This window comes from Ancylobacter sp. IITR112 (genome assembly GCF_041415945.1).
In the GTDB taxonomy this organism is placed as follows: domain Bacteria; phylum Pseudomonadota; class Alphaproteobacteria; order Rhizobiales; family Xanthobacteraceae; genus Ancylobacter.
The window spans coordinates 4,205,753-4,262,778 of sequence record NZ_JBGCUS010000001.1 but is presented as its reverse complement, the minus strand read 5'-3'; the positions used below and the strand labels follow the sequence as shown (position 1 = coordinate 4,262,778).

Genomic DNA, 57,026 nt, shown 5'->3' with positions numbered 1-57,026 from the left:
TCGATTCCACCCCGACTTTCTTCATCAACGGCAAGAAGGTGTCGGGTGCGATGAGTCCGGAACAGCTCGACAAGGAACTGGCGCCGCTGCTTGGCGGCAACTGAGCCCGCCCCTTGCCCATGGCGGCGTCGGCCAAGGCCGATGCCGCATGCCCTTTATGGCAGCCGTGCCCCTCAGTCCGGCAGCATGATGCGGCCGGTGGCATCGAAGGGAAAGCCGGGATTGTGGGCGATCTCCCAGGGGTGGCCGTCGGGATCAGCGACATAGCCGGAATAGCCGCCCCAGAAGGTGGGCTGCGCCGGGCGCAGCGCCCGGCCACCTGCCGCCACGGCGCGGATCAGCGTGGTGTCGACCTCCGCGCGGCTTGCACGGTTGCAGGCCAGCGCGATGCCGCCAAACGCCCCGGGCCGGCCCGCCAGCACGCCGGCATCGGCGGCGAGTTCGACCCGTGGATAGAGCGAGAGCACCACGCCGCCGGCGTCGAAAAAGGCGGCGCCGGTGGCCTCCTTCACCCGTCGCACAAGGCCCAGCGCCTCATAGAAGGTGACCGAGCGCTTCAGATCCGCGACGCCCAGCGTGACCAGCGAGAGCTGCAGCGGCGGCATGGCGCGCGCCGTGCCTTTCGGCTCGGACACGGGAGCGCCGTCGTGCGCCGCAGGCGCGCCTCTTACGTCCGGACTCATCCCCATGTTCCCGCTCATGCGCCCTCTCCGAACAGCGACAATTGCTCGCCCTTCTGCGGCGGGCGGGTGAAATGACGGGTCGAGAGGCGCGTCGGGCGACGGTTCAGACCCAGCCTCTCCACCGCTATCTCGAAGCGGCGGGCCAGCGTCCAGGCATAGGGGCCGGAGCCGGTCATGCGCTGGCCGAAGGTGGAATCATATTCCCGCCCGCCATGCAGTTCCTTCAGCAGGGACAGCACGTGGCGGTAGCGGTCAGGGAAATGGGTGAGCAGCCATTCGCGGAACAGATCGCGGATTTCCAGCGGCACGCGCAGCATGACATAGCCGGCTTCCGATACGCCGGCGGCCGCCGCCGCGTCGAGGATGCGCTCCATCTCGGCGTCGGTGACGGCGGGTATGACAGGCGCCACCAGCACGGCGGTCGGCACGCCGGCCTCAGAAAGGCGGCGCAGCGTGTCGAGCCGCCGTGCGGGCGTTGCGGCGCGCGGCTCCATCAGCCGCGCCAGCTTGGCGTCGAGCGTGGTGATCGACAGCGCAACCTTCACCAGTCCCTTTTCCGCCATCGGGGCGAGAATATCGAGATCGCGCACCACCAGCGCCGATTTGGTGACGATGCCGACAGGATGGCCGAAATCGCGCAGCACTTCGAGGATACGCCGGGTCAACCGCCACTCGCGCTCGATCGGCTGGTAGCCGTCGGTGTTGATGCCGAGCGCGATGGTGCGCGGCTCATAGCCGGGCTTCGACAGTTCCTTGGCCAGAAGCTCCGGCGCGTCGGGCTTGGCGAACAACTTCGTCTCGAAGTCGAGCCCGGCCGACAGGCCCTGATAGGCGTGGGTCGGCCGGGCGAAGCAATAGACACAGCCATGTTCGCAACCGCGATAAGGGTTGATCGAGCGATCGAAACCGACATCTGGCGAATCGTTGCGATTGATAATGGTGCGCGGCTTCTCCACCGTCACGCTGGTGCGGAAGGCTGGCAGGTCGTCCAATTCCAGCCAGCCATCGTCGAATCGCTCACGACTGTGTGGCTCAAAGCGCCCGGCCGGATTGGAGAGCGCCCCACGCCCGCGCCGGCGCTCGGTCTTCACCAGCCAGCCCGGCATCGGCGGCGGCGCGAGGGCATCCATGTCGGACAGGCCGGTGGGATCGCGCTCGGCCTCGGCCCGCTCCTTCGCGCGGGCGTCGCGTCGCTGCTGCGCCAGCCGGCCCAGATGCCGGGGAGAGGCGGCGGCCACGGGCGCGGGCGGGGCGGAAGGCCGATCGGGAACGGAGCGTTGCATGACGATATCTCTCGCGCTGGCCTCATTCTGTAGCGCAGCATTGAGAACATATCAAGAACATTGACTGAATTACGACAGCGCGGCCGCGCCCGGACTATACGCCGGCGAAGCGGTGCGATAGGCAGGAAAAGCTTCTTCCGTCAGGGCTTGGGGCGCCTCCCCGGCCTTCTCCAGACCCGGATCATCAAGGGTGGCCACGGCGTGATCTCGGTCGTCATTCCCACAGGCGCAGGCGCCAAGCGGCTGATTCCCACCCTCGCCTCGCTGGTGCCCGGCGCCGCCGCCGGGCTGGTGCGGGAAGTGCTGCTGGTCGATTCGGGCGATACGCCGGAAGTGGCGGACATCGCCGATGCCGCCGGCTGCGAATATCTCGCGGGTCCGGAGGATGCTGGCGCGCGGCTGCGCGCGGGCGCCGCGGCGGCGCGGGCGCCCTGGCTGCTTTTTCTGGAGCCGGCCGGCCTGCTGCAGGAGGGCTGGGCGCGCGAGGTGCGCAGCTTCACCGACCAGATCGAACGCACCGGAGCCGCCGAGCGGCGGGCCGCGACCTTTCGCCTGGCACTGGACGGCTTCGGCGTCTCGCCGCGAGTGAAGGAGGCCGCCGCGATGATGCGGCATGCCCTCACCGGGCGACCGCGCCCCGAACAGGGGCTGCTGCTGCATCGCCGCCTTTATGAGGCGCTCGGCGGCCACGTCGCGGGCGCGCATGCCGATCGCCGCCTGCTAAGGCGCGTCGGGCGCAAGCGCCTCGTCCTGCTGCGCTCGCAGATTCTTCTTCCCGAAGAAGGCTGAACCTCACGCCGTGCCGGTGGGCACGCGCAGCTTGCCGCGCTTGAGATGTTCGTCGAGGCGAGGGAGTATCTCGACGAAATTGCAGGGCTTGTGCCGGATGTCGAGCTGGTGGACCAGAATCTCGTCCCATCCGTCACGGCAGGCGCCGGGCGAACCCGGCAGGCAGAACACATAGGTGGAATTGGCGACCCCGGCGGTGGCGCGGCTCTGAAGGGTCGAGGTGCCGATCTTGGCGAAGGACACCATGTGGAACACGGTGGAGAAGCCTTCCATCCGCTTCTCGAACAGCGGCTCCACCGCTTCCGGCGTCACGTCGCGCCCGGTGAAGCCGGTGCCGCCTGTCGTGATGACCACATCCACGGCCTCATCGGCAATCCAACCGGCCACGCTGGCGCGGATCGCCTCGACATCGTCCGGCACGATGGCCCGGTCGGCAAGGCGATGGCCGGCCTTCTCGATCCGCTCGGCCAGCGTGGTGCCGGAACGGTCCTCCGCCAGGGTCCGCGTGTCGGAAATGGTGAGCACCGCGATGGAGAGCGGCACGAAAGGCGTCTCGTCGGTCATCATCTCTCTCAGATCGGGCCATTGAAGGTGTTGCACTGCGTCAGCGAGCCCTTGTCGAGCCCCTGCCGGAACCATTTCACCCGCTGGGCGCTGGAGCCATGGGTGAAGCTGTCGCGCACCACAAAACCTTGCGCCTGCTTCTGCAGCCGGTCGTCGCCAATGGCAGCGGCCGCGTTCATCGCCTCCTCGATATCGCCATCTTCGAGAATGCGCCACTGCGCATCGGCATGGTGCGCCCATACGCCGGCGAGACAATCCGCCATCAGCTCGACCCGAACAGATAGGAGGTTGGCCTCGGACCGCGAGGCCTGGCGCTGGCGGGCCTGCACTTTTTCCAACAGGCCGATCTGGTTCTCGACGTGATGGCCCACCTCATGGGCGATGACATAGGCGGCAGCGAAATCGCCCGGCGCCTTGAATCGCCGCTGCAGGTCCTTGAAGAAGGAGGTATCGAGATAGACTTTCTGGTCGCGCGGGCAATAGAAGGGACCGATGGCCGAATCCGCCGCGCCGCAGGCGGAACTGGTGGAGCCGGTGAACAGCACCATGCCGGGCTCGCGATAGGTCGCGCCCTCGCCCTTGAAGATCGGCGTCCACACATCCTCGGTCTGGGCGAGCACCACGGCGGCGAAATCGCCGAGCCTCTGATCCTCGGCGCTGAGGTTACGGGGAGGCGCGCTCTGGCGCTGCGGGGAGGTCTGATTGGACGGGCTGCCGTCGCCGAGCAGGATTTCAGCGCCGCCGATCAGCACGGCCGGATTGATGCCGGTGGCCCAGGCGATGAGGCCGACAATGATCAACCCGCCAATGCCAAGGCCTCCCCGGCCCATCCCGCCGCCACTAAAACCTCCGCCGCGCCGGTCCTCGATATTGCCGCTCCGGCGGAAATCTTCCCAACGCATGATCACCTCCCCGGCGGACGCGCCACGGCGCAAGTGTGGAACACCCGCGCCGTGGCAGCAATGCGCGTGGAGGCATCGGGTTCCGCCGGATGTGGCAACCGTCAGGTAGCCGTTCGCGCCGGAGCCCGCAGAAAGTCGCGGGCCAGCGTGAGATCGGCCTGGGAGAGGCCGTGCCCGGCCGGAAGGATTCGGTGTTCGAGCGAGGCACCCGCCTCCCGCAACTGGCTGGCGAGATGGGCGGCATTCTCTTCCGGCACGATCGGGTCCATCGCGCCAGAGAGCAGCAGCACCTTGCGGCCGGCGAGATCGGCGGCCGGCGGCTCGGCCAGCGGCACCATGGCGCGCATCAGCACCGCCCCTGCGAGCACGCCTGGATGCGTCAGCAGCAGGGCCGCGGCGATGTTGGCGCCGTTGGAAAAGCCGACAGCGATGGGCGCGGCGAGCCCATAGGCGGCGCGCGCCTCCGTGACGAAGCCGGCGATTTCGGCGGCGCGGGCGCGCACATCGTCCTCGTCGAAAACGCCCTCGCGCAGGCGGCGGAAGAAGCGCGGCATGCCGCCTTCCAGAACCTTGCCACGCGGGGACAGCAGGGCAGCCCCCGGCGCGATCATGCCCCCGAGCGGGATCAGGTCGTTCTCGTCGCCGCCGGTGCCGTGCAGCAGAAGCAACGGAGCGATACCCGCCTCACGGGCGGGCTCATAACGATGCACGAAGGACAGCGCGGCGTCGGTCATGACGGCCTCCTCGTTTGGAACAGGGGGGCGCCGCCCGGGTGGGGCGGCGCCGGAGGTTCAGGCGATCTCGGGCAGTACGGCCTCGATCTGGCTGCGGCGGCTCTCGAGGAAGCCGGGAAGCTTCAGCGCCTCGCCCAGATTCGCCGCCGGCTCGTCGGCGGCGAAGCCGGGAATGTCGGTGGCGATCTCGAACAGGACGTGTCCGGGCTCGCGGAAATAGACGGACCGGAAATAGTTGCGGTCCTTCTGCTCCGTGGTGGCGATGCCATGGTTCTCGTTCAGCTTCTTCACCATGGCGAACTCAGCCGCGTCATCCGCCGCGCGGAAGGCGATGTGATGCACCGACCCGCCGCCCATGCGGGCGGGCAGGAAGCCGCCGGCCTCATGGATATCGACGATGCCGCCAATGTCCGTGCCTTCAGCCTTGAAGCGCACCAGCGAGCCCTCGCGGCCGACCTCCGTGAAGCCGAACACGTCGGTGAGGATCGCCCCGGTGGGGGCCGCCTCGGCCAGCAGCAGGTTCACGCTGTGAAAGCCGCGAAGGGCATTCTCGGCGGGGACGTCGGTGCCAAGCCAGGCCGGCTCGTTCTCCGTCCCGGCGACGCCGACCAGCGCCAGACGTGTGCCGTGCGGGTCCTTGAACGCCAGAACGGTTTCGCCGAAGCGCTTCACCGGCGCGCTGTGCGCCACGCCCTTCTCAACAAAGCGCTGCGTCCAATAGCCGATGGAAGCCGCCGGCACGCGGAAGGCGGTCTCCTGCGTCTCACCAATGCCGAGCCGGCCGGGAGCGACATGATCCCAGGGGAAGAAGGTGAGGATGCTGCCGGGCGAACCGGCCTCGTCGCCATAATAGAAGTGATAGGTGCCGGGATCGTCGAAATTCACCGTCTTCTTCACCAGCCGGAGGCCGAGTGTCTTGGTGTAGAATTCAACGTTGCGGCGCGCATTGCCGGCGATCGCCGTCACATGATGGATGCCATTGCGGTTCATGATGTGCCCTCCTGTGAGCGCCATCTGCGCTCCGTTGCGACAAGAGATAACCCGGCATCGACGCAATGCCAGAGGCAATCAATTGCGTTGACGCAATCTCATCTGTGCTGCTATCGTTTCTCCGTCATGTGCGGACCTGACGGCACTCCTCTTTGCGCCGCCGGTTGTCGCCACCAGTGGGGAGCAGCATGGCAGAGCCCTTCAAGAATCTCGGATGGGACGATTTCCGCCTCATCAAGGCGGTGGCGGACGCCAAGGGCCTGCCGGCAGCGGCGATGACGCTCGGGGTCAACCACTCCACCGTGTTCCGCCGGCTCAAGCAGATCGAGGAGCAGCTCGGCACGGTGCTGTTCGAACGCCACCGCACCGGCTACGCGCTGACCCCGGCGGGCGAGGAAATGGTGGCGCTGGCCAACCGGCTGGATGAGGAAATCACCGCCGTCGGCCGCAAGCTCGCCGGGCGCGAGCCCGCGCCCTCGGGCGAACTGCGGGTGACGACTCCGGATTCGCTGCTGATCCACCTGCTGATGCCGATGCTCGCCACCTTCCGCGAGCGCTACCCGGAAGTGCGGCTCGACATCGTGCTCAGCAACCAGCCGCTCAATCTCTCCAAGCGCGACGCGGATGTCGCCATCCGCGCCACCGACAATCCGCCGGAGAACCTGGTCGGCCGGCGCGTCGCCCGCATCGCCTGGGCGCTCTACGGTCGCGCCGCCGATTTCCCTGAGCCGCGCACGGTGACGCCCGACCAGCTCGAAAGCTGCAATTGGGTATCGTTGGGAGACAGCCTCGGCTCGCTGAAGACGGTCAAATTCGTTCAGGAAAACGTCGCCGCCGACAAGGTCGCTTACAAGATCAACAGCGTGCTTGGCCTCGCCGAAGCGGTGGAAGCGGGCATCGGTATTGCCCATATCCCCTGTTTCATCGGCGATGCGCGTCCCTCGCTGGTGCGGCTCGGCCCGCCGGATGATGACTATGCTGCCGATCTCTGGCTGCTGACCCATCCCGACCTGCGGCACTCGCCCCGCGTGCGGGCGTTTCTCGACTTTCTCGCCGGCGAGATCGCCCGGCATCGGCGCTTCATCGAAGGGCAGATCGAATTGGAGGCGGAGGCCGTCCCGGAGAAGGGGCTGGAAAAGGCCGCTACGACGGCTTGAGCCGCGCCAGCAGCCGGTCGCGCAGGCGGCTGAGATCGCTGGTCAGGAGGCGTAGTTCCTCGGCCTCCTGGTCGAGGCAGACGCCCATCTCGGCGGGAATTCGCTCCGCCTCCCGGCGCAGCGCCCGCCCCTTTTCGGTGAGATAAACCCGCACCTGTCGCTCATCGGCGGAGTCGCGCACCCGGCGCACCAGGCCCGCGCCTTCCAGCCGCTTGAGCAGCGGGGTCAGCGTATTTGTCTCCAGCAGCACACGCTCGCCGATCTGGCCGACGGTCAGACCCTCCTCCGACCACAGCGTCACCATGGCGATGTATTGCGGGTAGGTCAGGCCCAGCCGGTCCAGCATCGGCTTGTAGACGCGGTTGAACGCATGGTTCGCCGAATAAACGGCGAAACAGAGAAAATCCTTGAGCTGAAGCGTGTCGTCGATATTGGACATGTCCGAACCATGCGTGCCTTCATCAGGTACCGTGCGCCGGCCCGGCGCGGCGGACAAGCGGGTTTTTGCGTAACGCCGGGCCGATTCCCGGACGGACGGAGCCGCCTCGTTTGAAGATGGCGCCGGCCTCCTCTATAGCAACCGAGAGACTTTCGTCGGGGGGTGACGTTGATGTCGGGTGGAGCTGCGACGACCAGGCCGGGCGGCCTGAGCGAGGCGCCCTCGCTCGCCGATCTGAGCCCGACCGGACGGCGCTCGGCGCGGCTGCGACTTCGCGCGGCCTGGATGTACTATGTCGAGGGCATGACGCAGAGCGCCATCGCCGAGGCGCTGGACATCGGCCGCGTCACGGTGGTGCGCCTGCTCGCCGATGCCCGCCAGCTTAATGAGGTGAAAATCTCGCTCTCGCGCGAGATCGCCGAACTGCCGCGGTTGGAAATGGGCCTGCAGAAGGCGTTCGGGCTGCGCGAGGCGGTGGTCGCTCCGGTGTCTGGCCCGTTCGCCGACGCCACCAGCGCCATCGGCGCGGCAACGGGGCTGTTCATCTCCGATCTTATCCGCTCCGACATGAAGATCGGCTTCGGCTGGGGCCGCACGCTGATGCGCGCGCTCGGCTTCATCGACGAGAAGACCGTCTCCAATTTGCAGGTCATCTCGCTGCTGGGCGGCATCACCAAGGCCAAGCAGTACAACCCCTCGGAATTCGCCTGGCAGCTCTCCCGGCTGTTCCAGGCCGATTGCCATCTGATCGCCGCTCCAGCCATTGTCGACAGCATCGAGACCAAGCAGGCGCTGATCGAGCGCTGCGGCCTCGGCACGGTCTACAACCTCGCCCGCGAGATGGACGCGGTGGTGCTGAGCGTCGGCGAGATGGAATCGGAGAGCACCTCGCTGCGCTTCGGCTTTTTCTCCGATGCCGACTGGGCCTCGCTGATCGCCGCCGGCGCGGTCGGCGACGTGGTCTATAATTTCATCGACATCGAGGGCCGGCCGGTCGATCACCCCATCAATAGCCGCGTCATGTCGATCCCGATCGAGACGCTGCAGGCGACACCGGAGCGCATCCTCACCTCCGGCGGGCCAGGCAAGGCCAAGGCGGTGCTTGCCGCTCTGCGCATGCTGCGTCCCACCGTGTTCATCACCGACGAGATCACCGCCGCGGCGGTACTGGAAGAGGCCGGCGTCGCCTACTGAAAACGTGGAAGCGCGGGATGCGGCCGCACGCGCTCTTTGCCTCGGAACAAATGTCGAGTACCGAAGAACAATGACGCTTGCGCCGAAAGCCGCAGGCGCGCCTCAGGGAAGGGTTGGGCGTATGCTCGGTGCAGACAGGCTTGGTGCCAACGGGATCGTGCGGACGGGGATCGCCGCCGAACTTGAACAGTGGACCGCCAAGCATGGGCCGGTAACGATCGGCCTCGCCGGTGCCGGCCAGATGGGCACCGATCTTATCGTGCAGGCGGCGCTCATGCCGGGCGTGCGGATCGGCGCCGTCACCGAACTGAACGCCCAGGCGGCCATCGACGCCGCGCTCATGGCCGGGCACCGGCGCGAGGACATCGTTAGCGCCGCCACCAGCGCCGCCATCGACCGCGCCATCGAGGCCGGCCATTTCGTCATCACCGACGATTACACCGCCATGTGCGCGTCGGGCCATATCGACGTGGTGATCGACGCCACCGGCAGCCCGAATATCGGCACCCTCGTCTCGCTGGAGGCGATCCGCAACGGCAAGCATGTGGTGCTGCTGAGCGTGGAGGCCGACATCACCATCGGCCGCTACCTCAAGCAGGAGGCGCGCGCGGCGGGCGTGGTGCTCACCGGCGCGGCGGGCGACGAGCCGGCCGCCACCATCGAGTTGATCGGCTTCGCCCAGGCGCTGGGCTTTGACATTGTCTGTGCGGGCAAGGCCAAGAACAACGCGTTCAAGCCGGATGCCGTCCCCGACGAGTTCGAGGAGGAGGCGCGGGCGCGCAACATGAACCCGCGCATGCTGGTGGAATTCGTCGACGGCTCCAAGACCATGGTGGAGATGACGGCGCTGGCCAATGCCACCGGCCTCGTGCCTGACGTGCCCGGCATGCACGGCCCGCATGCCGACCGCGACGTGCTGGCGCAGGTGCTGTGCACCAAGGAGGATGGCGGCATCCTCTCGCGTTCGGGCGTGGTCGACTTCACGCTCGGCAAGGGCGTGGCACCGGGCGTGTTCTGCATCGTCAAGCCGCGCCATGACCGGGTGATCGAGCGCATGGCCGACCTCAAGGTCGGCCCCGGCCCCTGCTTCGCGCTGATCCGTCCCTACCACCTCACCAGCCTGGAAGTGCCCCTCTCGGCGGTGCGCGCGGTGATGCACGGCACGCGCGACATGGAGGTGCTGGATCATCCCGTCGCCGAATGCACGGCGGTGGCCAAGCGCGACCTCAAGCCGGGGGATGTCCTCGGCAAGATCGGCGAATATGACTATCGCGGCTACACGATGAGTTGGCGCGATGCGCGCGACAGCTTCGCCCTGCCCCTTGGCTTGGCCGAGCGGGCGCGGGTGCTCAAGCCGGTGAAGGCCGGCGAGCGGCTGACCTATGACAATTGCCTGCCCGACGAGCAGCTCATCGTCACCCAGATCCGCCGCCGCCTCGACCAGACCGACGCGCAGTTCCTCGCCGCATAGGGTTGCGCGCGGCGGCGCGGACGAACCCGTCTCAAGCGTTGCCGGGGCGCGAGGTGGCGAGGTTGGTGAAGCGGGCATCGGCGAGGCGCGCCTCGGCCTCGGCCAGCGCCTCGCCGAGCTGCCGTACTTGTGCGGGGTCGAGCACCAGCTGCAGCGCGGGCACCGGTTCGCCCGGCTTGGGCTGCTGGGTGCCGATCTCCAGGCGCAGGCCAACCTTGTCGGTGCCGAACAGGGCGGTGGTGAAGGCCAGCATCGGCCACACCTTCAGATGCCCCTTGTCGTCCTTCTCCCAATCGTCGAAGCGCTGCGCCATCTGTGTCTCCTCCTTAGGTCGCTCCCCGTCTAGCACCGAACCGGCCGCACGCGACAGGCCGGGCTGCCGGTGCCTTCAATGGAAATCCCGCGATTTCGGCAACACCCGCACCTGCCGGGGATGCCCCTGACCGCTGCGCCGGCCGGCGAGCAGATGCCCGGCGGGCGGGGGTTTCCCCTGCCCCCGCACATCTTCGCCCGGATCGGCCTGCGGCGAAGGCATGGCGCGCACATCCTCGAACAGGCGGGCGAGTTCGCCCGTGCGGTCGAATACACGCTCGCCCATCACATGCACTACGCCTTCCTTGCTTTTCTGCACCCTTCCCTCCACCACGACGAGCCGGGCGCCCATCACTTCCGCCCGGTAGCGCTCGAACTGGCGGGTCCACAGCAGCACATTGACGATGCCGGTCTCGTCTTCCAGCGTCATGAAGATGGCGTTGCCCTTGCCCGGCCGCTGGCGCACCAGCACGATGCCGGCCGCACGCAGCCGCACCCCGTCGCGCGCCGCCGCGACCTCGGCGCTGGAGGCCACGCCCTCGGCCGCGAACACCGCGCGCAGCATGCCCATCGGATGGCCTTTCAGCGACAGGCGCGTGGTCTGGTAATCAACTGCGATCTGCTCGGGCAGCGGCATGAGCGGCAGATGCGCGTCCGCATCGCTGCCGAGTTCGCGCGCCTGCGCGGCGGCGAACAAAGGCAGCGGCGTGTCGTCCGGTAGGCGGCGCATGGCCCAGGCGGCTTCGCGCCGGTCGAGCCCCATGGAGCGGCAGGCATCGGCATCCGCCAGCTTGGCGAGCGCCGCCGCCGGCAGGCGCGAGCGATGGGCAAGCGTCTCCACATCGTGCAGGAATCCCCGCTCCCGCGCCTCGACCAGTTGTCGGCTCCATTCCTCCTTGAAGCCATCGAGCTGGCGCAGGCCGAGCCGCAGCGCCAGCGGCACGCCCGGCGCGTCGCGCTCCAGCGTGTTGTCGTGGAAGCTGAAATTCACGTCCGGGCCACGGATCTCCACCCCGTGCTCGCGCGCATCGCGCACGATCTGCGCGGGGGCGTAGAAGCCCATGGGCTGCGAGTTGAGCAGCGCCGCGGCGAAGATCGCGGGGTAGCGGCATTTGAGGAAGGCGGAGATGTAGACCAGCTTGGCGAAGGAGGCAGCGTGGCTTTCCGGAAAGCCATATTCGCCGAAACCCTTGATCTGCTCGAAGCAGCGGGCGGCGAAGGCAGGGTCGTAGCCGCGCGCGCTCATCCGCTCCACCAGCAGCTTCTGGAAAGTGCCGATGGTGCCGTTATGGCGGAAGGTGGCCATGGCGCGGCGCAACCGGTTGGCCTCCGCATCGCTGAATTCCGCCGCCACCATGGCAAGGTGCATCGCCTGTTCCTGAAACAGCGGCACGCCGAGCGTGCGCGCCAGCACCTCGCGCAGCTCGTCGGGATTGTGCGGCGGAGCCGGCGAGGGGTAGTTCTCCTTTTCCAGCCCGTCGCGCCGGCGCAGATAGGGGTGCACCATGTCGCCCTGGATCGGGCCGGGGCGGACAATGGCGACCTGGATGACGAGGTCGTAGAGCCGGCGCGGCTTCAGGCGCGGCAGCATGTTGATCTGGGCCCGGCTTTCCACCTGGAACACGCCGATGGAATCGCCCTTGCACAGCATGTCGTAGACATCGGGTTGCTCGCGCGGCACCTCGGCGAGGCCCCAGTCGATTTCCTCATGCGCGCGCAGGAGATCGAGCGACTTGCGGATGCAGGTGAGCATGCCGAGCGCCAGCACGTCGACCTTGAGCAGGCCAAGTGTGTCGATATCGTCCTTGTCCCATTCGATGAAGGTACGGTCCTTCATCGCGGCATTGCCGATCGGCACCGTCTCGTCGAGCCGGTGCTGGGTCAGCACAAAGCCGCCGACATGCTGGGAGAGGTGGCGGGGAAAGCCGAGCAGGCGCGTGGCGAGGCCGATCGCCCGCGCCACCATCGGGTTCGACGGGTCGAGCCCGGCCTCGCGCGCCTGGCGCTGGTCGATCTCGCGCCCCCAACTGCCCCACACAGTGCCGGCGAGGCGGGCGGTGATGTCCTCGGTGAGGCCCATCGCCTTGCCGACATCGCGGATGGCGCTCTTCGGGCGATAGGAAATGACCGTGGCGACAATGCCGGCCCGCTCCCGCCCATAGCGCTCATAGATGTACTGCATCACCTCCTCGCGCCGCTCATGCTCGAAATCGACGTCGATATCGGGCGGCTCGTTACGCTCGCGGGCGATGAAGCGGGAGAACAGCAAATTGCTGGTCGCGGGATCGACGGCGGTGATGCCGAGCACATAGCACACGGCGGAATTCGCCGCCGAGCCGCGCCCCTGGCAGAGAATGCCGCGCCGCTCGGCGAAATCGACGATGTCGCGGATGGTGAGGAAATAGGGCGCGTAGCCGAGCTCGCCTATCAGCCCCAGTTCCACCTTGAGCTGGCGCTCCACCTTGTCGGGCACGCCGTCGGGATAGCGGATGGCGGCGCGCTGGAAGGTCAGTTCCTCCAGCCGCTGCTGCGGGGTATAGCCGGGCGGCACCGGCTCCTGCGGGTACTCATATTTGAGCTGGCCAAGCGAGAAATCGAGGCAGGCCAGATAGGCTGCGATTTCCTCCACCGCCTCCGGCGCCGCGCGGAACAGCCGCGCCATCTCCGCCGGGCTTTTCAGGTGGCGTTCGGCATTGGCCTCCAGCCGCCGCCCCGCCGTCTCCAGCGTGACGCCTTCGCGGATGCAGGTGAGCACATCCTGCAGGTCGCGCTCATGGGGGTGATGGTAGAGCACGTCATTGGTGGCGAGGAGCGGCAGTCCCAGCTTCGCCCCCAGCGCCTTCAGCCCCGCCAGCCGGCGCCTGTCGGTGCCGCGCCGGCGCATCGTGGCGCCGAGCCACAGCGCGCCGGGCGCCGCCTCTTTTAGCGACGCCAGGAGGGGGATCAGCGTCGGAAGCCCATTAGCCGGCATATCGTCCGGCGGCATCAGGATGAGCGAGAGCCCGCCGGCATCGGCCAGCAGGTCGTCGAGCAGCAGCCTGCACTCTCCCTTGCCAACCCGCAGATTGCCCTGGGTGAGCAGCCGGCACAGCCTTGCCCAGCCGGCGCGCGTCTGCGCATGGGCGACGATGTCGGGGGTTCCATCGGCAAAGACCAGCCGCGCCCCCACGGCGAGGGTGAAGGGTAGCGCCGCCTCGCGCCCGGCATCGGCCGCCGCCTCCGCCCGGTGGCGCAACACGCGGGTAAGAAGATCGTCTTCCTCCACCCCTGCTGGTGCGGGGGGCGGGTGCCCGTTCCGCCGCGCGGTCCAGAAGGCGGCGTAACGCTCGGCGAGTTCCTTCACCGCCGCATGGGCGCGCACCACCCCGGCCACGCTGTTGCGGTCGGCGATGCCGAGCCCGGCCTGGCCGAGGATCAGCGCCTGCGCCACCAGATCGCCCGCGCTGGACGCTCCGCGCAGGAAGGAGAAGTTCGAAGCGGCGACGAGTTCCGCATAGAAGGGCGCGCTCATCCCCGCCTCACGGAAACAGGCCGTGCACGAACCAGCGCGGCTGGTCGGCCTCGCCGTGCGCCTTGCGCTCGTAAAGGCCGGCGCGGAACAGCCAGAAGCGCCGGCCCTCGCGGTTTTCCACCCGGTAATAATCGCGCGTCGGTGCCATGTCGGGCCGGCGCCACCATTCCGGGGCGAGCCGCTCCGGCCCCTCGGCGCGGGCGACCTCATGCACCACCCGCCGCCAGCGGAAACGCAAGGGCGGGCCGTCCGGCACTTCGGCCAGCGCCTCCACCGGCTGGGGCGGGTCGAACAGGGTGAGCGGGCGCGCCGGCACGTCCGGCAGGGTCGGCGCAGGCACTGGCGCGGGCGCGGCGCCGGCCGGCACCAGCGCGCTGGCGCGGTCGGGGTCGTGAGTGTCGCGCTGAAGGAAGCGCAGCACCCGCTCGCGTCCCAGCCGCACGGCGAGCCGGTCGATCAGCGCGGCGACCTCCTCTTCCTCCACCGCGCGGCCATCGAGGCTCACCTGTGCCGGGGTGAGCTTCTCGGCCCGCAACACGCCGAGCCGCACGAGATCGAAGCCGAAGCCGGGATCGAGCGGGTCGGCCAGCGCCTCGATCCGATCGCGCCAGAGCCGGGCGAGCGCCGCGCCGTCGCGCAGCGGCCGCGCGGTCTCGATCCGCAGCCGCCGTACGGCGCCATCCGTGCGGAAAAAGCTGGCCTCAAAAGCCCGCCCGCCCTCGCCACGCGCTTCCAGCATCAAGGCGAGATCGTCGACCAGCCGGGCGAGCGTCGCCTCGATGTCGGCACTGCGGGCGATGGGCTCGGCGAAGCGCCGCTCGGCAATGCATTCCGGCAACGGGCGGCGCGGTACCAGACGCGCATCCTCGCGCCCGAGCGTGCGCGCCAGCCGCCTGAGCAGATCCTCACCGAAGCGGGCCGCGAGCGGCGTGCCGGGGCGGGCGGCAAGGTCGCCAATGGTCTTGAGCCCGGCGCGGGACAGCCCGGTGACGATGTCCGCGCTTACCCCGAGCCGGGCGACGGGCAGGCCGGCCACCGCCGGCGCCTCCCCGCCCGGTGGCACCACCCCGCCCTTGCCGGAACGGGCGAGCGCCCGGGCGGCATCCGGCGTGCCGGCGATGACGGCGTGAGCCTCGAGGCCATGGCGCTGGAGATGGGCGAGCAGGCGGAGGCGCAGCGCCGCCTCGCCGCCGAAGAGATGCGCGCAGCCGGTGATGTCGAGCATGAGCCCGTCCGGCACGCCATCGGGCATGTCGAGCGCCACCAGCGGGGTCCAGCGGTCGCAATCATCCGCCACCTCCTCCAGAAAGGCCGCATCGGCGGCGGGGTCGTGATCCAGCACGGCGAGATCGGGCACGCGGGCGCGCGCATCCGCCAGCGTCAGGCCGGGGGCGAGCCCAGCCCGGCGCGCGGCCCGGTCGAGCGCGGCGAGGCGCAGCGCGTTCTGCAGCTTCTCGACGAAGACCAGCGGTGCCGGGGCGAAGGGATCGTCCCCCGTCCCCGCTGCCGCCCGCCCGCCCTCAGCCGGCGCGGCGCAGCGCGAGGACATCGCCCCGCCGCGCCTCCGGCGCAGCCGCGCGATCCGGTCGGCCGGCAGGAACGGGAACCACAGCGCGAGATAGCGGGTCGAGGTCGCGGAAGGTACAGGCCTCATGGTCCCACTCCAATGTCCAGTCGCCGCCCTCCACCGGCCGCCCGCCCTCGCCGCCGCGATGGCGCAGCAGGGTGGCGCGGAAGGCCGGCGCCCCCGGCGCGTCCCCCTCCAGCGGGAGGGAGGCCGCCGGCGCCACGCGCCAGCGCGTCGCCACCGCCGTGGGAGCCGGCTGCGCAGCGGCGTGCAGCAGAAAGCTCGTCACCCCGGAGGAGGAGGCCCGCAGGCCGAGACGGCGCGTCGCGGTGAGGTCGAGCGCCTTCGGCGTGCCCCAGATCTCGATCAGCAGCCCGCCGAGCCCGGCGCAACGCACCGCATCGCCGGCGGCGCGCAGCACCTCCGCCCCGTCGCGCGCCCGCACCAGGAGGAGACGGGCCGGGTCCAGCCCGAGCGCGGCGAAGCCCGGCGCGTCGAGCCGGCCGAACTCGACCTCCGCCATGTCCTGGCGCACCCACACAAGCGGGCGCCCCTCCCCGGCCCCGCCGGGTCGGGCGCGCTGCGCCAGCGCCAGCACGAAGCCGGTGGCGGCGGGCATGTCGGCGTTCGCCACCGCCTGCACCTCATGCAGCGCGCCGCGGGCAAGGCGCACGCCACCGGCCTCGGGGCCCGCGGCGCCGAGGGAGAAGTACTGGTCGACGCCGGGTAGACGCTCCGCCTCCAGCCCGGCGAGCATCTGCCGCAGCGCCGCCACATCGCGGATCGGGTCCATGGGGCGCTCATATGTTCATGTTTTGTTCCTTCTAAAACGACTCCATCCGCGCCGAGAGTCAAGCCGTCTTGAAAAGACTCACCCCTGCTTCGGAGGCCGCGCCGGGTGCGCCGCCCGGAATGTCCACAAGGCATTGCCGGCATAGTGCCAGAGCACCAGAAGCCCGGTGACAAGGATTTGCGCCGGCAGATAGGGCGCGGCAAGAGGACCGGTGAGCAGCGTCATCAACAGCGCGTTCAGCGCCAGACCGATCCCGGCGACGGTGAAGAACTTCGCCATGGCCTCGCCATGCGGCTTCGACGAGCGAAACACCAGCCGCCGACCGAGCTGGTAGTTCACCAGTCCACCGACAACGAAGCCGGCGCAGGAACCGGCCACTGGCCCGGCAAGGCCACTCTGAACCAGCGAGATCAGCACGGCATATTGCGCCAGCGTGCCGACGCCGCCGAACGCGGCGAACAGCAGCAAATGGCGCAGCCGCGTGACCAGCGCGGCCTTCCACCCCGGCACGGCCCCGCTCATGCGCGCCCTCACGGCTTGGCTTTGGCGACCAGAGCACCGGCCGGCGCGCCGGCGGCAGGCACCGCCCCGCCATCCTTCTGCGACACGACGGGCGCGTCGAGGTCCGGCCCGTCATCGTCCCGGTCCGGCACCTCCACAGGCATGTGCCGCAGCCGCTGGTCACGCACCGTAGCGAAGGCTATGCCCATGCGGCTCACCGTCGCATAGGGCAGGCCCGGCGCCGCGTCGCAGCCGACATTGAACGCGGTCAGGATGAAATCGGCATCCTCCCATTCCTCCACCGCCTCGAATTGCGGCCCGAGATAAGTCAGCGCCTGCACATCCTCGGCACAGACGGAGACCTTGTAGGGATGCGCTGGCGGCTTCTCGCGCTCGACGCCATGGCGCAGGGTCAGCGCCGCTTCGCGCAGGCTCGACGACCAGTAATCGCCCTCAAAGCGCCCCCAGGCGCCCGAGGTGCCGCCGACCATCTGGTTATAGGCGACATATTCGTAAGGGTGCAGCCGCCACAGCACCGAGGCGTTGAACAGGAACAGCCCCAGCGCCGCCAGGGCGAAGCCCGCCCCCGCCAGCCGAGCGCGCCGGCGCAGCGCCTGAAAGGCTCCCACCAGCCCCAGCGCCGCCAGCACCGTCACCGGCGGCAGCACGAAAAGAAAATGGCGGATTCCATTATAGAGCGGCGGATCGGTCAGCACCGCGACCGTGACCGGCACGAGGATGGCCAGCCCCAGGGGCAGGGCGACGAGCACCTTCTGCCCCGCCACACCCGCCCGACCCCGCGGCGAACGCAGTCGTGCCACCAGCGCCGACATCGCCAGCACCAGCCCGGCCAGCAGGCCGAACAGCGTCACTTCCGGCAACTTGATAACGAGATATTCCGGCATGTAGGTCGCCGGCAACTGGTCGATCGGCAGCAACTGGCCGTTGATCAGCGTCTTGAGATCGAAGCTGAAATGGCTGAAGGCGCCCATTGCCTTGAACAGGTTGGTCGGGGGAAGCACCGACCAGGGCCAGGTCGCCGCCATCAGGGTGAGCGCGATGAGGCCGGCCACCATCAGCCGGGGCAGCAGACGCAGCGGCAGGCGGATGTCGCGCAGCAGCAGCATCGCCGCTCCGAGAGTAACGGCGAGATAGAGAACCGCGAACACCCCGCCGACCCGCAGCCCCAGCGCGCAGCCGATCGCCACGCCGAGGCCGAGCACGGTGCGCCAGCGCGGCCGGGCCGGCAGTTCGCCCGCGAAGGCGGTGATGAAATACAGGCTCCACACCATGGCGGCGGCAAAGGGCACGTCCTTGGTGTGGGTGAACATCGCCCCGCCATACATGCCGGTGACAGCCAGCAGCAGCACCGCCACCACGCCCGCCCCCTCGCCGCCAAGGCGCGTCGCCAGCCGCCATGTGCCAATCAGGCCGACAAAGCCGAAACCGGCGGACAGCAGATGGCGCCACTCATAGAGCGGCAGCGGCACATAGGGCTCCAAGCCGGCCGCGATCAGGTCGAACAGCCCGCCATAGAGATAGAGGTTGATATAGTGGAAGGCGCGCTCGTCAGTGAAACCGCTCGCATACCAGGCCAGCAGCAACTGGCCATAGGTGTGCTGGACCGGCTCGTCATTGCTGATGCCGTAATCGCGGAAGGTCAGCACGATGAAGACCGCCACCGCCGCGAACACGGCGAGGCTGCCAAGGCGCACCAGCGAAAGGGAGCCGGCCTCCAGAGCCAGGCTCCGGGGGGCGCGATCGGAAGAAGCGAGGCTCACGAAGCAAAACCCTCGGGCACCAAAGCGGGCGCCGTCCGCATCTCGGCCCGCAGCGCAGCCGCCGGCAAGGCGGTGGGCGGAGCGAAACCGATCTCGTCGGCAATGAGGTAGAGCGGCCGGCGCTTCACCTCGGTGAAGATGCGCCCGACATATTCGCCAATGACGCCCAGGCTGATCAATTGCACCCCGGAGACGAACAGCAGGCTGACCATGATAGTCGGGAAGCCCGGGGTGCGCACCCCGTAGACCAGCGTTTCGCCCAGCAAATACAGGCCGTAAAGGCCCGAAATGCCGGCCAGTATCACGCCGGCCAGCGACCACACACGCAGCGGCACCATGGAGAAGGAGGACAGCCCGTCGACGGCATAGCGCAGCAGCCGCAGCGTGTTGAACGAACTCACCCCGCCCGCGCGTTCGGCCACTTCGAAATCGACCTCCTCCTGGCGGAAGCCGACCCAACTGGTGATGCCCTTCATGAAGCGGTTGCGCTCGGGCAGGGCGTTGATGGCGTCGACCACGCGGCGGTCGAACAGGCGGAAATCGCCCGCCCCTTCCGGGATTTCGACCTCGCAGAGCGCGTGGAAGAAATGATAGAAGCCGCGCGAGAACAGGCGCCGCCCCAAGGGATCGGTATGGCGCGAACGGCGCACGGCCGTCACCATCTGCGCGCCGGTTCGCCAGCGTTCGATCATTTCGGGGATGACCTCCGGCGGGTGCTGCAGGTCGGAATCCATCAGCACCACGATGTCGCCCACCGCCGCCCGCAGCCCGGCCGCCATCGCCGATTCCTTGCCGAAATTGCGGGCGAAGCGCAGCGCCTTGATGGCGGGATCCTGCGCGCCCAGCGCCGCCAGCAGCTCGAAGCTGCCGTCCCGGCTGCCATCGTCGACGAAGACGAACTCCCGCTGCAGGCCGGGATAGGCGTCGAGCACCGCGCATAGCCGCGCGTGCAGCGCCGCCAGGCAGCGCGCCTCATTATACACCGGCACCACGATCGAGATCAGGCTCGGCCACCTAGGAGAAGCTGTCATGATGATTTCAAGCTGATTTTACTTGATTGCGACCCCGTTGCCGGCGATGTTTACCTGAGGTAATCGCCTTACCCACAGTAAATACACGCTGACTTTCGCGAGGCTTGCATTGAGGTAGGCACCGATTGCGATTTTTGTTTGTCAGCGGCACGAGGGGAAGCATTCTGAAACCGATTGTCATCTGCGCCGACGATTACGGGCTGAGCGATGGCGTCAGCACCGCGATCGAGGAACTGATCGAGCACGGCCGGCTCTCCGCCACCGGCGCGATGACCGGACTACCGGGCTGGAAGCGGCGGGCTGCCGGGCTCAAGGCGCTGGTGGCGCGCCATCCCGCCGATATCGGCCTGCATTTCACCCTCACCGGCCAGCGGGCCCTCTCCCCGGCCAGGGGGCTGGCGCAGGACGGGCGCCTGCCGGAGATCGGCCATTTGGTGCTGCGGGCGGTAGCCGGAGCCCTGCCGCAACAGGCGCTGCGGGACGAATTGCGCGCCCAGCTCGACGCCTTCGAGGACGAATGGGGCGCGCCGCCCGATTTCATTGACGGGCACCAGCATGCCCATGCGCTGCCGGGTGTGCGCGGCATCCTCATCGCTGAGCTGGTGGCGCGCTACGGCGCGCGCCCGCCCTGGCTGCGCAACTGCACCGAGCCCCTCGCCTGGGCGCACCGGCGCCGGCTCGGCCTGCGCAAGGCGCTCATCGTCGGCACCCTCGCCTCTGGCAGCGCCCCGCGTGCGGCCAAGGCCGGCATCGCCAGCAATGACAGTTTTCGTGGCCTTTACGGTTTCACCGACACCCCGCCTTATCGCGAGGTGTTCCGGGCCAGCCTTGCCGGCCCCGGCGAGCGGGTGCTGGTGCATTGCCATCCCGGCCGCGTCGATGACGAGTTGCGCCGGCTCGACCCGCTCTTGGAGCCGCGCGAGCGCGAACTCGCCTATTTCCGCTCCGAGGCCTGTGGCGAGGATCTGGAACGCGCCGGCGTCCGCCCCGCCCGCTTCCACGAGACCGCGCCGGCGCCGATCAGATAGCGGAAGCGTCAGTCGCGAGCGGCGGCGCCGGGTTCGGGCGACTCGGATGTGACGAGGCGCCCCTCTTCGGCCTTGTAGTAATACTGGCTCGCCACCAGCCAACCCTTGAGCGGGCGCAGCGGCGGGATGCAGGTAAGGAGCAGCACCGGCAGGGTTGTGACCAGATGCACCCAATAGGGTGCCTGGAACGCCACTTCCAGCCACAGGCCGAAGATCACCGCCGGCACGCAGACGAAGCAGATGACGAAGAAGGCCGGACCGTCCGCCGGATCGGCGAAGGAATAGTCCAGCCCGCAGGCCTCGCAGCCGGGCGCCAGCTTGAGAAAGCCGTCAAACAGCCGGCCTTGACCGCAGCGCGGGCAGCAGCCGCGCATGCCGCACTGGAAGGGCGAGAGCCTGGGATAATGGCGGTCGGCCACTGGCACGGAGGGCAGGCGGACGGAAGACATCGGCACGGTGGACGCACGAACGGGGGAAGCACGGAAGGACATGGCGGCACTCCTGCACGCCCACGCACCGGCGGCACGCGACGTTGCAGTCAAGAAATAGAAGCAGCGCATACAATGTCAATACAATATCATATTGTATGCATCTTGACTGTATATCCTCTCCTCACGGCATTCATAGGCTCCAGCCGGTACCCGAGAGCGGGTCATTAACCAATTGCGTGCATGTTTCGGGGGATAAACGCCAAGGCGATTCGCCCGAACACGAGTCCTGAAGTCGCATGAGTAACGTCGTTCCGTTCCCCGTCCGCGTCGCTGCACCCGAGAGCGAGGACGCGCTCGACCTTGACCTCATCACCGCCGTCGACGTGGCCATACGCGACCTGCGCGACATCGCCTTCCGGCTGCGCGGCGATGTGAGCGGGCAGGAGCAGGCGCATGAGTGCCTGGACATGCTGACCCGCGCGCTGGAAGCAGCCCGCGCCCAGGGCTGACCCGACCGGATGGCCGGCGGCTCAGGCGATGAGCTGGTGCAGCAGGTACAGGCCGGCCTTGATGAAGGCCCAGATCACGCCGGAAACGACGCCGAGCGAGGCGACGGCGATGCCCATGCCGGCCAGAATCCATACGCCGTCGCGCTCCAGAATGCCGAGCGCGAGCACGCTGATCGCCAGCGCCGGCAGCATGTTGCCGAGCGGGATCGGCAGCACCAGAATCAGTGCCAGCACGAAGCACATCACGCCGACGATGTTCTCCGCCGGCGGATGCGCCAGCGTGCCAAGCCTCGGCCGCAGCAGCTTTTCCGCGCGGGCGAGCCAGGGCGTCGCCTTGCCGACGAACACGGCGAAGTCCTTGCGGGCGATGGAGCGGCGGGCGATGAGCGGCGGCAGCCAGGGCGACCAGCCCAGCGCAAGCTGCGCGGTGAGAAACACCAGCGGCGCGCCGAGCACAGAGGAGGTGCCGGGCGGGGTCGGCAGCACATTGGGCAGGGCGAAGATCAGCATCAGCGGCCCGAAGGCCCGCTCCTGCATCACCTTCAGCAGGTCGCCCACGGCGATGCGCTCGCGCGTCTCGTCCGCCGCAATGCCATTCAGCACCTCGGAGAGGCGAAGCGTCGCATCCGGCTCGGCGCTCGGCTGCGCGTCGGCACGCTCGTCGGTAGGCGGTAGAGACAGCACGGCGGGCGACACTCCTCCCGGAAACCGGCGACCGGGAACGCACGCGGCGCCCGTCGGATCAGGCCCCGATCGGGCCCAGGCCTTCACATAGGCACGGAATGTGACATTGGCCAGAACCTGGGCCAGAACCCGGTCTGCACGCCCGTGGCCGCACAGCGGCGGCGGGCGTCAGGTCCAGCTAAACAGGAAGGCGCCGACAGCCACCAGCGTGATGACCACCACGGCGATCGAGTGCTTCATCGTCCAATTGTGCAAGGTCATGGCGCGGCTTTCTCCCCGAGTGTCGTCAAGCTGTGGCCTCTCCGGCCGGCGGCGTCAACATCATGTCAGTTGAAGCGGGCGGGCGAAGCCTCTAGGGAAGGCGCCCCTTCCGGCGGGAGCCTTCCCATGATGTCGTGCGGCCTCGATTTCGGCACCTCCAACACCACCCTCGCCTTCTGGCGCGACGGCGGGCCGGTCCTTGCCGCGCTGGAAGCGGACAAGACCACCGTGCCGAGCGCCGTGTTCTACGACCGGCAGGGCCATCTCGCCATCGGCCGCACCGCTTTGGCGCGCTATGTCGAGGGCGATGACGGGCGGCTGATGCGTGCGCTCAAGGCGGTTCTGGGCAGCGCGCTGATCGAAGAAAAGACGCAGATCGGACGGCGCGCCATCGGCTTTCGCGAGGTGATCGCCGACTATCTCACCGTGGTGAAGACGCGGGCGCAAGCTGATGCCGGCGCCGCGCTCACCCACGTCGTGCTCGGGCGGCCGGTATTCTTCGTCGACGACGACGCAGCGGCGAATGCCAAGGCCGAGGACACGCTGCGCGCCATCGCCGCGGACATCGGCTTCGCCGAGGTCTCCACCCAGTTCGAGCCCATCGCCGCCGCGCTCGATTATGAGCAGCAGACAAAGGCCGAGGAAATCGCGCTCATCGCCGATATTGGCGGCGGCACCTCGGATTTCTCCATCGTCAGGCTCGGCCCCGCCCGCCGGGCGCGGGCGGATCGCAGCGACGACATCCTCGCCAATGACGGCGTGCGCATCGGCGGCACCGATTTCGACCGCACCCTCAGCCTTGGCACGCTGATGCCGCTGCTCGGCTTCCGCAGCCCGATGAAGCGGGCCGGCCGCGACGTGCCGAGCGGCTATTTCCATGAACTCGCGACCTGGTCGAGCATCAACAGGCTCTACACCCAGAAGACCCTGCGCGAGCTTCACGAGGTGCGGCGCGAGGCGGCCGAGCCGCACCGCGTGGAACGGCTGATCCGCGTCATCGAGGAGCAGCGCGGCCACACGCTGGCGATGGAGGCGGAAGCCGCCAAGATCGCCCTTGCCGAGGCGGAAGAGACGCGCATCGAGCTGGGCTGGCTGGAAGCCGGGCTGGCCGTCGGGTTGACCCCGGCGGAACTCGTCGCCCACACACAGGCGCTTGCCGAGCGCATCGCCCGCCGCGTCGGCCTCTGCCTCGCTCAGGCGGGGCTGGCGGCGGGGGGTATCGACGCGCTGTTCCTCACCGGCGGCTCGACGCGGCTCGCCCATGTGCGCGCCGCCATCCGCGCCGCCGTGCCTCAGGCGCGGGTGGTGGAGGGCGACACATTCGGCTCGGTCGGCACCGGCCTCGCCATCGAGGCCGCCCGGCGCTACGGCCCGCTCAGCCGTGGCGCAGATGGAAGGATTTCGGCCGCGTGAGCATCTCGAAGCCGATGCGCGAGAGCGAGGCCCCGCGCCCGGTGTCCTTCACCCCGGTCCAGGCGAGGCCGGGATCGAGATAATCGCAGCGATTCATGAACACCGTGCCGGTCTCGATCTCCTCGCCCAGCCGCTCGGCGACGTCGAGGTCCTTTGTCCACACCGAGGCGGTGAGGCCGTAAATGCTGTCATTCATCAGCGCCAGCGCCTGCGCGTCGTCCTTCACCTTCATGATGCCGACCACCGGACCGAAACTTTCCTCGCGCATCACCGACATGGTGTGGTCGACGCCGGTCAGCACCTGCGGCGCGAGATAGGGCGTGCCCTCCTTGTCCGCCGGGAAGCCGGCGGGGTCGATATGGGCCTTCGCGCCCTTGTCCACCGCCTCGCGGATCTGGCCGCGAATGAGGTCGGCGAAGCGCTTCTGCGCCATCGGTCCCAGCGTCGTCGCCTCGTCCAGCGGATTGCCCAGCACATAGCGCGAGGTCAGGTCAACGAAGCCGTCGACAAAGCGGTCATAGAGGCTCTCATGCACATAGATGCGCTCGATGCCGCAGCAGCACTGGCCGGAATTGTAGAAGGCGCCGTCGACCAGATTGCCCACCGCGAAATCAAGATCGGCATCGGCGCGCACATAGGCGGGGTCCTTGCCGCCAAGCTCCAGCCCCAGCGGGGTGAATGTGCCCGCTGCCGCCCGCTCGATGGCGCGCCCGCCTTCCACCGAGCCGGTGAAGTTGACAAAATCGACCGCTCCCGCGCCGATCAGCCGCGAGGTCTGCTCATGGGTGAGCACGAGATTGGCGAACAGCCCCTTGGGCAGTCCGGCGCGGTCCATCGCCATCTGGAACCGCTCGCCGACCAGAATGGTCTGCGCCGCATGTTTGAGCAGCACGGCGTTGCCGGCGATCAGCGCCGGGGCGATGGTATTGACGGCGGTGAGATAGGGATAGTTCCACGGCGCCACCACCAGTACGATCCCGAGCGGATCGCGCTTGATGTAGCGGGTGAAGCCCGGCCGGTCGTCATGCGGGATCACCGGCGCCAGCGCCTCCTCCGCCATGTCGACGACATAGCGCACCCGCTCCTCGAAGCCGCCGAACTCGCCGCCATAGCGCACGGGACGGCCCATTTGTTGCGCCAGTTCCGGCACGATCTCCTGGTTCATCGCCAGCATGGCGTCGAGAAAGCGCAGCACATGGCCGGCGCGCTCATGGATCGGCACCCGCCGCCATTCCCGCTGCGCCGCGCGCGCCTCGCTCACCGCCCGCGCCAGCTCCGCCTCGGAGGCCGCCGGACGGCGCGCCAATTCCTGACCGTCAATCGGCGAAATACAGACAATATCGCTCATGCCACACCTGAACCCGGCTCGCGGAGGGGGCTCCGCGGTTATAGGAAGATATAAGATACTGAGGGACGGTACAGCCCCGGCGGTGCCGCCCACGCCTTGCCGCCCCGGCCGGCCGGAAGCCATACGGGCGTCGATGAGGCGGCCGGGGGGCCCTCCGCACCCGCCTGTTCATTATTGCCGGTTGCAGACCGCGTGAAACTCGCCTAATTCCGCCAAATCGGGGTGATCGGCCTTATCTTACCCCCACCCACGGCCCGGAATGCGTCAGGTTACTCATGCCACAGCTTCCTGAACCTCCCCGTCACACCGGTCGGTACCGCGCGATGAAGCCGAACAAATCGAGCGTGTCTCCGCTGGAGCCGCGTCTCGCCGCCCGCGACGAACGGGGTGAGGACGGGGCCATGTTCGAACTGGCGCCGATCTCGCTGTGGCTGGAGGATTTCAGCGGGGTGCGCGCGCTGTTCGAGCGCTGGCGGGCCGAGGGCGTGACCTCGCTGCGCGATCATCTGCGCGGGCGCCCGGACCGGGTGAAGGAATGTTCGGCGCGCATCAAGGTTCTCAAGGTGAACCAGCGCACGCTCAGCCTGTTCGAGGCGACCAGCCTGCCGCATCTCGTCGCCAATCTCGACAAGGTGTTCCGCGACGACATGCTCGTCACCCATGTCGAGGAACTGTCGCAGCTCTGGGACGGGCATACCAGCTTCGCCAGCCAGGCGGTCAACTACACGTTGAGCGGTCAGCGGCTCGACATCCAGCTCAAGGGCGTCGTCCTGCCCGGTCATGAAGAGAGCCTCGGCCGCGTCCTGCTTTCCGCCGAAGATGTCACCGCGCGGGAAACCGCGCGCCGCCAGGCCGCCAATGCCGAGCGCTACGCGACCGGCCTGTTCCAGCACTCGCCGGTGTCGCTGTGGGTCGAGGATTTCTCGACCATCAAGCAGTTGATGGACGATCTGCGTTCGCGCGGCATCGAGGATTTCCGCGTGTTCACCGATGTGCATCCGGAATTCGTCGAGCGCTGTCTCAGCGAAATCCGTGTGATCGAGGTCAATCGCCACACGCTTGAGATGTTCGGCGCCGCCAGCACCGCCGAGCTGGTCGAGAACACGGCGGAGATTTTCCGCAGCGAGATGCATCGGCATTTCCGCGAGCAGCTCATCGAATTGTGGAACGGCCGGCTGTTCCACACGCGCGAGGTGGTGAACTACACCCTGTCCGGCGAGATGCTGCATGTGCATCTGCAGTTTTCGGTACTACCCGGGCATGAGGGCGACTGGTCACTGGTACAGGTGGCGCTGACCGACATCACCGCACGCAAGAAAGCCGAAGCCTATCTAGAATATCTCGGCCGGCACGATGTGCTGACAAAGCTCCACAACCGCACCTTCTATGTCGATGAACTGAACCGGCTGGAGCGGCGCGGGCCGTTCCCGGTCACCGTCATTTCGATCCATCTCAACGGCCTGCGGCGCGTCAACGAGCAGCTTGGCCAGGCGGCAGGCGACATGCTGCTGCGCCGCGCCGGCGAGATCATCGCCAAGGCGGTGGACCCGCAGCACTGCGCGGCGCGCGTCGCCGGCAATGAGTTCGTGGTCCTCCTGCCCGGCACTGATGCCGAAGTCGGCCATTCCGTGATGGAAAACATCCGCGAACTGGCCGCGCTCAACAACCAGTTCTATTCCGCCAGCACGCTCAGCCTGTCGCTCGGTCACGCCACCAGCAGCCCCGGCGAACGGCTCGAAGCCGTTGTGCGCCGGGCCGAGGCGGCGCGGGCGGAGGAGCGCCGCAGCGCCACCCACGGCGCCTGACCTCCCCGCCCGCCCGGCAGCCGCACCGCTTCAGGCGCCGCCGCGAACGGTCAGCTCTTCCAGCTCGGCCAGATGCACGAAGCACAGCTTGTTGCCCTCGGGGTCGCGGCCATAGGCGCCGTAATAATCGGGCGCGTAGTTCGGCCGCAGGCCCGGAGCGCCCTCGTCGAAGCCGCCATTCTCCACCAGCGCCCGCCAGGCCGCGTCGACCGCCGCCGGCGAAGGCGCGGCGAAGCTCACCTGCGTGCCATTGCCCCAGCTCGCCGGCAGGCCGTTAAACGGCAGTTGCACGAAGAATTGCGGCCAGCGGCTCCCCGGCATCACCCACATCGCGCCGGCCGGCCCGCCATCGGAGGGCTCGTCGACGCGCACCAGCCCCAGCGGCGCCAACACCGCGTCGTAAAAGCCGGTCAGCCGGTCGAGATCGCGGGCGCCGAGAATGATGTGGCTGAACATGGGGTCTCCTTGATCCTGCTCATGGTCCGGCCGCGCCGGCGGCGCATGGTTTCCCGGCCGGTGGACGATGCGCAAGCCCCGCCGGCGCGAGAGAGGGTCGACACCGGCGCGAATGCGCAGTAAACGGGGTCCAAGAATTACATCAGCTTCCAGTTTGTTGGAAGTTTTCACTTTTACGGATTGTAAATGAGCAATCTCCACACAGAGCGCGTGCTGTCGGTCCACCACTGGACCGACAACCTCTTCACCTTCACCACCACGCGCGACCCGGCGCTGCGGTTCAAGAATGGCCAGTTCGTGATGATCGGGCTTCAGGTCGACGGCAAGCCGCTGCTGCGGGCCTATTCCATTGCCAGCGCCAATTATGAGGAGACGCTGGAGTTCTTCTCGATCAAGGTGGCCAACGGCCCGCTCACCTCGCGGCTGCAGCATCTGAAAGTGGGAGACGAGGTGATCGTCGGACGCAAGCCGACGGGCACGCTGCTGGTGGATTATCTCGTCCCCGGCCGCCGGCTGTATCTTCTGTCCACCGGCACCGGCCTCGCCCCGTTCATGAGCCTGATCAAGGACCCGGAGACCTATGAGGCCTATGAAAAGGTGATCCTGGTGCACGGCGTGCGCACGGTCGGCGAACTCGCCTATCAGGACTTCATCGAGAAGGAACTGCCGGACAACGAGTTCTTCGGCGACATGGTGCGCGAGAAGCTCATCTATTACCCCACGGTGACGCGCGAGCCCTATCGCAACCAGGGCCGCATCACCGATCTCATCACGTCAGGCAAGCTGTTCACCGATCTCGGCCTGCCCCCCCTCGACAAGGAAGACGACCGCGTCATGCTGTGCGGCAGCCCGCAATTGCTCGACGATATGCGCGTCATCCTGAAGGAGAGGGGCTTCGAGGAAGGTTCGACCACCGAGCCGGGCGATTTCGTGATCGAAAAGGCCTTCGTGGAGAAGTGACGCCACGGCCATGGGGCGCCACGCCTCGGGTTGCGCGGCTAGCGCACCCGGCGGTCGGAATCCCAGCGGTCGCGGTCGGCGCGAGCCGCTTCCTCGGGCGACAGCACCCGGTACTCGGCCTCGATGATCTCGGGGCCGCCCGTGGCGCCGGTGCGACGCCGCCCGCCGAACAGGCGATAGGCGAGGCCCGCGATCACGATGATGGGGAAGACCACGAGGAACACGCTGGCCGCGACGAGGGCCAGCGCCGTGCCGAGCGCCAGCGCGACGGCAATGACGATCGCCACCTGCCACCAGCTCACCTTGCGCACGGTGAAACGCATGCGATCGAACGGATCGGTCGAGCTCATCCTGTAGGTCTTTCCTCCTGGCGCAGTCCTTCCGCGCTGTGGCGATATGGGGAGCCGTCACGCGGCAGTCCAGCGCCGCCTGTGCAATTTCGATGACATCGCGCCGCCATGGCTTACCAATCACAGGATTAAGGCCGGCGCGAGGACAGGGGGAATCAGAATGCTACGCGACGCGGTGGACGGTGATCTCGCCGGCATTCTCGCCATCTATAATCACGCGGTGCTGAACTCGACCGCGATCTGGAACGACACCCCGACCGATCTCGCCGCGCGCCGCGCCTGGCTGCACGACCGGCAGGGCCGCGGCTATCCCGTCATTGTCGCGGCGGAAGGCGGCGAGGTGCTCGGCTATGCCAGCTTCGGCGATTTCCGCCCCTTTGAGGGTTTCCGCATCAGCGTCGAGCATTCGGTCTATGTGGCGGAGAGCGCGCGCGGGCGCGGGCTCGGGCGGGCACTGGTGGAAGCGCTGTTCGCCCCGGCGCGGGCGCTCGGCAAGAAGGTGATGATCGGCGGCATCACCGGCGGCAATGACGCCTCGCTCGCCCTGCATGCCCGGCTCGGCTTTGTCGAGACCGGCCGCATGCCGGGCATCGGCACCAAGTTCGGCCGGCGGCTCGATCTCGTCTTCGTGCAAAAGGAGCTGTGAAGCGAGACCAATGCCGCGGACCCACGCCGTCATCCCGGCCGAGCGCAGCGCAGAGCCGGGATCGCATGCAGCATGAATGGCACGTCATCCCGGATCGGCCTTGCGGCCGTCCGGGATGACGGAGGCAGGTGATCAGTAGCGGTAATGGTCGGGCTTGAAGGGGCCTTCCACCGGCACGCCGATATAGTCGGCCTGTTCGGGGCGCAGCTTGGTCAGCTTCACGCCGAGCTTTTCAAGGTGCAGCGCCGCCACCTTCTCGTCGAGCACCTTCGGCAAGGTGTAGACCTTGTTGTCGTACTTGCCGACATTCGCCCAGAGTTCGATCTGCGCCAGCGTCTGGTTGGAGAAGGAGGAGGACATCACGAAGGAGGGATGACCCATCGCGTTACCGAGATTCACCAGCCGGCCTTCCGAGAGCAGGATGATGCGGTTGCCGCTCGGGAACTCGATCTCGTCCACCTGCGGCTTGATGTTGGTCCACTTGAAGTTCTTCAGGCCGGCGACCTGAATCTCGTTGTCGAAATGGCCGATATTGCAGACGATGGCCCGGTCCTTCATCTGCCGCATATGGTCGACGGTGATGATGTCGCGGTTGCCGGTGCAGGTGACATAGATGTCAGCGCGGGAGAAGGCGTCCTCGATGGTCGCCACCTCATAGCCTTCCATCGAGGCCTGCAGCGCGCAGATCGGATCGACTTCCGAGACGATGACGCGCGCGCCGGCCTGGCGCAGCGAGGCGGCCGAGCCCTTGCCGACATCGCCGAAGCCGGCGACGAAGGCGACCTTGCCGGCCAGCATCACGTCGGTGCCGCGGCGGATGGCATCGACCAGCGATTCGCGGCAGCCATAGAGGTTGTCGAATTTCGACTTGGTGACGCTGTCATTGACGTTGATCGCCGGGAACAGCAGCTTGCCCTGCTCGGCGAGCTTGTAGAGCCGGTGAACGCCCGTGGTGGTTTCTTCTGACACGCCCTTGATCGAGGCCGCGACCTGCGCGAACCAGCCCTTCGGCTTCTCCGCCAGCAGCTTCCTGATCAGGGCGAAGAAGATCTCTTCCTCTTCCGAACCCGGCTGGTCGAGGAAGCCGGTGTCGCCCTGCTCGGCGCGCAGGCCGTAATGCACCAGCATGGTGGCGTCGCCGCCATCATCGAGGATGAGGTTCGGCACCAGGGTCTCGCCCGGCTTGGCGCCGTGCCAGTCGAACAGCTTGGCGGTGAAGTCCCAGTACTCGGTCAGGGTCTCGCCCTTGAAGGCGAAGACCGGCGTGCCGCCGGCGGCGATGGCGGCAGCGGCGTGGTCCTGGGTGGAGAAGATGTTGCACGACACCCAGCGCACATCGGCGCCGAGCGCCTTCAGCGTCTCGATCAGCACCGCGGTCTGGATGGTCATGTGCAGCGAGCCGGCGATGCGCGCGCCCTTCAGCGGCTGCGAGGGGCCGTATTCCGCGCGGATGGCCATCAGCCCCGGCATTTCGGTTTCGGCGAGGTCGATTTCCTTGCGGCCGAAATCGGCGAGGCCGATGTCCCTAACGATGTAGTCGGTGGCAATGGCCATGAAAGTCATCCTGACGGGTGTGGCGGGTTCGGCAAGCGGTTTAGCAGCTAGAGCCTGACACAGCAATAACGACATAAAGATGTCTTTATGTCGTATGCTGTACCTAGGGGTCGTTCCGGTTCTACCGGCACGACGATGGCCGCGCCATGCCAGACGCTTCCAGTCCGGAGCCATTCGGATGGGTGGCGGGGCGAGCTGCGGCACCGGATGCCGCCGGGCGGACCGCGCCTACTCGCCTTCGCCGAAGCGGTCGGCGACCAGCGCCTCCAGCGCGTCGATCGCCGCTTTGGCCTCTGGCCCGGTCGCCTCGACCAGGATCGTCGTGCCCGGCGCGGCGGCCAGCATCATCAGTCCCATGATGGAGGCGCCGCCGACCGTCTCGCCGGCGCGGGTGACGCTCACCTCGGCGTCGAAGCGCTCGACCGTCTGCACGAATTTGGCCGACGCCCGCGCATGCAGGCCGCGCTTGTTGACGATGGCGAGTTCGCGCCGCAGCGCTTCCATAGCCACGCTCATTTCCCGGCCAGGACCCGGCTGGCGATGTTGATATATTTTCGGCCGGCCTCCTGGGCCTGCGCCACCGCCTCTTCCATAGGTACTTCGCCGCGTACGGTGGCGAGCTTGACCAGCATCGGCAGGTTGATGCCGGCGACCACCTCGATATCGGGCGATGTCATCACAGAGATGGCGAGATTGGAGGGCGTGCCGCCGAACATGTCGGTGAGGATCACCACGCCACCGCCGGTGTTCACCGTGGCCACCGCGTCGACAATGTCCTGACGCCGGCGCTCAATGTCATCGTCGGGCTCGATGGTGATCGCCTCGATCTGCGACTGCTTGCCCATTACATGTTCGAGCGCGGCGCGGAATTCGCTGGCAAGGCGTCCGTGCGTTACGAGTACGAGACCTATCATCTTGCTCCGCCGCACGCCGGTCCGGCGCGACTGCAATGCTTTGTGCCGGAGGCATGGTCCGAGGATCGCCCGCCGCCCCCTTTGCGGGGCGCACATCATCGTTGCGCTGCACCCGAATGGCAAGTACCGCTTGGGAAAATCCGCGCTGGTGCCTCGACACCCCTCGCGGCCGGTGCGAACGCCTAGTCCGGCCCCGGCGCGGTGAGCAGCAGCGCCAGGACCTGCTGCACCCCGTCGCACCCGGCCAATAACGGCAATCGCTCGATTTCCAGCCCCTCGATCATCACCCGCCGCGCCGACGGCAGCGGCAGGCGGGCGGAATCCCCGGCACCAAGATCGACGACGAGATCGACCCGCGCCTCGACGGCGAAAGGCAGCCGCCGCAGACCGACGCCGCGCACCTCGATCAGCCCGGCGAGGTTGTGCGGCGCGGCAGCGAACAACGCCGCGCCGCGCCGCTGCAGCCGCACCCGGTCGTCGGCCACCAGTTCCGCCCCCGGGGCCAGCCCGCCGCGCCCGGCGAGAATTAGCGCGAAGGCGAGGCGAGACTTGCCCGCACCCGAGCCTCCCCGGATCAGCACCCCCCGCTCACCGACACGGACGCAGGAAGCGTGCACAGTGGGGGAAACCTCGGCGGCTTCGTGCGCCTGCGTCATCGCGCCGTCTCTCAGCTCGCCGGCAGGCGGACGATGAAGCGGGCGCCGGCAAAGGGCTTCGCCGGGGGCGTCGTGGCCTCGCCTCTTTCCACCTCCGCGCCCTCGGGAGCCGCCACCTTCGCTTTGGCGCGCGAGGCCCGCGGCTTCTTCGCCGGCGGCTCGGGCGGGCGTGCCTCCGCCGGGCGGTTCTCCGCCCAGATTCGTCCACCATGAGCCTCGACGATCTGGCGCGAGATCGACAGGCCGAGGCCAGAATTCTGGCCGAATCCCTGTTCCTCCGGCCGGTCGGTATAGAAGCGCTCGAAGATGCGGCCCAGCGCATGCGGCGGAATGCCCGGCCCGTCATCATCGACGAAGATGTCCACCGTGTCGCGGTTGCGCCGGCAGGTGACGCGCACCTCCCCGCCCTTGGCGGAGAAGGAACGGGCATTGTCGATCAGGTTGTTGATCACCTGCCCGAGCCGCGAATCGTGCCCCGAAATGACATAGCCGGCGCCGGCCCCGGGCGGCGGTTCGAAATTCAGCGTCACCCGCACCCCGTCGCCGCGCACCACGTCATTGTGCACGCCGGTGACGGTGTTGAGCAGGCGCACCAGATCGACCGGCTCGGATTCCTGCCGCTGCAGCTCGGCATCGAGGCGGGAGGCGTCGGAAATGTCGGTGATCAGCCGGTCGAGTCGCCGCACATCGTGCTGGATCACCTCCAGCAGCCGCCCGCGCGAGGCATCCGACTTCGCCAGCGGCAGCGTCTCGACGGCGGAACGCAGCGAGGTGAGCGGGTTCTTCAGTTCATGCGAGACATCGGCAGCGAAGCTCTCGATCGCCTCGATGCGCGAATAGAGCGCATCCGTCATGTCGCGCAGCGCGCCGGAGAGGTGGCCGATCTCATCGGAACGGCTGGTGAAATCGGGAATCTCCACCCGCGAGCGGGTCCTCCGGCGCACCCGCTCGGCCGCGTCGGCGAGCTTGCGCACCGGGCCGGCAATGGTGCTCGCGAGCAGCAGCGAGAGCACGATCATGACCGCCATGGCGACAAGGAACACCCGCACGATGACGAGGCGCTCCGCCGCCACCGCCTCGTCGATCTCGCCGCCCTGGGTGGAGAGCAGCAGCGCGCCGAGAATGGCGCGGAAGCGCTGCACAGGCACGGCGACGGAGACGATCACCTGCCCGCGCTCATTCACCTGCACCGCGCTCGCCTTGCGGCCCTGCAGCGCTTCGATCACCGCCGGGTAGCCCTTGCCGTTATTCGGGCCGAGTTCCCGGTAGAGCGGCAGGTCGCCGCGCTCGAACCAGAACTTCATGCTGTTCCAGCCGCGCTCCATCCAGTTCGGCTTGGGCGTGGTCGGGGCGGGCATGTCGAAGCGCAGGATTTCGCCGCGCGCATAGAGCGAGCGGGAATCCAGCAGCAGCGCGCCGTCGCGGTCATAGATGCGCGCGCGCGTGCCTGTCGGCTCGACCAGCCGCTTCAGCACCGGGGCGACGCGCTCCGGGTTGATCGGAAATTCGAGCGGCGCGAAGCCCTCCTCGCCCGGGCCGTAGCTCTCGCCCGCCTTCAGCTCCAGCAGCCGGTCGGGATCAATGGTGATGGCGTTGGTTTCCACCTGCGCCGAGGCGGCGATGGCGCTGGCGATGATCTCCCCCTGCACCAGCAGGCTCTGCACCCGCGCGTCGATCAGCCCGGCGCGGAATTCGGAGAGGTAGAGAATGCCCGACACCAGCACGCACATGCCGGCGAGGTTGAGCAGCACGATCCGGCGGGTGAGGCTGGAAAAGCTCTTGAACGCCACGAAGTTGCGCGCCCGGCGCAAGGCGCCGAGCAGCCCCGCCCGCCCGCCGGGGCGGGAGGTCTCTGCCGCGTCCGTGTCCCCGGCCGCCGGCGGACCGGCGCCGTTCCGGGTCAGGTCCGGATCGAGCAAGGGCTCGCTACTCCTTGAAGCGATAGCCGACGCCGTACAGCGTCTCGATCATCTCGAAATTGTCATCCGCCACCTTGAACTTCTTGCGCAGCCGCTTGATGTGGCTGTCGATGGTGCGGTCGTCGACATAGACCTGATCGTCATAGGCCGCATCCATCAGCGCGTTGCGGCTCTTGACCACGCCGGGGCGGGTAGCGAGCGCCTGCAGGATGAGGAATTCGGTGACGGTGAGGGTGACGTTCTCGCCCTTCCAGGTGCAGGTGTGGCGCTCGGGGTCCATGCGCAGCAGGCCGCGCTCCAGCACCTTGGCGCTGTCGGTCTCGCGCGGCAGGCTTCCGTCCTTCGGCGCGAAGCGGCGCAGCACCGCCTTCACCCGCTCCACCAGCAGGCGCTGGGAGAACGGCTTCTTGATGAAGTCGTCGGCGCCCATCTTCAGGCCGAACAGTTCGTCGATCTCGTCATCCTTGGAGGTGAGGAAGATCACCGGCATGTCGCTCTTCTGACGCAGGCGGCGCAGCAGCTCCATGCCGTCCATGCGCGGCATCTTGATGTCGAAGATGGCGAGGTCGGGAGGGTTGGTCTTGAAGCCGTCCAGGGCGGTCGCGCCGTCGGTATACGTCTGGATACGATAGCCCTCCGACTCCAGGGCGATGGATACGGAGGTGAGAATGTTGCGATCGTCGTCGACGAGAGCGATGGTCGGCATCTGCGCACTTTCCTGTTCGGCGGCGGTACACGAAGCGGTGAACCCCGCCGGCGTGGCCACAATGTGACACGCAAACTGATTCAGCCGAAATTAGCGCGTTTCGCGCCCGCCCGCCAATCGGGGGGCGGACGGCTTGACGGCGCAGCAGGCAAGGCACACCTGTGTGGCAGATAAGGCGGAGCTTTCCACATGCCAGCGACTGCACCCCCGGCCGAGACGTTCGACCCTTCCCGCGCCGTCAAGCGGCTCATCCGCGAGAGCCAGACCGCCGCGCTCGCCACGCTCGACGCCGACGGCGCGCCCTATGCCTCGCTGGTGCAGCTCGCCACCCTGCCCGATGGCGCGCCGCTGCTGCTGCTGTCCCAGCTCGCCCGCCACACCGTCAATCTGCAGCGCGACGCGCGCGTCTCATTGCTGGTCGACGAGCACCGGGTGGGCGACGAATTGCAGGGCGCCCGCGCCGGGCTGAAGGGGCGCATCGCGGCGCTGACCGACCCGGAGGCGATTGCTACCGCCCGCCGCCGCTTTCTCGCCCGACATTCTGATGCGGCGGGCTTCGCCGGCTTCAGCGACTTCGCCTTCTACCGTGTCGAGGTGGAGAGCGCGCATCTTGTCGCCGGTTTCGGCCGCATCACCGATGTGGAGGGGCCGGCGCTCGCCACCCGCATCGACGATGCGGCGGGCGTGCTGGCGGCGGAAGAAGGCGCCGTGGCGCATATGAACGCCGACCATGCCGACGCCATCCAGCTCTATGCGCTCCACCTCATCGGCACCGGCCCCGGACACTGGAAGCTGGTCGGGCTCGACCCCGAGGGCTGCGACCTGATGGACGGCACCCAGGTACGGCGCCTCGATTTCGGCGCCCGCGTCACCACCGCGCAGGAGATGCGCGCGGCGCTGGTCGAGCGGGCCAATGCTGCCCGAGCGGCAGCCGTCCAATAACATCAAAAATCGACGCATAATCCTCGCTTTAGCCACATAATGGACCCGGAATTTCGCGCAAAACGCCCCTTTGGCCTCCCATGGTCGCGCCTCCTGTCATGCGTAGGAGGAGCCGACCTTGAACCTAACCGGCACGCAGAGCGAACCTTCCGGCCTTGAGGGCCTCGACCCCGCGGGCACCGGCCGGGTGTTCTGGAATCTGGGCACCGCCGTGCTGTGCGAGCGCGCCGTCGCACGGGGCGAAGTGCGGCTCTCGGCGACAGGGGCGCTGGCGGTCACCACGCTGCGGGGCGAGCCGGACCTCCGCCTCGCCCGCGTCGAGGACGGCGAGGCCGGCGCGCCGCCGGCGAGCATCGCCAGGTTGACCCGTGACCAGTTCGAGGCTCTGAAGGCCGATCTCCTCGCCTATGTCGCCCGCCGCACCCTGTTCGGGCAGGATATCCGCGTCGCGGCGGGGCCGTCGCGCCACGTCGCCCTGCGCCTGCTGTCGGACCAGGCGTGGCACGCCCTCGCCATCCGGCATCTGATGGCGGCGTGCGAGCCGGCCAGCGGCGAGGCCCCGCGTCTCACCATTCTGTGCGCGCCCGGCTTCCATCCCGTTGAAGAAACCCACGGCGTGCGTGGCGACGGCGTCGTGGCTCTCGATCTCGCAAGCGGGCTGGCGTTGGTCGCCGGTACGGCGCGCAGCGCGGCGGTCCGCGCCGCCCTCGCCCATCTGCTCGCCGCTCCGCTCGCCGAGGCGGGGCTGCTGCCGCTCGACGGTGCGGTGAGCGGCGGGCCGGTGACGCTGTTCATCGGTGCGCCCGGTAGCGGCAAAAGCACGCTCGCGGCAGGGCCGACGGAGCAAGGGCTACCCGTGTTCGACGGCGCGCTCGGCTGGGGCGATGACGGGCTCGTCGCGCTGGAGACCGGCCGCTATGCCCGGCCCGCCGATCTCGCGGCGGCGCCGGACGCACGGCAGGCGGCACAGAGCTTCGGCGCGCTGCTCGAAAACGTCGCCCTTGATCCCGCCCGCCGCACGGTCGATCTGACGGCGGGCGGCGCGGACGACGCCCGCCTCCTGCTGCCCGCCCTGAACGGCGGCACGCCCGCGCTCGGCGCGCCGGCGCATCTGTTCGTGCTCATCCGCGACGAGAGCGGCGCGCTGCCGGCGCTGGCGCGGCTGAACCCGGCGCAGGCGCTCGGCCCGCTGCTGTCCGAAGCAGGGCGGCCGGCGCCGGGCGCCGATAGCGACCGCCTGCGCGGGCTGTTGGAGCGCCACTCCCCCGCCTGCTGGCTGCTCAATACCGGCCGGATCGGCGACGAGACGGGCTCGCGCGTGCCGCTGGTGGCAAGCCGCCGCCTTGTCGACGCCGCGCGGGCGAGCGAAATCGCCGACAGCGCGTGGCGCACCGATCCGCATCTCGGCCTGCAAGTGCCGGTGGCGGTCGAAGGGGTGGACGCGGCTTTGCTCGACCCCGCCGGAGCCTGGGCAAACCGGGACGATTATGCCGCTGCCGCGCGCCGATGGGCAGAGCGTTTCGTCGCCGGCCGCTCCGTCGATGAGGTGCCCGCCGAGGCGGACGGCGCGGCGCCGTCCGGCATGGCCGTGGCGGCGGAGTAGGCCCGACAGGCGGCCCGTCCGGCGGGCCGCCGCGGCGGGCCACCCTGGCCCCTGGCTCAAAGGAAATAGAGCCAGGTCAGCAGCGCGAAGCAGGGCAGCAGGAACAGGCCCGACCAGGCCATATAGCCGAAGAAGCTCGGCATATTGACCCCGCGCCCCTTGGCGATGGCCAGAACCATGAAGTTCGGCGCATTGCCGATATAGGTCAGCGCCCCCATGAACACCGCGCCGGCGGAAATCGCCTCCAGCGTCACCGCGTAGCGCGTCATCAATTCCTGCGCGTCACCGCCGGCGAGGTTGAAGAAGACGAGATAGGTCGGCGCATTGTCGAGGAAGCCGGAGAGCAGACCGGTCATCCAGAAATAGCCGGCATTCACCGGACCGCCGGCCTCGTCCGTCACCAGAGCGACGAGCGGCGACAGCGCGCCCTCCGCCCCCGCCCGCAAAATGGCGATGACCGGAATGATGGTGAGGAAGATGGCGGCGAACAGCTTGGCCACCTCGCGGATCGGCTCCCAGTCGAAGCCGTTGCGCTCGCGAATGAAGGCCGGCGTGATGGCGATGGAGATGCCGGCCAGCACCAGCAGGCTTATGTCGCGCGCGATCGACGGCAGCGGCACATGGGTACCGAGGATGTTGAACTCGATACCCGGCTTCCACAGCGCGCTCATCAGGATGGCAGCGATAACGCCGCCGAGCAGCGGCAGGTTGCGCAGCCCGCGCAGGCCGAGCCGCTCCGTATCGGGCGTCGGATCGGCTTTCGGCGGAAGCTTCTCTTCCCGGCCATAGAAGTGCCGGTCGAGCAGATAGAACACCACCAGCAGGATCACGGCGACCACGGCCGTGTCGTGCAGCAGATGCTGGGTGGTCCAGAAGAAATCGACGCCCTTGAGGAAGCCGAGGAACAGCGGCGGGTCGCCGAGCGGCGTCAGCGAGCCGCCGATATTCGACACCAGGAAGATGAAGAACACGACGGTGTGCACGTTGAACCGGCGGTTGTCATTGGCGCGCAGCAGCGGGCGGATCAGCACCATGGAGGCGCCGGTGGTGCCGATCACGCTCGCCAGCACCGTGCCGATGGCGAGCAGCGCCGTGTTCACGCCGGGGCTGCCATGCAGATTGCCGGTAAGCAGGATCCCGCCGGAAATGGTGAACAGCGCGAACAACAGGATGATGAAGGGGATGTATTCCAGCAGCGCGGCATGCGCCACTTCATAGACGGCGAGGCCCGCGCCATGGACGGCGATGAACGGCACCAGAAAGGCCAGCGCCCAGAATAGCGCCACCTTGCCATAATGATGATGCCAGAAGGCGCCGGCCAGCAGCGGAATGATGGCGATCGACAGCAGCATGCCGGCGAAGGGCAGGCCCCAGAGCAGCGGCAACATCGCGCCGTTGATGCCCATGCCTTCCGCCGCCTGCGCCGGCCCGGCCATCGCCGGCACCAGGGCGGCAGCGGCAAGCAGGGGCATTAACGGCGCGGCACGGCGTGAGAGGGCACGGGCGGCGGCTTTCGTCGTCGTCATCGGTCTTCCCCGGTCGGCTGGTATGGCTGCTAGCGGGGTTAGCAACCCCCTCGCCGGGTGTCGAGCAAAACCGGACGTTTGGGCGCGGCCGTCGGCGGGGGGCCACGCCCCGCCCCTTTGCGGGCCGCGGCGGCCTGCGCTAGACGAAGCGGGCCGGCGGCCTCCCGACCGGCGATGAGGATGCCATGCCCCGCGCCGTCGCCGGCCCTGAAATCGAACGCCTGATCCAGCTTCTCGCCCGGGTGCCCGGTCTCGGGCCGCGCTCCGCCCGCCGCGCTGCCCTGCACCTGATCAAGAAGCGCGAGCAATTGATGAGCCCGCTCGCCAGCGCCATGGGCGATGTGCTCGGCAAGATCTGCACCTGCCGCATATGCGGCAACATCGACGTGCGCGATCCCTGCTCGATCTGCTGCGACGACACGCGCGATCCCGCGCTTCTGGTGGTGGTTGCCGACGTCGCCGACCTCTGGGCGCTGGAGCGGGCGGGCGCGGTCAACGCGCGCTACCATGTGCTCGGCGGCACGCTCTCCCCGCTCGACGGCATCGGCCCGGACGAGCTCAACCTGTCCTCGCTGGTGGCGCGGGTCGAGAGCGGCGCGGTGAGCGAGGTACTGCTGGCGCTCGGCGCCACGGTCGACGGGCAGACCACGGCGCATTACATCGCCGAGCTGCTGCGCGCAGCGCCGGTGAAGGTCACCCGCCTCGCCCATGGCGTACCCGTCGGCGGCGAGCTCGATTATCTCGACGAGGGGACTCTGTCCGCCGCCATCCGCGCGCGGACCAGTTCCTGATTCCGCGCGCCGGCGCGCGCTACGCCTTGACCGCCCCCAACTCCCGGAAATGGCCGCGCGCCTGCAGATAGGCGAGCAGGGCCAGCCCCGGCAGGGCGGCGAGCGCGGTGATGGCAAAGAACGCCATCCACCCCGTCGCCTCGGCGACGAAGCCGGCGGAGGAGGCGAGGAAGGTCCGCCCCACCGCCGCCAGCGCGGTCAGCAGCGCATATTGGGTCGCGGTATGGGCGCGGTTGCCGCACAGCGCCGAGATGTAAGCGACGAAGATCACCGTGCCGATGGCGCCGGTAAAGTTCTCGACCACGATGGTCGCGGTCAGCGCCGGCACATTCACCCCCATCCAGGCCTGCCAGGAAAAGGCGAGGTTGGAGAGCATCTGCAGCACCCCCGCCACCCAGAGGGCGGTGGCGAGCGGCAAGGCGCGGGCGATGACCCCGCCAGCAAAGCCGCCGACCAGCGCCGCGGCGAAGCCGACGCCCTTGACCACGCCGGCATAGGTCGCCTTGTCGAAGCCGATATTGATGACGAAGGCGCCGGTCAGCGCGCCGGCAAAGGCGTCGCAGAACTTGAACAGCACCACGAAGAGCAGGATGGCGATCGCGCTGTTGCGGGTGAGGAACTCGGCGAAGGCGCCCACCGCCGTCTCGCCGATGCGGCGGAACACGTTTTCCCCGTGCCGGATCGCCGGCGCGCCGGCCGGCTCCTTCGCGAGCAGCGCGGCGATCAGGCCGACGCCGACCATGGCGGCGGCGGCGAGATAGCCCCACGCCCACACATCCGCGCGCGGCACGCCCAGCACCTCGAACCACGCCACCAGCAGCACCACCCCGGCGCCGGAGGCCAGCATGCCGACCCGGTAGGCGGCGACATAGCCCGCCATGCCGGCAGCCTGTTCGCGCACCTCCAGGCTCTCGACGCGGAAGGCATCGACCACGATGTCCTGCGTCGCCGAGGCGGTGGCGACCAGCAGCGCGCCGAGCGCGACATGCCAGGGTGCGTTCACCGGGTCCTGAAAACCCAGCCAAGCGACGGCGAGGATCAGCAGAAGCTGGGTGAACACCAGCCAGCCGCGGCGCCGCCCGAGCCAGCGCCCCAGAAGCGGCACATCGAGCGCATCGACCAGCGGCGCCCAGATGAACTTGAAATTATAGGGCACGCCGACCAGCGCGAAGAGGCCGATCGTGGCGAGGTTCACCTGCGCCTCCGCCATCCAGATGGTCAGCGTGGCGCCGGACAGCGCCAGCGGCAGGCCGGAGGAGAAGCCCAGCAGCATGACGATGAGCACGCGACGGCGCAGATAGACGGCGAGGCTGGCGAGAAAGCCATCATCCTCGCGGGCCGGATCGGTGCGGGCGGTGTCGGTCATGGTCAGCGGTCTCGGCGGCGGGCGCACAGGCGCGAATCGGGGCGAGCGCACTTATCTCTAAAGTGCTTTCGCCCGCGATTGAATCACCAAGACGCCGCCGCAACCGACCCGGCCACCGGCTACGCTGTCCGTCAGTTCGTGGCGGCGGGGCGCTGCTTTGCGGAGAGTTCCACCAGATCACGCCAGCGTTGCTGCGAGGCAAGGTGCAGGACGATCAGGTCCAGCCAGCCCTTGGCGTGGAATTCCACCAGCACCGCGTCCGGCAGCTTGCGGAAGGCGGCCTCGTCGACCAGTTGGAAGCCCTGCACCACCGCCCGGCCGGAATCGGCGTAATTCACCTCCGCCGTGCGCGCCACCAGCAGCTTGTTGGCCTGCAGCGCCTCGGCGAAGGCCCGGGTGCGGGCATGGTCGGCGGCATAGGCCTCGCACAGCGCCATCGCCGCCTGCCCGGTCTGGGTGGCGGCGCCCTTGGCGTCGAACAGCCGCTCGGCCCCCGCGTCGCCCGCCGGGGCGATGCGGGGGCTGGCGAGGTCGATGCCGAGCATGGTCGCGCCACCCTCGGCGGTGATGCCGATGAAGGGGTAGCGGCGGATATAGCCGGGGATGTAACGGCCGGCGCGCCACTGTCCGTCGGCCTCCACGAACAGGTTCTGCTCGGCGGTGACGCCCGTCACCACCAGCGGCATCGCGGCCTCGTCGCTGGCGAACACGATGGGATAGTCATGCCCGGCGGCGACGAACTCGCTCACCACCAGCGGGACCGAAGTCGTGGTGGCGGCGAAGCCGAAATGCGGCTCGCGCCGCACGGAGAGCCGGGAATGGTCCTTGAACCGCAGCAGCGCCGGCGAGCGGTAGAACAGCGGCAGGGCGGGCGCGGCGGCGGGCGGGGTCGACTTCGTCACGGCGGAACCTTTCCACAGAAGAGGCGATGGACGCGCCCGTCCTGTGGGGAGCGTCCGGGGCCGACGGGCCGCCGCAGGCGCGCCCGAACGTCCGTCCGGGGATCGGCTTACCGCATCGGCGCGGGCGCGACAATTGCCCCGCCGGAGGCAGCACCCTCGCGCCCGGCTTCAGGCGGGAGGACGCGGCGGCTCCCGGCGGGGGGAAGGCTCATCCGGCATCGGGATGACATCAACCTCGACCTTCAGCTTCTGCCGTCCGGAACCGAACACCACGCCGCCTATCGGGGCGACATCGGTGTAGTCGCGCCCGACCGCCAGCACCACATGGTCGGTGGCGACGGTGAGCGCATTCGTCGGGTCCAGCCCCTGCCAGCCGATCGCCTCCCCGCACCACACCGCCACCCAGGCATGCGTGGCGTCGGCCCCCTGCAGCCGCTCCTTGCCCGGCGGCGGCTCGGTGCGCAGGAAGCCGGAGACATAGGCCGCCGGCAGGCCGAGCCCGCGCAGCCCGGCGATCATGATATGCGCGAAATCCTGGCACACGCCGGCCCGCATCTCGAAGGCTTCCAGCGGCGGGGTGGAGACATCGGTGGCGCGCGGATCGTAGGTGAACTCCGCATGGATGCGCTGCATCAGCTCAATGCAGGCGTCGAGCATCGGCCGGTCCGGCGGGAAGCTCGTCGCGGTCCAGTCGGTGATGGCCGGGCTCAGCGGCACGGCGGGGCTCGGAAACAGGAAATGCGCCGGAGACTGGGCGGAGAGATCGAGACTGCCATTGGCCGCCTCGCGTGTCGCCTCCCAGGAGGGGCCGGCCTGCGCCGGCACCTCGCGCGGCGCCTCCACCTCCACCCGCGCCCGCGTCTTGACGACGAAACTGCGGTGCGGGGTCTCGATACGGATATGCACCACCTTGTTGCCGAAGAAATCGCGGGTCTCGGTCCATTCCGCCGGCTCGGGCTCGACGGTGAAATGGCTGGCGACCACCCGCTGGTTCGCCCGCTCCACCGGCACCATGCGCACCACATGGCGCGCCACCGGGACGGAGGAGGCGTAGGAATAGGCCGTGGACTGGTGAATGTCGTATTTCATGCCAGCAGATCCCACGGCGTCTCCACCGGCTGGCGGTGGATGAAATAGCGCTCGGCCACGTCGTTGGAGAGCTCCATGAGCTGGGATTCGATACGGCTTAGCCGGCTATCATCGAACTCGACCGCGTCGAACGCCTTCATGCTCGCCGAGAGCCGGGCGACGAGCCGCTCCTCCGGCGGAGGCAGCGCGTCGCCGGCATGGCCGGGCAGCACGTCGAGATGATCGGCGATGGCGGCGATCTGGAAGGCGAGCGAGCGCGGATTGACGGGATCGAGCAGCACGAGGTCGAGCACCGGGGCGCGGCTTTCCACCATCACATAACGCGAGCGGTAGGTGATCTGGCTGTCGCACAGTTCCAGCAGCACATCGAGTGTGCTGGCGCTCGGCCTCTCGCCGACCAGCGCGCGGGCGAAACGGCACACGGCGATGCCGCGCTCGATGCGCCGGCCGAGATCGAGGAAGCGCCAGCCGGCGAGGCGGTTCATGTTCTCCGAGGCGAGGCCGGAAAAGGCCGCGAGCGATCGCAGCGCCCGGTCGGCGCGCTCATAGGCGTCCGGCTCGGCGCTGCCGGGCGGCACCGGCTCGTCCATCATCAGGCCGAGATCGGCCAGGGTGCGCCAGGCATCAGGGGAGAGCCGGTCGCGGATCACCGAAGCGGTATGGCGGGCGCTGTCGATGAGGTTGGGCAGCGCGCCCGGCCGCTCGCGCCCGGCCAGCGCCGCCAGCACATGGCGGATCGGGCGCGCGCGCGTCAGCTCGTCCGGCACCGCCCCCCAGGATTGCAGCAGGTCGAGCAGCGCCGGCACCGATCCACCGCCGCCATCGGCGGTGGAGGAGAGCCGCCCGGCCAGTGTGCGTAGCAGCCGCAGCGTGCCTTCGGCGCGCTCCACATAACGTCCCAGCCAGAAGAAATTATCCGCCGCCCGGCTCGGCAGCGGCCCGGTCTGGCGCTTCACCTCCACCGTGTCGGGCGCCGGCAGCAGCGAGGTCTGCTCCACCGGTGCGGCATCGAGCACCCAGACATCGGCAGAGCGGCCGCCCCCCTGCATCGACACCGCCCGCGCGTCGAGCGTGTCGGAGACGCGGCAGAAGCCGCCGGGCATCACCGTCCAGCCGGCCTCGGTCGCGGCGACGAAGATGCGCAGGATGAAGGGGCGCGGCTCCAGCCGGCCATTACTCCACACCGGCATGGTCGACAGGCGGACCGCCTCCTGCCCGACAATGTCGACCCCCCGGGTGCGGATGGCGCGTTCCACCGCCGCTCGGCGCGCGGGATCGAGATCGGCGCCGATCACCGGCCCGTTCTCCAGCGCGCCCGGCACCGGCCGGCGGAAGGCGGGCGAGAGCACGAGATCGTCCAGGCTGTCGAGCACCCGCTCACGCTCGGCCTTCTGGCCGCACCACCAGGTGGCGATATTGGGCAGGATCGGCGTCTCGCCCAGCACCTGCGTCGCCAGCCGGGGCAGGAAGCCCATCATCGCCGGCGCCTCCACCACGCCGGTGCCGAGCGCGTTCGCCAGCGCCACCCCCCCGGCACGCACCGCCTGCATCAGCCCGGGCACGCCGAGGCGCGAGGACGGGTTGAGTTCCAACGGGTCGGCATAATCCGCATCGAGGCGGCGCAGCAGCACGTCCACCCGCTTCAGCCCGGCCACGGTGCGGACATAGACGACATTGTCGCGCACGGTGAGGTCGTCGCCCTCCAGCAGCACGAAGCCGAGATAGCGTGCGAGATAGGCGTGCTCGAAATAGGTTTCGTTCAGCGGGCCGGGGGTGAGCAGCCCCACCCGCCCCTCGCCAGAGCGGTCGAGCTTGGTCAGCCCGGCCCGCAGCCCCTGAAAATAGCCGGCGAGCCGCATCACATTGAGCGAGCGGGCGAGGTCCGGCAGAGCGCGGGCGATGGCGATGCGGTTCTCCAGCGCATAGCCGGCACCGGAAGGCGACTGCGTGCGGTCGGACAGCACCCACCAGCGCCCGTCCGGGCCGCGGCCGAGATCGGCGGCATAGATCTTGAGGAAGCTGCCGCCATGCGGGTCGACGCCGACCATGGGCCGCAGGAAATCCGGATTGCCCGCCACCGCCGCCGCCGGCAGCGCGCCCGAGCGCACCAGCCGGCCCTCGCCATAGAGGTCGGACAGCAGCCCTTCCAGCATCTGCGCGCGCTGGATCAGCCCCCGCTCCAGCGCCCGCCATTCCGCCGCGTCGATGACCAATGGCAGGTGCGAGATCGGCCAGGGCCGTTCGCCGCCATTGGGGTCGTCATAGACGCGGTAGAACACGCCGGAGCGGTAGAGATGGCGGTCGGCGGCGCGGAAGCGGCGGTTTACCTCCTCGACACCCATCTCGGCCAGCGCCGCCAGCAGCGAGGTCCAGTGCGCGCGCGGACGCCCCTCGCCGTCCACGAGCTCATCGTGGACGGCGGGCAGCGGCTTGTACTGCGCCAGCAACGCCGCCACTGCCGCTTCCTCGAAGCGGCGCGTGCGTGCCTGCGGCTCGGTGCGACCGGGCATGGCTCCCTCTCAGCCCCGCAAAGGATGGGCATACCATCCCCGAACCCCTGCCGCACAGTGCCGGCGCGCCACACCCCCGCCGCTGCGGCAGCGGCGGGGGTGTGGCGGCGGGGAAGCGGACCGGCCGGCCATGGCGCGTCAGAGGCGCGCCGGACGGCGCAGGTCCAGCGTCGCGGGGAATTCGCCCGACGGTTCCTCAGGCGGCACGAACAGGTAGCCCGGCGTGTGGCCGTGATCCTGGAAACGCGCCAGCCGCCGGGCCTGCGCCTCATAGGAATTGACCGGGAAGGTGTCGTAGTTGCGCCCGCCGGGATGGGCCACATGGTAGACGCAGCCGCCGAGCGAGCGGTTCGACCACAGATCGACGATGTCGAAGGTGAGCGGCGCCTGCACGGGAATTGTCGGGTGCAGGCCGGAAGCCGGTTGCCACGCCTTGAAGCGCACCCCGGCGACATATTCGCCGAAGCGCCCCGTCGGCATCAGCGGCAGGCGGCGGCCATTGCAGGCGACGACATGGCGGGCGGCATTGAGCCCCTCCACCCGCACCTGCAGACGCTCCACCGAGGAATCGACGAAGCGCACCGTGCCGCCGACCGCGCCCTCCTCGCCCATCACATGCCAGGGCTCCAGCGCCTGGCGCAGTTCCAGCGTCACCCCGCCATGCTCCACCTGGCCGAAATAGGGGAAGCGGAATTCGCGCTGCGCCTCGAACCACAGCGGATCGACGCGGTAGCCGGCGCGGCCGAGATCGCCCAGCACGTCCTGGAAATCGGCCCAGACGAAATGCGGCAGCATGAAGCGGTCAGCCAGCGCCGTGCCCCAGCGGGTGAGCGGGCCCTGCTGCGGCTCCCGCCAGAACCAGGCGATCAGCGCCCGCAGCAGCAATTGCTGGGCGAGCGACATGCGCCAGTCCGGCGGCATTTCGAAGGAGCGGAACTCGACAAGGCCGAGCCGCCCCGTCGGCCCATCCGGCGAGAATAGTTTGTCGATGCAGATTTCAGAGCGGTGGGTGTTGCCGGTGACATCGGTGAGCAAATTGCGGAACAGCCGGTCCACCAGCCAGGGCGGCGGCACGAGGCCCCTTCCCGGCGCGGGCACCTGCGCCATGGCGATTTCCAGCTCATACAGGCTGTCATGGCGCGCCTCGTCGACGCGCGGCGCCTGGCTGGTCGGGCCGATGAACAGGCCGGAGAACAGATAGGACAGCGAGGGGTGGCGCTGCCAATAGGTGACGAGGCTTTTCAGCAGGTCCGGCCGGCGCAGGAATGGGCTGTCCGCCGGCATGGCGCCGCCCACCACCACATGGTTGCCGCCGCCCGTGCCGGTGTGGCGCCCGTCGACCATGAACTTCTCGGTGCCGAGGCGGGAGAGCCGGGCCTCCTCATAGAGATCGCGGGTGATCTCGACGCAGGTCCGCCAGTTGGCGGCGGGATGGACATTCACCTCGATGACCCCGGGGTCGGGTGCCACGCGGATGACGTTGAGCCGCGGATCGACCGGCGGTGTGTAGCCCTCGATATGCACGGGCAGGCCGAGTTCGTCCGCCGTCACCTCGATGGCGGCGAGCAGTTCGAGATAGTCTTCCAGCCGCTCGGTCGGCGGCATGAACACGCAGAGCCGCCCGTCGCGCGGCTCGACGGAAAGCGCGGTACGCACCGCGCCGGTGCCGGTGAGCACCTGGTCGACCTGGTCCTGCGAGGGCTCCTCGCGCGCCGAGCGCCGGTAGAGCTGGTGCAACGTCTCCGCATCCGGCAGGTCGCCGGAAATCGCCATCGGGTCGGCGGGATTTACGTAAGGATAGGCGGCGGGCGGCACCCAGGGCAGGCTCGCCAACGGCAGGCGGAAGCCAAGCGGGGAATCACCGGGCATCAGCAGCAGCCGCCCGCGCCGGAAGCGCCACATCTCGCTGACCCAGCCGCGCGCGCCGCGCGCCTGCCAGCGCTGGATCGGCAGCACATAGCCGCTCGCCGTGCCGAGCCCGCGCTCGAACACACGGGCAAAGCGGGCACGCGCCTCGGCATCCTCCAGCTTGGTGTCAAACGGGTCGGCATTGTCGGGAAGCTCGGCCTCCTTCAGCATCCAGTGCGCCGCGTCCTCATAGGCGGGCTGGGCATAGGCGGCGCCGAGCCCGAGGCTGGTCGCCAGCGTCTGGGTGAAGCGCTGCGCCTCGGCAATGGTGGCGCCCTTCTGCGTCTCGGTGGCGACAAGGGCGGGATCGCGCCAGATCGGCTTGCCGTCCTTGCGCCAGTAGAGCGAGAAGGTCCAGCGCGGCAGGCTCTCGCCGGGATACCACTTGCCCTGACCGTAATGCAGCATGCCGCCGGGGGCGAAGCGCGTGCGCAGCCGGCGGATCAGTTCGTCGGCGCGCGCCCGCTTGGTCGGCCCGACGGCGGAAGTGTTCCACTCCGCGCCCTGATAATCGTCGATGGAGATGAAGGTCGGCTCGCCGCCCATGGTCAGGCGCACATCCTGCGCCGCCAGATCCGCATCCACCCGGTCGCCGAGCGCGTCGAGCGCGGCCCACGCCTCGTCGGAGAAGGGCAGCGTCACGCGCGGCTTCTCGGCGACGCGGGTGACGCGCATGTCGAACTCGAACGCGGTCTTGGTTCCTTCCTCGGCCGAGAAGCCGCCGGTGATCGGCGCGGCCGACGAAGGGCTGGGCGTGGCGCAGAGCGGCAAATGGCTCTCGCCGCACAGCAGGCCGGAAGTGGGGTCGAGGCCGATCCAGCCGGCGCCGGGCAGATAGACCTCGCACCAGGCGTGCAGGTCGGTGAAATCCACCTCGGTGCCGGTGGGGCCGTCCAGCGCCTTCACGTCGGGCTTGAGCTGGATGAGATAGCCGGAGACGAAGCGCGCGGCGAGGCCAAGCCGGCGCAGCACCTGCACCAGCAGCCAGCCGGAATCGCGGCACGAGCCGGAGGCGAGCGCCAGCGTCTCGTCCGGCGTCTGCACGCCCGGCTCCATGCGGATGAGGTAGCCGACGCGACCCTGGACCTTCTGGTTGAGGGCCACGAGATAATCGACGGTCATCGCTCCGTCGTCCGGGCGCACCTCCTCGACAAAGGCGTCCAGAAGCGGCCCGCCCTCCTCGCGCTCCAGATAGGGGATCAACTCCTTGGCCAGCGCGGTCGGATAGGCGAAGGGCAGCGTTTCCGCATATTCCTCGATGAAGAAGTCGAACGGGTTGTAGACCGTCATGTCAGCGATGAGGTCGACCTCGACCCGGAACTCCGTAACCTTCTCCGGGAAGACGAAGCGCGCCATCCAGTTGCCGAACGGGTCCTGCTGCCAGTTCACGAAGTGGTTCGAGGGCGTGACCTTGAGCGCATAGCTTTTCACCGGCGTCCGGCAATGCGGCGCCGGGCGCAGCCGGATGATCTGCGGGCCGAGGGTGACCGGGCGGTCATAGCGGTAGGCCGTGACGTGATGCAGGCTGGCGAAGATTGTCATAGGCACCCACTGACCAGAAAGGAGCACGGCGCCCACGCCCGGGCCGGACGCGGCGATAGGAGCGTGATCAACGCAGGAATCGTGCCGCAGGGCAATGGGAGGGCGGCGGCGGGGCCGGCAGGCAGGCAGCCGCGCGGGGTCGACGTCCCGACGCCCAGCAAAGCATCACCCCGCTGCCGCCAAGACAGGCGACGGCAAGACAGGCGACGCCAAGAGACGCGACGGCAAGAGAAGAGACACGGCCAGAGAGGAAGCACGGCGACGCGAGGCGCCCGCAAGGCGGGGCGCCCGCGCCAGTCTCACGCCGCCGAGTGCGGTGCCCCCTCGCCGCCCTCGGGCGGGGTGCTGCCGGCGGGCGCCTTGCCGCCTGAGCGCCGTTCCTCGAAGCGCTGCAGCACCGCGTAGAAGGACGGCACGAACAGCACGGCGAGGCAGGTGGAGGCGAGCATGCCGGAGAACACCGCGATGCCGATCGACTTGCGCGAGGCCGCGCCGGCGCCGGTGGCGAGCACCAGCGGCAGCACGCCGAGAATGAAGGCGAAGGAGGTCATCAGGATCGGGCGGAAACGCAGCCGCGCCGCCTCCGTCGCCGCTTCGACGATCTCCATCCCCTCCGCCCGTTTCTCGCGCGCGAATTCCACGATCAGAATCGCGTTCTTGGCCGACAGGGCGATCAGCAGGATCAGGCCGATCTGGGTGTAGAGATTATTGGCGAAGCCGAGCCCGGTGAGCGCGCCAACCGTGCCGAGCAGCGCCAGCGGCACGGCGAGCAGCACCGCGAAGGGCAGCACCCAGCTTTCATACTGGCCGGCGAGCACGAAATAGACCAGCAGGATGGCGAGGGCGAAGACGAAATAGACCTGATTGCCGACCACCACCTCCTGATAGGACATCGCCGTCCAGTCGAAGCCCATGCCCGCCGGCAGGGTGGAATCGGCGATCTGGTCCATGATCTGCAGCGCCTGACCGGACGAGAAGCCCGGCGCCGGCCCACCCTGAATGGTGGTGGCGGGATAGAGATTATACAGCGTGATCAGCGGCGGCCCGAAGACCGGCTCCACCTCCGCCAGCGTGCCGATCGGCACCATCACCCCTTCCGGGGTACGGATCTTCAGGCCGAGGATTTCCTCCGGCGTGCGGCGGAAATCCGCCTCGGCCTGGATATAGGCTTGGAAGGTCTGGCCGAACTCGTTGAACTGGGTGACGTAGCTCGAGCCGACATAGCCCTGCACGGTCGAGAACACCTGGCCCACCGTCACGCCCAGCGTCTCCGCCTTGATGCGGTTGATCTTGAGCAGCAACTGGGGAACGTTGGCGCGGAACGAGGTGGACAGGCGCTGCAGCGCCGTCTGGGTGGAGGCGTTGGCAAGGATCTGCTGCGTCACCGCCTGCAGCTCGGCGAAGTCGAAGCTGCCATCCCTCTGCTGCACCATCATGGTGAAGCCCGAGGCGTTGCCGATGCCCTGGATCGCCGGCGGCACCAGCACGAAGGTGAAGGCCTGATCGACCTGCTGCAGTTCCTTGTTCAGCGTGTCGTAGATGAAGCGCAGCCCGTGGCCGGCCTTGTCGCGCTCGTCCCAGGGATCGAGCATGACATAGGCCACGCCGCCATTGGGCAGGGTGGCGTTGTTGTCGAGCACCGAGACGCCGGAAATGGCGATGACATTCTTCACCCCCGGGGTCTTGCCGGCGATCTTGGAAATCTGGTCCATCACCTCGTTGGTGCGCTCCAGCGAGGCGGCGTCGGGAAGCTGGGCGCCGATCAGCACATAACCCTGGTCCTCGATCGGCAGGAAGCCGGTCGGCACCCGGGTGAGGCCCCAGATGGCGAGGCCGATCAGCACTAGGCCGACCGTGACGACCACACCGCTCGCCTTCACCATGTGGTGGATCAGGCCGGCATACCAGTGCTCGGCCCGGTTATAGACCTTGTTGAAGCCACGGTAGAAGAAGTTGCGCTGCTCCTCCGGCACCGGCTTGCGCAGCCACAGCGCGCACTGGGTCGGCTTCAGCGTCATCGCGTTGATCGCCGAGATGAAGGCGGTGGCGGCGATGACAAGGGCGAACTGCTTGTACATCTGCCCGGTGAGGCCGGGCATGAACGCCGCCGGCAGGAACACCGCCATCAGCACCAGCGTGATGCCGATGATCGGGCCGAGTAGCTCGTCCATCGCCTTCTCCGCCGCCTCGCGGCCGGGCAGGCCGCGCTCGATATGGCGGGCGACGCCTTCGACGATGACGATGGCGTCGTCAACCACGATGCCGATGGCCAGCACGATGGCGAACAGGGTCGAGAGGTTCACCGTGAAACCCATCGCCGCCATGGCGGCGAAGGTGCCGATGATCGTCACCGGCACGGTGGTGGCGGGCACCAGCGTGGCGCGCCAGTCCTGCAGGAACACCAGAATCACGACGAGCACGAGAATGCCGGCCTCGAACAGGGTCTTGTAGACCTCCGTCACCGAGGCGTTGACGAAGACGGTGGTGTCGAACGGCACGTCATAGGTGAGATCGGGCGGGAAGCTCTTGGCGAGCTCGTCCATCTTGGCCCGCACCTCGGTCGCCACCTGCAGCGAGTTCGCCTCCGGCAGCTGGTAGATGGCGAGCGCCGCCGCCGGCTTGTCGTTGAAGGTGAAGACCTGGCTGTAGGTCTGCGCGCCGATCTCGACCCGCGCCACGTCGCGCAGGCGGGTGATGCGCCCGCCATCGGCGTTCGACACCTTGACGATGATGTTCTCATAGTCGGCGACATCGTTCAGCCGCCCGTCCATCAGCAGGCTGAACTGGAAATTCTGCCCCTTCGGCACGGGCGGCATGCCGACCACGCCGGAGGCGACTTCCTGGCTCTGCTGCTGGATCGCGTTGATCACGTCCTGAGGGGTGAGCTGGCGGGCCTGCAGTTCGTCCGGGTTCAGCCAGACGCGCATCGCATACTGGCCGGCGCCGAACACCACAACGTTGCCGACGCCGTCGAGACGGGCGATCTCATTCTCAAGGTTGATGACGCCGTAATTGGCCAGGAACAGGCTGTCATAGGTTCCGCCCGGCGAATAGAGCGTGACGAATTGCAGGATCGCCGTCGACTTGATCTGCGTGGTGACGCCCTGCACCTGCACCGCCTGCGGCAGCGAGGCCAGGGCGATGGCGACGCGGTTCTGCACCAGCACCTGCGCCATGTTGGGGTCGGTGCCGATGGCGAAGGTCACGGTCAGCGTGTAGGTGCCGTCGCTGGCGCTGGTGGACTGCATGTAGAGCATGTCCTCGACGCCGTTCACCTGCTGCTCGATCGGCAGCGCGACGGTGTCGACCATCGTGCGGGCGCTGGCACCCGGATACATCGTCGTCACCTGGATGGTAGGTGGCACGACGTTGGGATATTGCGCCACCGGCAGCGAGTAGAGCGCGACGGCGCCGATCAGCACGAAGACCAGCGCGAGAACGTTGGCGAGGACCGGCCGTTCGATGAAGAAGCGGGAGATCATGTGACGGGCCTTCGGTTCAAGCGGGCCGGAGCGGGAGTCGCGAGGTCAGTGGCAGTCGTTCGGCGGGCGGCCTGTGCCGGTCAGTTCGCCGGCTTGGCCGGCGCCGCATCGGTCTTCGTGGCGTCGGTCTGGGCCGCGTCGGTTTTGGCCGCGTCAGTCTTGGCCGCGTCAGTCTTGGGGGCATCTGCCTTGGGGGCATCGGCCTTGGCCGCGTCGGATGCAGAGGCGGCGCTCGCTGTCGCCGCCACCGGCGCGACCTTCGAACCCGGCGTCGCCCGCTGGATGCCGCCCACTACCACGCGGTCATCCGCCGCGAGGCCGGACTCGATCACCCGGTTGGCGCCGATCTGCTGGCCCACGGTGACGATCTTCTGCTCGACCACATTGTCCTTGTTGACGACCAGCACATATTTGCCCTGCTGGGCGGTGCCGATCGAGGTGTCGGGGACCAGGAAGGCATTGGGAATCTGCTTGGCGGGAATGCGCACCCGCACGAACAGGCCGGGCAGCAGCGCCAGCTTGGGATTGTCGAACACGCCGCGCACCAGCAGCGTGCCGGTGGAGGGGTCGACCTCGGGCGAGACATAGTCCAGCCGGCCCTTATGCGGGTACTCGTTACCCTCATTCTGCAGGCCGAGGTCGATCTCGATCTGCTTGACGTCCTCGATGGTCCGGCCCTGCGCCGCCAGCGTTTCCTTGATGCGCAGCACTTCGTTCTCGCCAATGTTGAAATAGGCGTAGATCGGGTTCATCTCGACGATGGTGGCGAGCGTGGTCGGCTGGCCGTGGCCGACGAGCTGGCCGACATCGGCGAGATGCCGGGTGACGATGCCGTCGAACGGCGCCGTCACCGTGGTGTAGCCGAGATTGATGGTGGCGATCTCGACATTGGCCTTGGCCGCGTCCACCGAGGCGATGGCCTCGTCCCGCGCTGCCCGCGCCTTGTCCACCGTCGCCTGCGAGGAGAAGTCCTGCTGGCCGAGCGTCGACTGGCGCTGATACTCGGCCTCGTTATTGGTGAGCTGGGCCTGCGCGGAGGCAAGCTGCGCCTTCGCCTGGTCGAGATCGGCCTGGTAGGTGTCCTGCTGGATGAGGAAGAGCCGGTCGCCCTTCTTCATCACCGCGCCGTCCTTGTAGTCGATCGACATCAGGAAGCCTTCGACACGGGCGACCAGATCGACCGTGTTGATGGAGGCGGTGTTGCCGGTGAATTCGAGATAGCGCGTCACCGCCTGCTGCACCGGCGCGGCCACCGTCACCTGCGGCGGCGGGGGAGGCACATATTTGTTCTCTTCCGAGCAGGCCGCCAGCATCATCGCCACCATGCCGACGCCGAGCCAGCCAGTTCCCCCACGTCGCCAACCGGCCTTACTCATGCTCGGACCCATCCCACTCTCCCGTGGCGCCATTTCCGCCACCGAACTATACCGCCGACGGCCCCCTTGTCTAGTTTCGCCAAAGCTGACGTATTCAATAAAAAGAAACATTACAGAAATAGAGCCCGCCCCAATATACGAATGGTTTCTTACATCTTGATGATGGGAGCAGACGGCCGAATCCCGCGTCAGCCGTCTATTCGTCGTTGGTGAGTGCGCGCAATAGTTCGGCTCACCCGCCTTGCGTGCCATATCCCGGCACCAGAGGCGCGATGACCGTACAAGCGGACAAATCGTGTCACGGCAGATCTTGCGGCGACACCTCCAGGGGCGGGTCGGCGCCCGTCCGCCGCCCACCCATCGCCCGCGCCCGGCCTGACCGTCCCCGTGCCCCCGGCTCGACTTTTACCGCGCATCGACTAGGCTGCGCCGGCGCGGCGCGGTTCCCTCCCCGCCGCCGGTCCGAATGCCGCAGCCGACCGCGAGGCCCCTCATGTCGCCGATCTTCTTTCCCCGCCGCGCCCGCCGTCGCGCCCTGTCGCTGGCCGCGCTGACGGTGGCCGCGCTCGCCCTGCCGGCGGGCCTGCCGGTCGCCATCGCGCAGAGCGGCGATGCCCGCTTCGCCGGGCTCGCCCTCAGCCAGGGCGACATCTTCACCGACGATGTAGGCACGATGATCGGGGTCTCGGTGACCAACAACACCGCGGCCACCATCGGCTCGGTCGGCGTCACCTGCAGCTTCACCACCAAGGGCAAGCCGGCGGGATCGGCCAGCACCTCGATCTACAACATCGTCGCCGGCGCCACCGGGCAGGACCAGGTGCGCCTGATGGGGCCGAAGGCTGACGCCGCCAGTTGCGCGATGACTGCGCTCGGCAAGCCGCTCGACTGACGCGCAGGCCCGCGGCGGCAAAGGCGGCGCGCCCCGGCCCCGCCCTCCCCCCCGGGCCCCCGCGCGGAGGGGCGTCGCCGGGCCGTGACAAGGCCGGGCGCGGCTGTCGCAGCACTCGCGCGCGCCCGCGGAACCGGCTTTTTCAACAGCCCGGCACGATTGCGGCGCGTTCCTTCCGCGCGACGCTTGCCACGCGAACGCGCTTCGCTATATTCCGCGCCTCTTCGATGGTTCGCGGGCCCGCCTGCGGCGATCGCGGAGACCGGCCCACGGCCGGCGACGGAGGGGTGGCCGAGTGGTTGAAGGCGCACGCCTGGAAAGTGTGTATACGGGGAACCGTATCGCGGGTTCGAATCCCGCTCCCTCCGCCATTTCGGTCCCAAACTGGGCACGCCTACGGCCGCCGATTTCCCTCCCGAGACGGCAGCCAGCGTTCTGAGCAGGTCCTCCCTTCGATCCGATGATGCGAACTTCCTTGGCTCCGACTTCCACGCGCTGAGCCAAGGCGCGCAAATGATCGCGCCGGTAGCCGCCGCCTTCGATGCGCATGCGCTTGCGAGCGATGTCCGCGAAGCGCGCCACCATGGCGGGCGTCACAGCGTCGTCGCCCGAGGTCGCCAGGTCTGCGCGCGGGCAACATCGGCGTCCGCCTGGTCGCGGATCGCTTTCAGGCCGTCGATGCGCTCCGTCAGCGCCGGACCGCTGATGTCGGCCACGCCTGATTCGATGGCGTCATAGAGCCGGCGTAGCCGCTGATCCGCCTCCGTGGCGCGCTTGTTGAGCTCAGTGATGTGCTCGCGGCGGCGTTCAAGCCGCTCCTGGCGGTGTGTGAGCATGGAAGCGAGGATTTCTGCAGCCGCTCTGGCTGGAGAAGACGCTGCTCGATATGGGTCGCCACAAGGGTGTCGAGCGTCTCCATCGGGATGGCCCTCCCGGCGCAGCCGGTCTCGCCCTGCCGCGCCTTGATCGAACAGGCATAGTAGCGATAGCCCCGCTCTTGCCGGTGCGGATGGTCATGGCCCCGCCGCACTGCGCGCAATAGCAGATGCCAGTCAGCAGCGTCGGCCCGCTCACCACGCGCGGCGGGATGATCTTCGGATGCGAGCTTGAACCTGCTCCTGCACGGCGTCGAAGACCTTGGTGTCGATGAGCGTTGGCACGGCGACTGACGTTGCCCCCCGTTTCTAGGTCAGCCGGAGCTGGAAAATTCCGGGGTTTGAAGCGCTCCTCGTTTCGAGGCCAGCCGGAGGGCTGGAAAATGGGGGGCAACGTCAACAAGAATGCGCGTCGGGTGCGCCTTCTCCGATCACGACATGAGCGCGCCGCGATGCGTGATCACAGCAAGATGGGTGCGGTGAGTGTCGCCGGACGCAATGGCGTCAACCAGTTCTTGATGCACCTGAAGGCGGATCTGCAGGTAGCCCGGACCCGTCGCCGGATTGTCATGCTGGGCCGATGCCGCATGCTCCTTGATGAAATCGAGGGCGCTCAGATAGAAATCGCGCGCCATGGCGTTCGGCGTGATCTCGGCAATGCGCCCATGCAGTCGCCAGTTGGCATCGAGGAACGGTCCGAGGCCTTGTAAGAGCGCCCGGCTCAGTTCTTCCATGAGCGCTTTTATATCGGCGATATCCTGCTCGGTGCGATGCCGGGCAGCGTCGACATCGACCAGGGCTTCGAGCGCATCGCGTACCGCTATGGCATCGAAAACGGAACCGGGCCTTTCGGTAACCGACAACAGGGTCCGGCGCATTC

Annotated in this window: 50 protein-coding genes and 1 tRNA gene (2 of these 51 running past the window's edge); 16 read left to right on the top strand and 35 right to left on the bottom strand. The window is 68.4% G+C overall.

The genetic code is table 11. The annotated features are described in order from the left end of the window. Window positions 1-104: the end of a DsbA family protein gene (locus tag AAC979_RS20225; protein ID WP_371348677.1), read on the top strand. 553 nt of this gene lie to the left of the window's left edge; the window shows 104 of its 657 coding nt (coding positions 554-657); its start codon lies off the left edge, out of view; it ends in the stop codon at window positions 102-104. Window positions 105-173: 69 nt separating this feature from the next. Here the strand turns inward: AAC979_RS20225 and AAC979_RS20220 are convergent, their stop codons facing one another. Both AAC979_RS20220 and AAC979_RS20215 read right to left on the bottom strand, forming a co-directional pair. Continuing rightward, window positions 174-605, bottom strand: a complete 432-nt coding sequence (locus AAC979_RS20220; RefSeq protein WP_371349111.1) for a VOC family protein — start codon at window positions 603-605, stop codon at window positions 174-176. Window positions 606-697: 92 nt separating this feature from the next. Beyond that, window positions 698-1,813 (bottom strand): PA0069 family radical SAM protein, encoded by a 1,116-nt coding sequence (locus AAC979_RS20215; RefSeq protein WP_371349110.1) that lies wholly within the window; start codon window positions 1,811-1,813, stop codon window positions 698-700. 354 nt (window positions 1,814-2,167) lie between these two features. Here AAC979_RS20215 and AAC979_RS20210 point away from each other — a divergent pair, with 354 nt between their 5' ends. Beyond that, entirely contained in the window at window positions 2,168-2,755 is a 588-nt protein-coding gene (locus AAC979_RS20210; protein ID WP_371348676.1) for a glycosyltransferase, read from the top strand. A gap of 3 nt (window positions 2,756-2,758) precedes the next feature. On the opposite strand, the gene moaB is transcribed toward AAC979_RS20210, so the two are convergent. The 4 genes from moaB to AAC979_RS20190 all read right to left on the bottom strand — a co-directional run bounded on the left by moaB (window position 2,759) and on the right by AAC979_RS20190 (window position 5,945). Continuing rightward, window positions 2,759-3,319 (bottom strand): molybdenum cofactor biosynthesis protein B, encoded by a 561-nt coding sequence (gene moaB / locus AAC979_RS20205; protein WP_371348675.1) that lies wholly within the window; start codon window positions 3,317-3,319, stop codon window positions 2,759-2,761. Window positions 3,320-3,327: 8 nt separating this feature from the next. Beyond that, window positions 3,328-4,221: a neutral zinc metallopeptidase gene (locus tag AAC979_RS20200; RefSeq protein ID WP_371348674.1), complete on the bottom strand. Its 894-nt coding sequence runs from the start codon at window positions 4,219-4,221 to the stop codon at window positions 3,328-3,330. 101 nt (window positions 4,222-4,322) lie between these two features. Next, window positions 4,323-4,955 carry an alpha/beta hydrolase gene (locus AAC979_RS20195; protein WP_371348673.1) on the bottom strand — a complete coding sequence of 211 codons (633 nt, stop codon included), beginning with the start codon at window positions 4,953-4,955 and terminating at the stop codon, window positions 4,323-4,325. A gap of 57 nt (window positions 4,956-5,012) precedes the next feature. Then, window positions 5,013-5,945 (bottom strand): ring-cleaving dioxygenase, encoded by a 933-nt coding sequence (locus tag AAC979_RS20190; protein WP_371348672.1) that lies wholly within the window; start codon window positions 5,943-5,945, stop codon window positions 5,013-5,015. Window positions 5,946-6,133: 188 nt separating this feature from the next. Here AAC979_RS20190 and AAC979_RS20185 point away from each other — a divergent pair, with 188 nt between their 5' ends. Next, window positions 6,134-7,102 carry a LysR family transcriptional regulator gene (locus AAC979_RS20185; RefSeq protein ID WP_371348671.1) on the top strand — a complete coding sequence of 323 codons (969 nt, stop codon included), beginning with the start codon at window positions 6,134-6,136 and terminating at the stop codon, window positions 7,100-7,102. On the opposite strand, the gene AAC979_RS20180 is transcribed toward AAC979_RS20185, so the two are convergent. Next, on the bottom strand, window positions 7,089-7,541 hold the full coding sequence (locus AAC979_RS20180; RefSeq protein WP_371348670.1) for a MarR family winged helix-turn-helix transcriptional regulator: 453 nt from the start codon (window positions 7,539-7,541) through the stop codon (window positions 7,089-7,091). The genes AAC979_RS20185 and AAC979_RS20180 overlap by 14 nt on opposite strands. 171 nt (window positions 7,542-7,712) lie before the next feature. Here AAC979_RS20180 and AAC979_RS20175 point away from each other — a divergent pair, with 171 nt between their 5' ends. Beyond that, entirely contained in the window at window positions 7,713-8,735 is a 1,023-nt protein-coding gene (locus tag AAC979_RS20175; RefSeq protein ID WP_371348669.1) for a sugar-binding transcriptional regulator, read from the top strand. 121 nt (window positions 8,736-8,856) lie between these two features. Further along, on the top strand, window positions 8,857-10,206 hold the full coding sequence (locus tag AAC979_RS20170; RefSeq protein WP_371348668.1) for an NAD(P)H-dependent oxidoreductase: 1,350 nt from the start codon (window positions 8,857-8,859) through the stop codon (window positions 10,204-10,206). A gap of 31 nt (window positions 10,207-10,237) precedes the next feature. On the opposite strand, the gene AAC979_RS20165 is transcribed toward AAC979_RS20170, so the two are convergent. From AAC979_RS20165 to AAC979_RS20135, 7 genes are all read right to left on the bottom strand, one after another. Beyond that, window positions 10,238-10,519 carry a hypothetical protein gene (locus tag AAC979_RS20165; protein ID WP_371348667.1) on the bottom strand — a complete coding sequence of 94 codons (282 nt, stop codon included), beginning with the start codon at window positions 10,517-10,519 and terminating at the stop codon, window positions 10,238-10,240. A 75-nt stretch (window positions 10,520-10,594) separates the two neighbouring features. Then, window positions 10,595-14,029, bottom strand: a complete 3,435-nt coding sequence (locus tag AAC979_RS20160; protein ID WP_371348666.1) for an error-prone DNA polymerase — start codon at window positions 14,027-14,029, stop codon at window positions 10,595-10,597. 7 nt (window positions 14,030-14,036) lie between these two features. Further along, entirely contained in the window at window positions 14,037-15,479 is a 1,443-nt protein-coding gene (locus AAC979_RS20155) for a DNA polymerase Y family protein (RefSeq protein WP_371349109.1), read from the bottom strand. Window positions 15,480-15,549: 70 nt separating this feature from the next. Next, window positions 15,550-16,389, bottom strand: coding sequence for an ImuA family protein (locus AAC979_RS20150; protein WP_371348665.1), 840 nt, complete (start codon window positions 16,387-16,389; stop codon window positions 15,550-15,552). Window positions 16,390-16,467: 78 nt separating this feature from the next. After that, complete coding sequence (locus tag AAC979_RS20145) at window positions 16,468-16,911, bottom strand: GtrA family protein (protein ID WP_371348664.1); 444 nt, start codon at window positions 16,909-16,911, stop codon at window positions 16,468-16,470. A gap of 8 nt (window positions 16,912-16,919) precedes the next feature. Further along, window positions 16,920-18,671 carry an ArnT family glycosyltransferase gene (locus AAC979_RS20140; protein ID WP_371348663.1) on the bottom strand — a complete coding sequence of 584 codons (1,752 nt, stop codon included), beginning with the start codon at window positions 18,669-18,671 and terminating at the stop codon, window positions 16,920-16,922. Further along, complete coding sequence (locus AAC979_RS20135) at window positions 18,668-19,705, bottom strand: glycosyltransferase family 2 protein (RefSeq protein WP_371349108.1); 1,038 nt, start codon at window positions 19,703-19,705, stop codon at window positions 18,668-18,670. Before AAC979_RS20135 ends, AAC979_RS20140 begins: the two co-directional genes overlap by 4 nt. Window positions 19,706-19,827: 122 nt before the next feature. Here AAC979_RS20135 and AAC979_RS20130 point away from each other — a divergent pair, with 122 nt between their 5' ends. Beyond that, entirely contained in the window at window positions 19,828-20,730 is a 903-nt protein-coding gene (locus tag AAC979_RS20130; RefSeq protein WP_371348661.1) for a ChbG/HpnK family deacetylase, read from the top strand. 8 nt (window positions 20,731-20,738) lie between these two features. On the opposite strand, the gene AAC979_RS20125 is transcribed toward AAC979_RS20130, so the two are convergent. Then, a complete protein-coding gene (locus tag AAC979_RS20125; RefSeq protein ID WP_371349107.1) occupies window positions 20,739-21,179 on the bottom strand; it encodes a DUF983 domain-containing protein in 441 nt (146 codons plus the stop codon). A gap of 278 nt (window positions 21,180-21,457) precedes the next feature. Here AAC979_RS20125 and AAC979_RS20120 point away from each other — a divergent pair, with 278 nt between their 5' ends. Beyond that, a complete protein-coding gene (locus AAC979_RS20120; RefSeq protein WP_371348660.1) occupies window positions 21,458-21,670 on the top strand; it encodes a hypothetical protein in 213 nt (70 codons plus the stop codon). Window positions 21,671-21,691: 21 nt separating this feature from the next. Here AAC979_RS20120 and AAC979_RS20115 read toward each other — a convergent pair whose 3' ends face one another. Further along, window positions 21,692-22,354, bottom strand: a complete 663-nt coding sequence (locus AAC979_RS20115) for an exopolysaccharide biosynthesis protein (RefSeq protein WP_371348659.1) — start codon at window positions 22,352-22,354, stop codon at window positions 21,692-21,694. A gap of 387 nt (window positions 22,355-22,741) precedes the next feature. Between AAC979_RS20115 and AAC979_RS20110 the strand changes: the two genes are divergently transcribed. Then, window positions 22,742-24,028: an Hsp70 family protein gene (locus AAC979_RS20110; RefSeq protein ID WP_371348658.1), complete on the top strand. Its 1,287-nt coding sequence runs from the start codon at window positions 22,742-22,744 to the stop codon at window positions 24,026-24,028. Here AAC979_RS20110 and AAC979_RS20105 read toward each other — a convergent pair. Beyond that, window positions 23,991-25,376 carry an aldehyde dehydrogenase family protein gene (locus tag AAC979_RS20105; RefSeq protein WP_371348657.1) on the bottom strand — a complete coding sequence of 462 codons (1,386 nt, stop codon included), beginning with the start codon at window positions 25,374-25,376 and terminating at the stop codon, window positions 23,991-23,993. The two genes, AAC979_RS20110 and AAC979_RS20105, sit on opposite strands and share 38 nt — an antisense overlap. A 323-nt stretch (window positions 25,377-25,699) precedes the next feature. Here AAC979_RS20105 and AAC979_RS20100 point away from each other — a divergent pair, with 323 nt between their 5' ends. After that, entirely contained in the window at window positions 25,700-27,181 is a 1,482-nt protein-coding gene (locus AAC979_RS20100; RefSeq protein WP_371348656.1) for a diguanylate cyclase domain-containing protein, read from the top strand. Between the two features lie 30 nt (window positions 27,182-27,211). On the opposite strand, the gene AAC979_RS20095 is transcribed toward AAC979_RS20100, so the two are convergent. Next, window positions 27,212-27,637: a VOC family protein gene (locus AAC979_RS20095; protein ID WP_371348654.1), complete on the bottom strand. Its 426-nt coding sequence runs from the start codon at window positions 27,635-27,637 to the stop codon at window positions 27,212-27,214. A gap of 186 nt (window positions 27,638-27,823) precedes the next feature. Here AAC979_RS20095 and AAC979_RS20090 point away from each other — a divergent pair, with 186 nt between their 5' ends. After that, window positions 27,824-28,597 (top strand): ferredoxin--NADP reductase, encoded by a 774-nt coding sequence (locus AAC979_RS20090; protein WP_371348653.1) that lies wholly within the window; start codon window positions 27,824-27,826, stop codon window positions 28,595-28,597. Window positions 28,598-28,635: 38 nt separating this feature from the next. Here AAC979_RS20090 and AAC979_RS20085 read toward each other — a convergent pair whose 3' ends face one another. Then, window positions 28,636-28,947: a hypothetical protein gene (locus AAC979_RS20085; RefSeq protein WP_371348652.1), complete on the bottom strand. Its 312-nt coding sequence runs from the start codon at window positions 28,945-28,947 to the stop codon at window positions 28,636-28,638. 160 nt (window positions 28,948-29,107) lie between these two features. On the opposite strand from AAC979_RS20085, the gene AAC979_RS20080 reads away from it, so the two are divergent. Next, on the top strand, window positions 29,108-29,593 hold the full coding sequence (locus tag AAC979_RS20080) for an N-acetyltransferase family protein (RefSeq protein WP_371348651.1): 486 nt from the start codon (window positions 29,108-29,110) through the stop codon (window positions 29,591-29,593). 132 nt (window positions 29,594-29,725) lie between these two features. Here AAC979_RS20080 and ahcY read toward each other — a convergent pair whose 3' ends face one another. From ahcY to AAC979_RS20050, 6 genes are all read right to left on the bottom strand, one after another. Then, window positions 29,726-31,147 (bottom strand): adenosylhomocysteinase, encoded by a 1,422-nt coding sequence (gene ahcY, locus AAC979_RS20075; protein WP_371348650.1) that lies wholly within the window; start codon window positions 31,145-31,147, stop codon window positions 29,726-29,728. 228 nt (window positions 31,148-31,375) lie between these two features. Then, window positions 31,376-31,663, bottom strand: a complete 288-nt coding sequence (locus AAC979_RS20070; protein ID WP_371348649.1) for an HPr family phosphocarrier protein — start codon at window positions 31,661-31,663, stop codon at window positions 31,376-31,378. Continuing rightward, on the bottom strand, window positions 31,660-32,061 hold the full coding sequence (locus tag AAC979_RS20065; RefSeq protein WP_371348648.1) for a PTS sugar transporter subunit IIA: 402 nt from the start codon (window positions 32,059-32,061) through the stop codon (window positions 31,660-31,662). Before AAC979_RS20065 ends, AAC979_RS20070 begins: the two co-directional genes overlap by 4 nt. Before the next feature lie 182 nt (window positions 32,062-32,243). Beyond that, complete coding sequence (locus AAC979_RS20060) at window positions 32,244-32,717, bottom strand: HPr kinase/phosphorylase (protein WP_371348647.1); 474 nt, start codon at window positions 32,715-32,717, stop codon at window positions 32,244-32,246. Between the two features lie 11 nt (window positions 32,718-32,728). Then, window positions 32,729-34,636, bottom strand: coding sequence for a stimulus-sensing domain-containing protein (locus tag AAC979_RS20055; protein ID WP_371348646.1), 1,908 nt, complete (start codon window positions 34,634-34,636; stop codon window positions 32,729-32,731). 7 nt (window positions 34,637-34,643) lie between these two features. Next, complete coding sequence (locus AAC979_RS20050) at window positions 34,644-35,342, bottom strand: response regulator transcription factor (RefSeq protein ID WP_371348645.1); 699 nt, start codon at window positions 35,340-35,342, stop codon at window positions 34,644-34,646. 189 nt (window positions 35,343-35,531) lie between these two features. Between AAC979_RS20050 and AAC979_RS20045 the strand changes: the two genes are divergently transcribed. Then, the gene (locus AAC979_RS20045) at window positions 35,532-36,284 is read left to right on the top strand and encodes a HugZ family protein (RefSeq protein ID WP_371348644.1); all 753 of its coding nucleotides are present in this window, start codon (window positions 35,532-35,534) and stop codon (window positions 36,282-36,284) included. A 118-nt stretch (window positions 36,285-36,402) separates the two neighbouring features. Beyond that, complete coding sequence (locus AAC979_RS20040) at window positions 36,403-37,887, top strand: phosphoenolpyruvate carboxykinase (ATP) (protein ID WP_371348643.1); 1,485 nt, start codon at window positions 36,403-36,405, stop codon at window positions 37,885-37,887. Window positions 37,888-37,943: 56 nt separating this feature from the next. On the opposite strand, the gene AAC979_RS20035 is transcribed toward AAC979_RS20040, so the two are convergent. Beyond that, window positions 37,944-39,413, bottom strand: coding sequence for a sodium:proton antiporter (locus AAC979_RS20035; protein ID WP_371348642.1), 1,470 nt, complete (start codon window positions 39,411-39,413; stop codon window positions 37,944-37,946). Window positions 39,414-39,598: 185 nt separating this feature from the next. Here AAC979_RS20035 and recR point away from each other — a divergent pair, with 185 nt between their 5' ends. Beyond that, a complete protein-coding gene (gene recR, locus AAC979_RS20030; RefSeq protein WP_371348641.1) occupies window positions 39,599-40,204 on the top strand; it encodes a recombination mediator RecR in 606 nt (201 codons plus the stop codon). A gap of 19 nt (window positions 40,205-40,223) precedes the next feature. Here the strand turns inward: recR and AAC979_RS20025 are convergent, their stop codons facing one another. From AAC979_RS20025 to AAC979_RS19995, 7 genes are all read right to left on the bottom strand, one after another. Then, entirely contained in the window at window positions 40,224-41,570 is a 1,347-nt protein-coding gene (locus AAC979_RS20025; protein ID WP_371348640.1) for an MFS transporter, read from the bottom strand. Window positions 41,571-41,701: 131 nt separating this feature from the next. Continuing rightward, the gene (locus tag AAC979_RS20020) at window positions 41,702-42,472 is read right to left on the bottom strand and encodes a SapC family protein (RefSeq protein WP_371348639.1); all 771 of its coding nucleotides are present in this window, start codon (window positions 42,470-42,472) and stop codon (window positions 41,702-41,704) included. 168 nt (window positions 42,473-42,640) lie between these two features. Further along, the gene (locus AAC979_RS20015) at window positions 42,641-43,561 is read right to left on the bottom strand and encodes a transglutaminase N-terminal domain-containing protein (RefSeq protein WP_371348638.1); all 921 of its coding nucleotides are present in this window, start codon (window positions 43,559-43,561) and stop codon (window positions 42,641-42,643) included. Beyond that, window positions 43,558-46,071, bottom strand: coding sequence for a circularly permuted type 2 ATP-grasp protein (locus tag AAC979_RS20010; protein ID WP_371348637.1), 2,514 nt, complete (start codon window positions 46,069-46,071; stop codon window positions 43,558-43,560). The genes AAC979_RS20015 and AAC979_RS20010 overlap by 4 nt, the downstream gene beginning before the upstream one ends. A 138-nt stretch (window positions 46,072-46,209) precedes the next feature. Next, window positions 46,210-49,521 carry a DUF2126 domain-containing protein gene (locus AAC979_RS20005; RefSeq protein ID WP_371348636.1) on the bottom strand — a complete coding sequence of 1,104 codons (3,312 nt, stop codon included), beginning with the start codon at window positions 49,519-49,521 and terminating at the stop codon, window positions 46,210-46,212. A gap of 299 nt (window positions 49,522-49,820) precedes the next feature. Beyond that, entirely contained in the window at window positions 49,821-53,003 is a 3,183-nt protein-coding gene (locus tag AAC979_RS20000; RefSeq protein ID WP_371348635.1) for an efflux RND transporter permease subunit, read from the bottom strand. Between the two features lie 80 nt (window positions 53,004-53,083). After that, on the bottom strand, window positions 53,084-54,328 hold the full coding sequence (locus AAC979_RS19995; protein WP_371349106.1) for an efflux RND transporter periplasmic adaptor subunit: 1,245 nt from the start codon (window positions 54,326-54,328) through the stop codon (window positions 53,084-53,086). Between the two features lie 544 nt (window positions 54,329-54,872). Between AAC979_RS19995 and AAC979_RS19990 the strand changes: the two genes are divergently transcribed. Continuing rightward, window positions 54,873-55,271, top strand: coding sequence for a hypothetical protein (locus AAC979_RS19990; protein ID WP_371348634.1), 399 nt, complete (start codon window positions 54,873-54,875; stop codon window positions 55,269-55,271). Between the two features lie 281 nt (window positions 55,272-55,552). After that, window positions 55,553-55,642, top strand: a tRNA-Ser gene (locus tag AAC979_RS19985). A 222-nt stretch (window positions 55,643-55,864) separates the two neighbouring features. On the opposite strand, the gene AAC979_RS19980 is transcribed toward AAC979_RS19985, so the two are convergent. Both AAC979_RS19980 and AAC979_RS19975 read right to left on the bottom strand, forming a co-directional pair. Continuing rightward, a complete protein-coding gene (locus AAC979_RS19980; protein WP_371348633.1) occupies window positions 55,865-56,107 on the bottom strand; it encodes a hypothetical protein in 243 nt (80 codons plus the stop codon). Window positions 56,108-56,577: 470 nt separating this feature from the next. Further along, window positions 56,578-57,026, bottom strand: partial view of a FadR/GntR family transcriptional regulator gene (locus tag AAC979_RS19975; protein ID WP_371348632.1) — the 3' portion only. 244 nt of this gene lie beyond the right edge of the window; 449 of the gene's 693 nt are visible here — the last part of the coding sequence; its start codon lies off the right edge, out of view; the stop codon is at window positions 56,578-56,580.

Bases quoted from the DNA above. Each gene is read 5' to 3' on its own strand.
- AAC979_RS20220 (WP_371349111.1), bottom strand. From the start codon at position 605: ATGCCGCCGCTGCAGCTCTCGCTGGTCACGCTGGGCGTCGCGGATCTG.
- AAC979_RS20215 (WP_371349110.1), bottom strand. From the start codon at position 1,813: ATGGATGCCCTCGCGCCGCCGCCGATGCCGGGCTGGCTGGTGAAGACC.
- moaB (WP_371348675.1), bottom strand. From the start codon at position 3,319: ATGACCGACGAGACGCCTTTCGTGCCGCTCTCCATCGCGGTGCTCACC.
- AAC979_RS20200 (WP_371348674.1), bottom strand. From the start codon at position 4,221: ATGCGTTGGGAAGATTTCCGCCGGAGCGGCAATATCGAGGACCGGCGC.
- AAC979_RS20195 (WP_371348673.1), bottom strand. From the start codon at position 4,955: ATGACCGACGCCGCGCTGTCCTTCGTGCATCGTTATGAGCCCGCCCGT.
- AAC979_RS20190 (WP_371348672.1), bottom strand. From the start codon at position 5,945: ATGAACCGCAATGGCATCCATCATGTGACGGCGATCGCCGGCAATGCG.
- AAC979_RS20185 (WP_371348671.1), top strand. From the start codon at position 6,134: ATGGCAGAGCCCTTCAAGAATCTCGGATGGGACGATTTCCGCCTCATC.
- AAC979_RS20180 (WP_371348670.1), bottom strand. From the start codon at position 7,541: ATGTCCAATATCGACGACACGCTTCAGCTCAAGGATTTTCTCTGTTTC.
- AAC979_RS20175 (WP_371348669.1), top strand. From the start codon at position 7,713: ATGTCGGGTGGAGCTGCGACGACCAGGCCGGGCGGCCTGAGCGAGGCG.
- AAC979_RS20170 (WP_371348668.1), top strand. From the start codon at position 8,857: ATGCTCGGTGCAGACAGGCTTGGTGCCAACGGGATCGTGCGGACGGGG.
- AAC979_RS20165 (WP_371348667.1), bottom strand. From the start codon at position 10,519: ATGGCGCAGCGCTTCGACGATTGGGAGAAGGACGACAAGGGGCATCTG.
- AAC979_RS20160 (WP_371348666.1), bottom strand. From the start codon at position 14,029: ATGAGCGCGCCCTTCTATGCGGAACTCGTCGCCGCTTCGAACTTCTCC.
- AAC979_RS20150 (WP_371348665.1), bottom strand. From the start codon at position 16,389: ATGGACCCGATCCGCGATGTGGCGGCGCTGCGGCAGATGCTCGCCGGG.
- AAC979_RS20145 (WP_371348664.1), bottom strand. From the start codon at position 16,911: ATGAGCGGGGCCGTGCCGGGGTGGAAGGCCGCGCTGGTCACGCGGCTG.
- AAC979_RS20125 (WP_371349107.1), bottom strand. From the start codon at position 21,179: ATGTCTTCCGTCCGCCTGCCCTCCGTGCCAGTGGCCGACCGCCATTAT.
- AAC979_RS20120 (WP_371348660.1), top strand. From the start codon at position 21,458: ATGAGTAACGTCGTTCCGTTCCCCGTCCGCGTCGCTGCACCCGAGAGC.
- AAC979_RS20110 (WP_371348658.1), top strand. From the start codon at position 22,742: ATGATGTCGTGCGGCCTCGATTTCGGCACCTCCAACACCACCCTCGCC.
- AAC979_RS20105 (WP_371348657.1), bottom strand. From the start codon at position 25,376: ATGAGCGATATTGTCTGTATTTCGCCGATTGACGGTCAGGAATTGGCG.
- AAC979_RS20100 (WP_371348656.1), top strand. From the start codon at position 25,700: ATGAAGCCGAACAAATCGAGCGTGTCTCCGCTGGAGCCGCGTCTCGCC.
- AAC979_RS20095 (WP_371348654.1), bottom strand. From the start codon at position 27,637: ATGTTCAGCCACATCATTCTCGGCGCCCGCGATCTCGACCGGCTGACC.
- AAC979_RS20090 (WP_371348653.1), top strand. From the start codon at position 27,824: ATGAGCAATCTCCACACAGAGCGCGTGCTGTCGGTCCACCACTGGACC.
- AAC979_RS20085 (WP_371348652.1), bottom strand. From the start codon at position 28,947: ATGAGCTCGACCGATCCGTTCGATCGCATGCGTTTCACCGTGCGCAAG.
- AAC979_RS20080 (WP_371348651.1), top strand. From the start codon at position 29,108: ATGCTACGCGACGCGGTGGACGGTGATCTCGCCGGCATTCTCGCCATC.
- ahcY (WP_371348650.1), bottom strand. From the start codon at position 31,147: ATGGCCATTGCCACCGACTACATCGTTAGGGACATCGGCCTCGCCGAT.
- AAC979_RS20070 (WP_371348649.1), bottom strand. From the start codon at position 31,663: ATGAGCGTGGCTATGGAAGCGCTGCGGCGCGAACTCGCCATCGTCAAC.
- AAC979_RS20065 (WP_371348648.1), bottom strand. From the start codon at position 32,061: ATGATAGGTCTCGTACTCGTAACGCACGGACGCCTTGCCAGCGAATTC.
- AAC979_RS20060 (WP_371348647.1), bottom strand. From the start codon at position 32,717: ATGACGCAGGCGCACGAAGCCGCCGAGGTTTCCCCCACTGTGCACGCT.
- AAC979_RS20050 (WP_371348645.1), bottom strand. From the start codon at position 35,342: ATGCCGACCATCGCTCTCGTCGACGACGATCGCAACATTCTCACCTCC.
- AAC979_RS20045 (WP_371348644.1), top strand. From the start codon at position 35,532: ATGCCAGCGACTGCACCCCCGGCCGAGACGTTCGACCCTTCCCGCGCC.
- AAC979_RS20035 (WP_371348642.1), bottom strand. From the start codon at position 39,413: ATGACGACGACGAAAGCCGCCGCCCGTGCCCTCTCACGCCGTGCCGCG.
- recR (WP_371348641.1), top strand. From the start codon at position 39,599: ATGCCCCGCGCCGTCGCCGGCCCTGAAATCGAACGCCTGATCCAGCTT.
- AAC979_RS20025 (WP_371348640.1), bottom strand. From the start codon at position 41,570: ATGACCGACACCGCCCGCACCGATCCGGCCCGCGAGGATGATGGCTTT.
- AAC979_RS20015 (WP_371348638.1), bottom strand. From the start codon at position 43,561: ATGAAATACGACATTCACCAGTCCACGGCCTATTCCTACGCCTCCTCC.
- AAC979_RS20010 (WP_371348637.1), bottom strand. From the start codon at position 46,071: ATGCCCGGTCGCACCGAGCCGCAGGCACGCACGCGCCGCTTCGAGGAA.
- AAC979_RS20005 (WP_371348636.1), bottom strand. From the start codon at position 49,521: ATGACAATCTTCGCCAGCCTGCATCACGTCACGGCCTACCGCTATGAC.
- AAC979_RS20000 (WP_371348635.1), bottom strand. From the start codon at position 53,003: ATGATCTCCCGCTTCTTCATCGAACGGCCGGTCCTCGCCAACGTTCTC.
- AAC979_RS19995 (WP_371349106.1), bottom strand. From the start codon at position 54,328: ATGGTGGCGATGATGCTGGCGGCCTGCTCGGAAGAGAACAAATATGTG.
- AAC979_RS19990 (WP_371348634.1), top strand. From the start codon at position 54,873: ATGTCGCCGATCTTCTTTCCCCGCCGCGCCCGCCGTCGCGCCCTGTCG.
- AAC979_RS19980 (WP_371348633.1), bottom strand. From the start codon at position 56,107: ATGCTCACACACCGCCAGGAGCGGCTTGAACGCCGCCGCGAGCACATC.